Genomic DNA, 56,399 nt, shown 5'->3' on the forward strand with positions numbered 1-56,399 from the left:
GAGCCACGTCTCTGAGCGCCGGGCTCTAGCTTCTACCTGGTTTTCCGAGGGCATCATGGGTTGCACGCCAGGCGGCTTGCGTTAGCATGACCGCAAGCGACAAGGAGAGCCCATGAACTGCGTGTTCTGCGCCATCGCCGACGGCCAGCTGCCGGCGCACATCATTCACGAAGACGAACACTTTCTGGTGCTGCTGGATATTTTTCCGTTGCGCCCGACCCATGTGCTGATTGTCGCCAGGGGCCATGCTCCGTTCCTGGCAGATTTGCCGTCGCCCCCGCGTGAGGCCCTGCTGGCGCTGGCTGATCGAGTGGCCAAGGCGCTCTATCGCGAGCCGGGCGTGCTGGGCATCAATCTGCTGCTCAACGACGGCCCGGTGGCCAATCAGCACGTTCCTCACCTGCATCTTCACCTGATCCCGCGTCGCAGTGGCGACCTGATCGCGCTGTGCTGGCGTATTCTCACCCGTTTCCTGCCGCTCGGTCGCAAGCGCCTGGAAGCCCGCCTGGCGTGTGAGGCCGAACGGCTGCGCGCGGCGTTGTTGGAGGCCTGAGCCATGTGCGAACTGCTCGGCATGAGCGCCAATGTCCCTACCGACATCGTCTTCAGTTTCACTGGCCTGATGCAGCGCGGTGGCGGTACTGGCCCACACCGTGACGGCTGGGGCATCGCCTTCTACGAGGGGCGCGGCCTGCGCCTGTTCCAGGACCCGGCGGCCAGCGTCGGCTCGGAAGTGGCCAAGCTGGTGCAGCGCTACCCGATCAAGAGCGAGACGGTGATCGGCCATATCCGCCAGGCCAACGTCGGCCGGGTGTGCCTGGCCAACACTCACCCGTTCGTGCGCGAGCTGTGGGGGCGCAACTGGTGCTTCGCCCATAATGGCCAACTGGCCGGCTTCGCGCCGACCTTCGACTTCTACCGGCCCGTCGGTGATACCGACAGCGAGTCGGCCTTCTGTGATCTGCTCAACCGGGTGCGCGGCGCCTTCCCCGAGCCGGTGCCGGTGGAGGTGCTGCTGCCGGTGCTGATTCAGGCGGCCCAGGACTACCGTGGCAAGGGTGTGTTCAACTGCCTGCTCAGCGACGGTGACTGGTTGTTCTGCTTCTGTTCGACCAAGCTGGCGCAGATCACTCGTCGCGCACCCTTCGGCCCGGCGCGCCTGAAGGATGCGGACCTGACGGTGGACTTCCAGTCGGAGACCACGCCGAACGACGTGGTCACGGTGATCGCCACCGAGCCGCTGACCGACAACGAGCGCTGGAACCTGTTCCAGCCTGGCGAATGGAGCCTGTGGCGGCGCGGTGAGCGCCTGGCCCATGGGCAGATGGGGGACTGAGGATGTTCAGGGGATACTTGCGTCTGCTGGTGTTCGCCTTCGGCCTGATGGTCGGGGTGCAGGTACCGGGCTTCGTCGATGACTACGCCAAACGCGTGGCAGCCCACCGTGCCGAGTCCGAGGAGAGCCTGCTGGGCTTCCGCGAGACCGCGGCAAAGTTCTTCAAGGGTGACCTCAACGCGCTGGTCGCTCATTACCGCGCCAGCACGGATGACGTTATGCGCAGCGATGCGGACAGCATCGGCCACCTGGTTTCCCGCTCCGAATTGCTGGAAGCCGAATGGCTGGCCATGCAGGGCCCCTGGTATGCGCAGGTCTGGCACCTGGGCACCAGCGCCGACCAGGCCCTGCTGCAGGAAACCTACGACGCCTATACCTACCAAGTGCTGCTGGCGCCCCAGGCGATCTACTGGGGGCTGTGCGTAGGTCTGGTGTTGGCCTGGCTGGCCGAGCTGCTGGCGCTGGGCATCGGCTGGACCGTCGGCATCGGCCGCAAGCACAAGGCGATTGCCTATGAGAAGCGCCACTGGCGCTGAGATGAAAAAGGCCCCGCGAGGGGCCTTTTTGTTGCGACGTTCAGACTGACTTGGCGTGGGCCTGGGTCGCCAACTGGCTGGCATCCACGCGGACGAAGACCGAGTCGCCGATGGCGGTCAGCACATCGCCGGCATACACCTCGCAGATCACCTGGGTCTTGCGGCCCACATCACCTTCTACCCTGGCGCGCAGGCTCAGGGTGACGCCCATGGGCGTCGGCTTGATGAACTTGAGGCCGAGGTTGCCGGTGACGCATTCGATGCGTGGCAAACTGCCGGGCTCTCGGCCTTCAGCTCGGTAGTGGTAGGCCATGGCGGTCCAGTTGGAGTGACAGTCCACCAGCATGGCGAGCAGCCCGCCATAGACCAGGTCTGGCCAGCCGCAATGCATGGGATCGGGCAGGTGTTCGGCCAGGACGTGGATGCCGTCCTCATGCCAGCGGCTCTTGACGTGCAGGCCGTGCGGGTTGCGGCTGCCGCAGCCATAGCAAACGCCATCGGGTGCGGCGGCGTCCTGTAGGGAAATGTCGTGCATGTTTGGCTCGTTGCAAAGGATAACGCGCCCAGCCTAGCGGCTTTCGCCTGAAAGCAGAACGGGGCCAACGGGCCCGTTCGTGTGCCACACCAGGGGGCAAAAGGGGCAGGGGTACTGCTTTGCCAACGTTATTTAGCCACTGCGGCGGCTGGCTGCAATTACCGGCTCCATTTCACCTTGCCGGTGCGGCCAGTCATCCCGGGCAGGGCGGCTCCTGGCGCGATGCTCCAGTCAACGAGACGTACGGAGCCGCTGTAGTCAGACCTTTGTCGCGGAGAACACGGTGAAGTCCGACGAGATTGTGCCTTCGGCCATCAGTTGATCCTCTAGGGCGAAGAAGCTTTCAGATGCGACTCACCGGAGATCTTGCGATTCAGTCGTGCTCACACACGGGGGGCCTCCATCCAGTTCATTCCCTGCTCTTCGATGCGCTGTGTGGCGGGCTGGCTCCAGACTTTAGAGACCTTGGAGGCGTAGCTTTGCCTGGTGTCATTAGCAGGTGGCAGAGCATCGTCGAGGAGTTTTTCGAGGGTCGCGGTGAAAACCTGCGCAGAGCAGTCTTGCTGGGTACGCAGTAGCGCCTGCTGGCGCAGTTGTTCCCAGAGTGGCGGTTCGCGATAGAGCTGGGCGCAGGCTTGCGCGAAACCTTCCGCCGAGTCGGCCGCAAGCAGCTCGGTACCGTCTTCCCAGCAGAGCTGTTCGACCAGGAGTCTGCTGGCTACCACGGGAACGCCATGGGCCGCTGCCTCGTAGACCTTTAGCGGGATGCCGGCGGCGAAGCGGGTTGGGGCGATGAACAGGCGGGTGTGGGCATAGAAGTGACGGATATCCTCGACACGGCCGTGGAACTCGATGCGCCGGCTGTGTAGATCGCGGCGCAGTTTCGCCGAACAGGCACCGACTATATGCAGTCGATAGTCGTTGCCGAGCAGGCGGTCCAGCCGGGGCATGACTTCGCGCACGAACCAGCGGATCGAGTCGGCATTGGGTGAGTCATCCTCCTCCAGGCGGCCGACGAACAGCAGGTCTTGCCGCTCGGCGTACCCATTAGGAGTGGGCTGCAACTCGATGCTGTGGCTCAGTATCCTTACGTCGCTGCAGCCAGCGAGGGTAAAGTGTTCCGCTTCCGCTTGGCTGACCGCTAGAATAGTCTGCGCTGGCTTGGCCAGCCTTAGCTCTCCCATAAGGTCGGTACCCTGCCCGGTGTGGCCCAGCACCTGGGCCTTGAGTTTTTCCCGCTGTGTGAAGATGGCTTCGGCATCGTAGACAAGTCGGGCATGACCTAGCAGGCCGGGCTCCCGCTCAAGCGCGCCGAACAGGATCTGCATGTTGTGTGGGCGGCTGATCATGACGATGTCGTAATAGTCCTGGCGACTACGCAAAAAACTGATCAGGCCGGCTGGCCCCTGAGGAGCGGCAATCTCGACTTCGCGCGGCAGGATGCTGTAGGCATCGGCGAAGTCGATTTCGGCTGGAACCATCGGATAGTAGGTGATCAGAGCACCCAGGCGATGAAGGGTGGTGACCACCTCGCGCGCACGGGGGAAGCCTGACCCCCAGGAGGGGACGGGGATATGATCGTCAATCAGTAGAATTTTTCTTTTCGATCTTTGCGCTAACTGGGACGTTCTGGCCTGCAGGAGTGAAGTGCCAACCGGGCAATGCTGCTGCAGCGCCTGGGCATGCAGTTCGCGAAGAACCAGCCGATGTGACTGCATCAGCTGAATTGCGGATTGATTGCCGGGGGCGCTGCCGAACTCGAAGTGAGTGATGGTGGCGTTTGGTTCGTAAATCACAGGATGGCCCGCCTGACGCAGGCGCATGCATAGATCGACCTCCTCGTAGTAGGCCGGTGCGAAGCGCGTATCGAACCCGCCCAACTGCTCGAAGAGTTGCCTAGGCACCATGAGGAATGCACCGGAGCAATAGTCGACCTCGCGGCGGAACTGGAATTCTTCACCATCCGGGTTACAGCCGCGACCGTAGCCATGGCAGCTTCCGTTCCGCCACACGATATTGCCTGCCTCCTGCAGGCTGCCGTCGAGCAGTATGATGCGACCGCCTACCGCGCCGGCATCCGGTCGATCCTCGAAGGCTCCCAATGCGGAGCTGATAGCCCCTGGCCTGACCTGCGTATCGTTGTTGAGGAACAGCAGCATCTTGCCCTGCGCCTGAGCCGCTCCCAGATTCGCGGCGTGCAGGAAGTGGAGGTTTTCTGTTTGTTGAAGTACCCGGCAGCCACGGGTTCTTGCCAGCAGCTCTGCCGTGCGATCGGTAGAGGCGTTGTCGACAATCAGCACCTCTGTAGGCGTGTCGATTACCTCTATCAGCGACTTGAGGCAGCGGAAACTCAGTTCGGCCTGATTGTGCGTGATGATAACGATGGAGAGGATGGGAGCCTCGGAGGTGGGTATTTCGAGAAGCTGATCGCCGCTCAAAAACGACTCCAGAAGCATCAGACTCTGGCGCCGAAAAGCGGATTTCAGATCCAGGCTTTCGTCGTGCTGCTCCGCACCTGCCACTGTCAGTCTCGGAACCGGAACTCCCCGTTTCTCCAGGCGTCCATGCAGCTCGTAGTGCAGCAAGGCGTTGACATTGTTTCTGGCTACATCAGGGTTGTACTGGAGGTACTCGCGTGTGGAGAACCAGGGACCGGGATCACGTCCCTCAAGGCCGCCATGTGCCAAGTAGTGGAATGCCGGATCGATCCCTGAGTACTCGATATCGGGATAGGTACGTACATACCAGTTTTCGTCGAATAGGGGGGAGCGGCGCACCACGTCTGCATAGGGGTTGCGCCTGGCATGCCCGCGTCGAAACAGGAGGGAAAACCGCCGGAAAAGGCCTGGTGGGCGAATGATCGGTAGTCCAGCCAGCAGGTCCTGAGCAAGCCTGCGGGTCTGCAGCTCGGCTTCGGCCTGGCTTCTTGTCAGCATCGATCTCGTGCTTTCGGTGCGCGCTTCCGCTTCGTCCAGCGCGGAGGCCAGAATAGCTTGCCGGGCGCTGCTTTCTTTCAGACTCAGCACCTGTTCGCGTAGCTGGCCGATTTCCTGTTCCAGCAGATGGCTGCGTTGGGCTTCTTCGAGATGAGTTTCTCGCTCGCTGTCCAGTTCGCGCCTGGTGTTGTCCAAAGCTTGTTGGAGGTCTACGGCAAGTGCTTTGGCGTGCAGGTACTGTTCCTGTAGTGCCTTTCGCTCCGTTTCCAGGAGATCGGCTCGTGTTCGAGTCGTGTCCAGTTCCACGGCAAGGTCGCTCGTCCTGGCGCATTGCTCGATGCGAAGAGCCTCTGCTTCGGCAAGTTGGTCTCTGGATTGCTTCAGCTCGTCCTTGAGCAATGCTGCTTGCTGAGCATGTTGGGTTTGCTCCTGTGCCAGTTCCTGCTGTCGTTGTGCTGCCACGGCTTCCGCACCTGCCCGTTCTTCGCCAGCCTTCACCCGCTCTGCCTCAAGCGCCGCGACCTGCAACGCGAAGGAGCGAGCCATTTCATGTTCGCTGGCCTGGCATTCCCAACGTGCTCCTGCGTGGGAAAAGCGCTCCCTTACGGCAGCGCATGCGGTGCCTTCGCTTTGCTCGCAGAGATGACGAACCGGAGCTGGGACCTGGCTTCCGTGAGCTATCAGGCCGAGTCCATGGCTGTGAAGGAACTCGAAGTGCGGATAGTCAGGGGCCAGTTCCGCGAAGAGCCGATGCACGCCGAAATCGTCACGGCGTACGTTGGTGTCGTGGAACAGGATGACGGCTCTATCGGATAGCTTCCTGCTCCATTGCTGGTAATCGCGTTGCACGGATTCGTAAGTATGGAAGCCGTCGATATGCAGCAGATCGATGGAACCATCGGCGAAATGTTCGAGAGCGTCTGCAAAGTTAGAGCGAATCAGCTCTGAGAAGCCGCTGTATCGACTTCGATTGAATTCCTTCAGTTCATGGTAGACCTCGTCACCAAAGTGACCTGCGTGTGCGTCGCCCTGCCAGTTGTCGATGGCGAAGCAGCGGCAGTCCAGCTCGGCGAGTCTGGCCGCCTCGCAAAAGGCCGCGTAGGAAACGCCATGGTGGCTGCCCAGCTCCACCAGCAGTCGAGGCCTAGCCGCTGCTACCAGCCAGAACGCGAACGGAACGTGTCCCCACCAGCCACTGGGTTTGTCGAGCAACAGGGGCTTCTGGAACATCCAGCTAAGTTGTGGGGAAAGCAGCTCGTCAAGAAGGTTGGCGGTGGACTGGTGCATGCAGCGATGTCCTGATTGACAAGGGAGTTAAGGGGAGTCAGCCACGATGAGCGACCACGGTGAACATGGGAACTGGCTCAGGTATTTCATTGTGGGTCTGGTGATGAATACTGACCTGAGTCCGCTCGAAGCCCAGTACGCCCAGGGCATTGACGATGAAGGCCGGGCTGAGAGCCCACCAGGTATCTACCTGGCGGACGGCTGGCCGTGGGATTAGCCGGCACACTGGCTCTTCTCCCAGGTTTGCGTCGTACAGATCGGTGATGATCATGGTCTTGCTCACCCGGCGTGAAAGGCTCTCGATGAGGCTGAAGGGGGAGCGGCAGTGCAGGAGCACTGCAGCCAGCACACCAATGTCGAAGCTACCTAGCTCTTCTGGTATGGCTTCTGGGTTGGTTTCGATCATCCTGACCGAGGAACCGTACAGGTGATGCAGGTACCAGAACGAATGGCGCACGCCCACGATGTTGTCCCGGAATTGCACTCGCCAGCCATCGATGTCGAAGCCGCTGAGCGGAACGACATCCCAGAGGTGCTTCATGGGCGGTTCCAGCGTGGTTACTTCCGCTCCCTGCTTCTCCATGTGAAACGATAGAAAGCCACTGGCGGGGCCGATTTCGAGCACCGATTGCCCCGGGAAGTCGACGTTGCCCAGGTAGGTTTCTACGCCAAGGCGCAGATCCCAGATTCCGCTGATCCCGTTGCCAGCAGGCAAGTCGACGCTATGGTAGAAGAGGCATTGAGCAAGCTCGGGACATGGCTTCACGATCCGAGTGTACTGCTGCTCGGCATACAGGGTTGCTTGGGTGGGGACGATGGTCCGTGAGGTGCTGCACCCGTGGCTCGTCGGATTGATGCGTGGCGGCCAGGCGAGGCTCATGTCCTCTCGCTCAAGGCTCAGGTTGGGGTTGTAGTAGGGGTCGTTGTCCAGCCAGTTGCCCCAGTGCCGACGCATATAGGCCACTTCCTGCTGCAGGCGAACGATCTTGTCTGGCGTCGTGTCATGGCCTCGAGAAGCAGACTCGTGATGCCGTAACCTGGCATGTGGTGTCCACAGCGTGCGCCATCCCTGCTCTGCTGCGCGCAGGCAGAGATCGACGTCGCTGCAAGCAACCGCCAGGTCTGTTTCGTTGAGGCCGCCTAACTCGTCGAACAGCGACTTGCGCATGACCAGGCAGGCGCCGGTGACTGCGGCGAAGTTGCTGGTTAGAGCTGCGCGTCCCCAGCGCCCACGAGTTTTCCCGGCCTGTCCCTTGTGTGCGTGGCCGGCCCAGCCACCGATTCCTAGTATCACGCCCGCATGCTGCAGCCTGCCGCTGGGGTAGAGCAGCTTGGCACCGACCGCGCCGATGTTTGGGCGAAGGGCATGGCTGACCATCTCCTGCAGCCAGTCTCCTTCCAGCACTTCGGTATCATTGTTGAGCAGGCAGATGACCGAGCCCTTTGCGTTGTGAACCCCGAGATTGTTCAGCTTCGAGTAGTTGAAGACGCCGGGTCCGGCCTGAATCCTTACCCTGGATTCACTCGCCAGTTGGCGCAGGTAGGAGAGCGTTGCCGGATCATCGGTATCGTTATCGACCAGTACTATTTCGTAGGCCGGGTAGGTGGTTTTCTCCAGAATACAGTCGATGCAGCGTCGTAGAAGGCGCAAACAGTTGCGACTGGTGATGACGATGCTGACCAGCGGGGGCGGGTTGGGCAGTGGATACTGAACCCGGTAGCCGCCGTCCTGCTCGCTCACCTTGCAGCGGATGCCTAGGCGAGCGAAGTGGTCGTGCAGGGCCTGCAGGCCCGCCTTCATTGCATAGGGTTTGGCGGCGCGGCTGGATGCCGTGCTGCCGGAGTGACTGCGCCAGTGATAGAGCACATGAGGGACATGCACGATCTCGTCTGGCCGGATCTTCTCGACGTACCGCAGGGCCAGATCATAGTCTTGCGCTCCCTCGAGTCCCACGCGAAACCCGTCGATATCTTCCACGAGTTTGCGCTGGTAGAGCACCAGGTGCGTAAGCAGGTTGTGCCCATGAAACAGATCCGGATTCCACGCACTCTTGAAATAGGGTGAATGGCGTCGCCCCCGGGCGTCGATCTTGTCCTCATCCGAGTACAGCAGCTTTGCCTGGGGGTGCTGCTGGATGCCGGCGACCATCAGGTAGAGGGCATGTTCGGCAAGCAGGTCATCCTGGTCGAGGAGCGCAATCCAGTCTCCTTCGGCCAGTTTCAGGGCGCTGTTAGTGGCCATGGAGATGTGGCCATTGCTGTCGCGACGAATCAGGCGAATGCGTGTATCGGCCTCCGCATAGCCGGCAAGCAGAGGCTGTAGCCGTGGGTCTTGTGAGGCATCGTCGGCGATGCACAGCTGCCAGTTTGGATACAGCTGGTTGCGAACGGATTCGATGGCGGCGATCAACCAGTCATGGCGAGGGTTGTACACCGGCATCAGTATGCTGATCAGTGGCCGGGAGGGGAGTGTTTCGATTCGCCGGAGGGCATTCAGGCGTGAGGCGTTGTCTATGTTGCCATACTGCCTCAGCCACTCCTGATAGTCGTTGCGCAGCACCACTCTGCCGCTACCGTCGGTAATAGGCACGCCCGAGGATGTTGCTCCCAGAGCGACCAGCCGGGCACGTAACCCGGTCAACCCTTCGGTGCGCAATACCGACATAGTCTTGGTCAGGGTCGGTCCCCATCCTCCTCCGTGGGCAACTACGCTGGCCAGCCGAGTAAGAAGCTTAGGTCCCTGGCTCATCATCGCAGGCCCTGGGTCATGACACGGTGCTGCAACCAGCGTTTCAGGGCGCTCTTCGTATTCCACAGCCGACCGTTGTCCGGTTTTCGGCAAATGAGCATGCTGTCGTGCCATGAATCGCTACAGTCCGGATAGCCCATTGCCTGCCACTGGGTGGTTGCTTGGATGACTTCTAACTGAGCGAACTGAGCCAGCGACCACATGCCGTCTGGATAAATGCGCCAGCAATCATGAGGGTGGCGGTGTTCCGGGCCACTGGATGGGGCTATGACGCAGCACAGGCCGCCGGGTTTAAGGACCCGTGCCACCTCCAACATGCTGATCCAGATGTAGCGAATGTGCTCGAAGGCCTGCCCGGAAACCACTACATCGGCGCTTGCACTGGCAATTTCCTTCCAGGCGTAAGGGGTCTTCAACACGATGTCCACGTTGGCGCCAGGGGCCATGTCCAGTCCGACATAACGCCAGTCGGGGCGATCGAACAATGGGCGGTAGCTGCCGTTCACGTCCTGGCTGCCCAGGTCGAGAATACTCAGCGGCCTCTGTTGGTGCTCGGTGAGGTACTGGTCGGCGAAGGCTCGCATCTTGTCGTAGGAGCTTGCATGCATGAGCGTTTCTCAGTCTCGTCGCCGGTACAGCCAGGCATCCGGCCAGTAGGTGAGGTTGTCGAGGCACCTGTCATCACTGAAGAGTGCTGTTGGACGTTGAATGATGAACTCGGGATGAGCTGCACTGAACTCCCTCGCGGCTTCCGCAGGGTTGTCCAGGCTCCAGGATCTGTCGCCATTTGGGGTATCGGCCAGGTGCTCCATGACGCCATCGGCTGCAACAATGTACGAGCCCGGCGTAACCAAAGGCGCATAGGCTTCGAGCTCGCGCCTGACATGATCCTTGCGATGGTCACTATCGAGAAACACGAAAACGGATTCGCCGTGGACAACTTGCGTACAAATCGATCACCTCGGTAGAGGCCGAATCGCCTTCAATCAGGGTAATGAGGTCGGCAAACGGGCTTTTGTCGATCGAGGTGCGTACCTGTTCCGGGATGTGGATATCGGATATCACACGCCCTTGCCCCAGCAACCGGCACAGAGAGGCGAAGAAGATGCAGCTTCCACCGGTGTTGATGCCTGTCTCGATGATCAGGTCTGGATGTAACCGAGCGATCACCTCCTGCAGTCTCAGGGCATCCTCCGGCAGTTGCCATATCTGAAAGCCCAGCCAGGAGAAGCTCTGCCAGTGCAACTGGTTCCATTCCTGCTTGAGCCAGATACCCGAGAGCAGACGGAACGCATCCTTTGAGTAAAGTGGCAGGCTGGTATCAGGGCTTCCCTTTGCCTGGTACTCCAGCGTCTGCAGCTCCGTATCGATACTGACTTTCATTGACTATCCGTTCAAAAGTCGTTGCGCCCACATTCCGTAAGCTGGCCATGCTCCAGGCGGAAGAAGCGATTGCAGTAGCGCTTGAGGATGTCGCTGAAATGCGAAGCGAAGACGAAGATGCCTACCGTGCTTACCAGCTCCTCCATGCGTTGTTTGGCATGGGCCTGGAACTCGGCATCTCCGAGCCCGAATACCTCGTCGACCAGCAGGATGTCCGGGCGAGTTGACGTGGCAATGGCGAACACCAGCCGGGCGAGCATGCCCGCCGAGTAGGTTCGCACAGGCATCTGCAGGAAGTTGCCGAGCTGAGTGAAGTCTTCGATCTCTTTTGTGTTTCGCTGAATGGCTGAGGGGCTCTCTCCCATCAGTAGAGACATGCGCATGATGTTGTCGTAGCCGGAGAGCTCCATGTCCATGCCCGCTGCCAACTCCAGCATGGTTGCGACTCTACCTTGGCGGGTTACGCTGCCTTCCGTGGGGGTATAAATCCCTGCCATGGTCCGCAACAGCGTGCTCTTGCCCGCCCCGTTGTGCCCGATCAAGCCAACCGAGTCACCATGCCTGAGCTGGAAGCTCACATCGCGCAGAGCGGTCACCAGTCGTACCTTGCCCGCACGGCCTTCGATGATCCCGCCCGTGCTTATGCGTAGCAGGTGGTTGCGCAAGGAGGTGCCCTGACCATCGTAGACTGGATAGCTGACGGTAACGTTCTCGAAGACAAGCGACACCATGGCTCAGACCCAGAATGCGATATGGCGGCGAAGACGATGGAAAAGCAGCATGGTCGTTGTGCCTCCGGCCAGCAGCATGATTAGGTTCGTGATGAGCACGAACGATGGAATCGGCTCCCCGAGGAGAGGGCTGCGCACGACCTCGATCAGGTGCGCAACGGGATTGAACCAGATATAGGCTTCGCTTTCCTTCAGGAAGTCGGGGCGGTAGAACACCGGGCTTAGAACCATCAGCAGGGGCATGGACATCGTTATCAGGTACTCAATGTCGCGGAATCTGGCACCCAGCAGGCCGATCAGCCAGGAGAACCAGAGCAGGTTCAGTGTCACTAGCAGCAGGGCTGGCAAGGCCATCAAGGTATTTACGTTGACTGGCAACGAGACAAACGGAGCAATCAGCAGGAACACGGGGAGATAGTGCATCAGGTTGAATAGATGACGCAGCATCAGCTGTAGCGGATAGATCGACAGAGGCATGTTGAGGTTACGAATCAGCATGGCCTGGCGGATGAACAGGGTAGGCGCCTCTCCCAGTATTCCGGCAATGAATTGCCAGAGAATCAGTCCAGCAGCCAGCGTCGGAAGGAACTCGAGCACGGTCTTGTGCATGAGCTCGCTCCAGATGAAGCTCAAGGCCACCGCTCCGATGGACGTGCCTAGTGTCAGCCAGAAGGGGCCCAGCACGCTTCTCCGATAGCGGGCTCGCAGGTCGCTGAGGGTCATGAACAGTATGGCGCGGGAGTAGCGCCGGGATTCATGAATGTCGTGCCGGAGCGAGGCTCGAAGAGCTGGAAAGGGCATGAGCGGTATCTGGTAGTAAATAGTGCGTGAGTGTGCCGGGTGTCGCCAATAAAGAAAATCGAGGTGTTCAGACTTTTCCGAAGGCCGCCGCCAGCAGCAGGCTCAGTGTGCCCAGCGTGGTCTGTCGATAGACCCCAGAGGCGAGGATGTCAGTTAGGCGCCGCCAGCCTGATGCGCGACGGGCTGCCGAGAAATGCTCGAGTATGATCTGGTTGTCCCGGGTCAGGCGATGCCTGAGGTGTTCCAGTGAGTTCAGGTTGAGGTCGGTCCAGTTCCGGAAGCGCCCCTGCCAGAGCATGCGCATCCGCACGGCACGAGCGGTCCAGCTGGAATTGGCGCCGACCAGGTTGTCGCCATGCTGACGGTAGCGTACCGAGGGGTAGGCATCGTAGTAGACCCGGCCGCCACAACCACTGACCACCATGTACATCCACCAGTCCTGCGAGACTATGTGGGCACCAGGGCTGACCTCGCGTAGCAGATCGCGTGCCGCACGGTTGAAGACCATGGTGTTGCCGCCTCCGACGTTCTGGACCAGGGCGTTGGCGAAGCTCGGCGGCTTGCGGAACAGCGGTGAGAAACCGACATGCTTGCCGCTCTTGTCGACAACACGGGTGCGGGTGCAATAGAGCGCCGGGGTATGGGGGGCGACCTGCTGCAGGCAGGTGAGTGCACGCTGTAGCTTGTCGGGTTCCCAGATATCGTCCTGGTCGGCATAGGCGTAGAAATCCACCTCGATGTCGGCCTGGCAGGTCAGGGACATGAAGTTGGCCACGAAGCCCTGTCGTGGGCCCGCTTGCAACCTGATCTTGTCCGGCTCCGTGGTGCTTTGATAGTGCTGCAGTATGTTGAGCGTATCGTCTTGCGAACCATCGTCGGATATCCACATCTGCCAGTTGCGATGGTTCTGCGCGGTGAAGGAGTCGAGCTGCTCGTGCAGGTGGTTCTGCCCATTGAAAGTACACAGCAGAATGGCCACCCGTGGCTCGGGAGGTGTGGTTCGGCTGGGGGGGGCTTCGGACACTGCAGTAGCCTCGAATGGCATATGGTCGTGGGTCAGCGTCGGCGCATGGCCACCAGATCCTGATTGCCGGCCATGGCTTCGACTATGTCCAGTACGTCGAAGTATTCGCTCCACTTGGCCATCACATAGTCGTGGGACTGGATCACATCGACATAGTATTCGGTGGCGTCGATGACCTGATCCAACTGCGGATTTTTGCCGACGTACAAAATGCCTTCGCGTTGAACGGCCAGGCGTTGCGCGCTGGATGATCGGTAGAGCGCGGACTGTGCCATACCCTGGATGGATAGAAGCACCAGCCCGCCGGGGGCAACGATGCGCTGCAGTTCCTCCAGCCAGGCGTTCTGTACGGGCTCCTTGAGATGGGTCAGCACCGAGATGCCTATCACCAGGTCGAAGCTGGCGGCGGCAAAGGGCATGGGAGGGTACAGGTCGATCTGCTGGAAGCGGGCCGAGGGAATGGTCTCCGTGCAGCCGAGAATATTGTCCGGATCTATGTCGACCCCGGTCACTGCAGAGGACAGGCGCGGTAGATAGCGAGCCAGCCGACCGGCGCCGCAACCCCAGTCCAGCACGGATGTGAAGGAACTCAACGAGCGGTCGAAGCGATCCAGCAGCAATTGCTCGATCCGATTGAGCGTCGTGGCTCCACCCAGCTTGAAGAACTCCAGGTGATTGGTGCCGATCACACGCTCTCTGCGGACTGCCGAAGGAACAGCAACTTCCAGGGCAGGGTCGCTGATGAACCAGGCGGTGCGATAGGACTTGCGGTGCTCGCCGAACTGTCCGGTGACGTTGAACCTGATGAAGCCATTCTCATAGGGGCTTTGGTCCGGCTCCAATGGCTGCCAGCAACGGAAGCGCGAGGCCTTGGTGTTGGGCAGGGTATCGAAGTGCGCGACGATGTCGGGGGAGTTGAGCGGCCACTCGACCTGGGTGAAGTCCTGGCCATTGATCAGGAAACGGACTTGCTCGGGGTGATCCCATAGGGTCAGAGCCCAGCCTTCGATACGCACCCCTTCGGAGTTGATTTCGATGCGATCGGGCATCCAGCGCAGGTGTCTGGCAGCATTCAGCTGCATATCGGCTTGGTAGATATCCACGGGAGCTCACCGGTCAGGAGACGATGCCGCATTCTCAACGGTCGTAATCCGGGCTTCAAGTTCGGCTGAAGGCTTGGCGCATCTAGCCGTGAAAGCAGAACGGGCCTGAGGGCCCGTTTGTGTGTCACTTGGAGAGGAATCTCATCCCTTCCTCCAGCCCCCGCATCGTCAGCGGGTGCATCTGGTCGTTGATCAACTCGCGCATGATGTTGGTAGATGCGGTGTATCCCCAGGCGTCCTTGGGGTAGGGGTTGATCCAGATGAGCTTCTTGTACTTCTCCATGAAGCGCTTTATCCACACGTAGCCGGCTTCCTCGTTCCAGTGCTCGACGCTGCCGCCGGGCTGGGTGATCTCGTAGGGCGCCATAGCGGCGTCGCCAACGAAGATGATCTTCCAGTCCGGTCCGTACTTGTGTAGCAGGTCAAGGGTGGAGAAACGCTCGCTGGTGCGGCGCAGGTTGTTCTTCCACACGCTCTCGTAGACGCAGTTGTGGAAGTAGAAGTATTCGAGGTGCTTGAACTCGGTCTTGCATGCCGAGAACAACTCTTCGCAGACCTTGATGTGCGCGTCCATCGAACCGCCGATGTCGAACAGCAGCAGCAACTTCACCGTATTGCGTCGCTCCGGGCGCATCTGGATGTTGAGTAGGCCTCCGTCTTTCGCGGTGTGGTCGATGGTGCCACCGAGGTCGAACTCTTCCGCGGCGCCTTCACGGGCGAACTTGCGCAGGCGGCGCAGGGCCACCTTGATGTTGCGCGTGCCCAGTTCGACCTGGTCATCGAGGTTCTTGTATTCGCGCTGGTCCCAGACCTTGGCGGCCTTGCCCTGGCGCTTGCCGGCGTCGCCGACGCGGATGCCCTCGGGGTTGTAGCCACCCGAACCGAACGGGCTGGTGCCACCGGTGCCGATCCACTTGTTGCCGCCGGCGTGGCGTTCCTTTTGCTCTTCGAGTCGCTTTTTGAACTCCTCGATTAGCTTGTCCAGGCCGCCTAGGGACTGGATCTGTGCGCGTTCCTCGTCGGTCAGGTGCTTCTCGAACTCCTTGCGCAGCCAGTCTTCCGGGATCAGCGCCTCGATGTGTTCGTTGAGATTTTCCAGGCCCTTGAAGTAGGCGCCGAAGGCACGGTCGAACTTGTCGAAGTGGCGCTCGTCCTTCACCAGGATGGCTCTGGCGAGGTAGTAGAACTCGTCCATGTCGGCGAACACGACGTTGTGCTTGAGCGCGTTGATCAGGTCGAGCAATTCACGCACCGACACCGGCACCTTGGCCGCACGCATTTCGTTGAACAGGTTGAGCAGCATGGCTGCACCCTCATGTTTATCTGTGAGGCCTCAGGAGCGAAGCTCCTGGGGCAGGCCGTCGGCGATGGCGTACCAGTCGGCCTTGGATTCGGAATAGATGTGCTTCTGTGGTACCTGGCCCAGTGGGGTGTCCAGTGTGCCCAGGGTAATACCGACCGTCTGCTGGTCTCTGTACCACTGCAGGGTGGCGCCGCAGTGCTGGCAGAAGCTGCGAGTCACACCGGGAGATGAGTGGTAGCGCGCCACCGAATCCTCGCCGGAGACCCAGCGGAAGCTGCTCCAGGGTACCGTGCAATAGCTGCCGAAGGCGGCCCCATGACTCTTACGGCACTGGCTGCAATGACAGTGAGTGGCCGACTCGATGGGAGCGTCGATGCGGTACTTCACTGCGCCGCACAGGCAACTGCCACTATGTATGGTCATCTGTTTCTCCAAGGGCTCAGGCATCCTGGCTCAGCCGAACTCTTCGAGTGACTGACGAACTTCGTCCAATGCCTCGGCCAGCAGTTCATCGAATGGCAGCTCGCCCCGCAGGCCATCGCTCAGCAACTCTTTCAGGTTGCGCTTGGCTTCGTCGAAAAGATCCTGGTGGTAATACAGGCTGCCGACCTGGCCATTGCGATCGAAGAACAGGAAGTGAGCGCCTTCGTAGATGTCCTCGCCCAGATACCAGCCGAAACACTGGTAGCCGTCATTCAGGGCGCCGATCTGGGCCGCATCGAAATGCCTGCCCTCATCGAACTCGCTGCGGTCGTTGCCCCAGTAGGCGCGAATCATCTCGATCAGTCCCAGGGAGCGAGCGGGATTCCAGCCAGGATCCTGAACGCGCTCGACCAGCTCGCTCGCAGAAGGGATCCAGAAACAGTGGGAGTCGTCCTGCAGGCGATTCTTCAGCGAGCCGAACTCGCGGTAGAAGTCCGCCAGCTCGGCCGGCAAGGGGAAGCCGGCCAAGGTTTCGAGGCGAGCGATCTCTTCGTCCGTCGCCGGGGCTTCGCTGTACAGCTCGTCCTCGTCGCCGTTCTGGTCGAGATAGACCTGGTTATAGGCGTCGATACCGCTCTGGATGGCACTCATGGCAGATGCCTTAGCGGCTGGCACGGCGCGCCATGAAGGCCAGGCGCTCCAGCAGCTGCACATCCTGCTCGTTCTTCACCAGGGCCCCAGCCAGTGGCGGGATGGCCTTGGTCGGATCGCGCTCACGCAGCACGGCCTCACCGATGTTGTCGGCCATCAGCAGCTTCAGCCAGTCGACCAGTTCGCTGGTGGAGGGCTTCTTCTTCAGGCCCGGCACCTTGCGCACGTCGAAGAATACATCGAGGGCCTCCGCCACCAGCTCGCCGCTGATGTTCGGGTAGTGCACGTCGACGATCTTCTTCAGCGTTTCGCGATCAGGGAAGGCGATGTAGTGGAAGAAGCAGCGGCGCAGGAAGGCGTCCGGCAGTTCCTTCTCGTTGTTCGAGGTGATGATGATGATCGGACGCTGCTTGGCCTTGATGGTCTCGTTGGTCTCGTAAACATAGAACTCCATCTTGTCGAGTTCTTGCAGCAGGTCGTTGGGGAACTCGATGTCGGCCTTGTCGATCTCGTCGATCAGCAGGATCACGCGCTCGTCGGCCTCGAACGCTTCCCACAGTTTGCCCTTCTTGATGTAGTTGCGAACGTCGTGGACTTTGTCGGAGTTCAGCTGCGAATCACGCAGGCGGCTGACCGCATCGTACTCGTACAGGCCCTGGTGCGCCTTGGTGGTGGACTTGATGTGCCAGGTGATCAGCTTGGCGCCGAAGGCGGCGGACAGTTGCTCTGCCAGCATGGTCTTGCCGGTGCCCGGTTCGCCTTTGACCAGCAGTGGGCGCTGCAAGGTGATGGCGGCATTGACCGCGAGCTTGAGGTCGTCGGTGGCGACGTAGGACTGGGTGCCTTCGAACTTCATCTGGAAATCCTCGAACGGCCGCGCCGTGGGCGCTGCCGGCTGGTTCGGTGGTGACTGAGTGGCCGACTATAACGCGCAGGGCAGTGGACTGTGAACGCAGACGGGGCATTCAGTCACTGAATGGCGGGTCATGCCAGGAAATGGCCAAAAAGCCGTGCGAATGACAAGCTTGCTTTACATTCTGAAAGGTCTGATGTTAAGTTTGCTTTACATTGAATCTGGAGCTACCGCCATGAACATCGCTTCTCGCCGCTATGTCGTTTCCTGTTCCTCACTGATGCTGGTGTATGCCGCGCTGGTTGCCCTGATCAGCTGGGGAGTGGACCTGCAGCAAATGCCTTATGCCCTGCGGGTGATTGCCGCTGCCTCGCCAGCCGTGCCGCTGCTGGCCTCGCTGTATGTGTTCGACCGCTACATGCGCAGCGAACCGGACGAGTTCCTGCGTTTCCTCATGTCTCGCGCCGCGTTGCTGGCCGGCGGGGCAGTGGTCGGTCTGCTCACGGCGTGGGGTTTTCTCGAGCAGTACGCTGGCTGGCCACGCTTCCCGCTGATCATGGCGTTTCCATCTTTCTGGGCCGCCTATGCCTTCACCTCGATGCTGGTTCGCTGGCGCTACGCCTGAGGAGTCGCCATGCACAATCGCCTGAAGGAACTGCGTGCCGAGCGGGGCTGGAGTCAGTCAGAGCTGGCCCAGCGGCTGGAGGTGTCGCGGCAGAGCGTGAATGCCATCGAGACCGGCAAGTACGATCCGAGCCTGCCGCTGGCGTTTCGGATCGCCAGGGTGTTCGTCTTGCCGATCGAGTCGATCTTCAGCGAGGAGCTCACGAGCTAGGGGGTGAGTTCTCGTAGCGCGCATTGAAGGCCTGCACGAAGCCGTTGCGCAGAATGGCAATGAAGGCCTGTATCGGGCTGACATCCTGATCCCTGACGCTACCCGACAGCTCCACTCGGGTGGCGAACTGGTTCTTCTGCTGGTTCTTCAATACGGTTTCGCTGCCGCCGACCAGGGCTTCCCAGATCGAGCGGAAGAAGCCTTTGTCGTCGTTCTGCACGTCCTGTTGCCAGTTGAATACGTCCACGTCGCGTAGTAGTGGCTTGATATAACCATCAAGCTGCCCATTCTCGGCATTGACTTCGACCACTAGGTCGCCATTGCCGGCATTAAAATCGAACTTGCCGTAAGCGGAGGAGAAGTCATTGAGCCGACGCAGCTCGACATCGGTGGCGCGCACACGGAATTCGAAGTCCTGGAAGTTCTCGAACGGATCGAACACCGCCGTTGCTTCCAGCGGCGCGTGGTCGAGCAGAAGTGCCTTGCCTTCGAAGCGGGCGACCCGCTCGCCGCGTTCGTCGGCGACATTGGTCAGGTTGTACAGGCTGGCATTGACGTCGCTGGCTTGCACGTTCACCGGCGGCTGGGAGGTGAAGTTGCGGAAGCTGATCCGCCCGTTCACTACTCGGATTTCGTCGAGCGTGATCGGCAGCAGTTTCTCCAGCTGTGCGCGCCAGTCGACGCCGGCACCGGTCTGACTGTCTTCGCTACGTTCGCCGCCGTCGACGAAGTTAAGTTCTGGACTCTCGAAGATCACCCGTGCCACCACACCGTGGTCGTACCAGAGCGAGTGCCAGCTCACCGATAGATCGATGGAGGGAGCATCGAGCAATGGTACCGGCACCTCGCCGTCAGCCTTGACGATCTTGAGACCATTGATGTGGTAGGCGCCGCGCCACCATGCGAGGTCCACATCGGTGATCTGGCCGCGATAGTCACCCATGTCTGCCAGCTTGTCGTTGAGATAGTTGCGAATCAGCACGGGCAGGGTCACGTGCAGGACCAGTAGCAGGGCTACCAGGCCAAGGCATATATAGAGCGGTAGGCTGTAGCGGCGTTTCATGGGGGCGTCCGTCGCAGCGGGTGTTTCTGGTGGACTGTCAAGCGTGGCGCGGAGTTCGACCCGTCTGCGCGGGGTGATCCGGCCTGGGGCCATTCGACACGCCAGCGTGGCTTGCGTCGGAGCACGAACAGCCCCTAGGCTGTCTGGCCTCGGTTTTCGACAAGGACACTGGACCATGAGCCGCATCTATTCCGACAACGCCCAGTCCATCGGCAACACGCCGCTGGTGCAGATCAATCGCCTGGGCCCCAAGGGCGTCACCATCCTGGCCAAGATCGAGGGGCGCAACCCCGGTTACTCGGTCAAGTGCCGTATCGGCGCCAACATGATCTGGGATGCCGAGTCGCGCGGCGTGCTCAAGCCGGGCATGACCCTGGTCGAGCCGACCTCCGGTAACACCGGCATCGGCCTGGCCTTCGTCGCTGCTGCCCGCGGCTACAAGCTGATCCTGACTATGCCTGCTTCCATGAGCCTGGAACGGCGCAAGGTGCTCAAGGCCCTGGGCGCCGAACTGGTGCTGACCGAGCCGGCCAAGGGTATGAAGGGTGCCATCGAGAAGGCGGGCGAGATTGCCGCATCCGATCCTTCCAAGTACTTCATGCCGGCGCAGTTCGACAACCCGGCCAACCCGGCCATCCACGAGAAGACCACCGGGCCGGAAATATGGAATGACACCGATGGCGCGGTCGACGTGCTGGTAGCCGGCGTTGGTACCGGTGGCACCATCACTGGCATATCGCGCTACATCAAGCACACCCGGCACAAGCCGATCCTGTCGGTGGCCGTCGAGCCGATCTCCTCACCGGTGATCAGCCAGACCATCGCCGGTGACGAGGTCAAGCCGAGCCCGCACAAGATCCAGGGCATCGGCGCCGGCTTCGTGCCGAAGAATCTAGACCTGTCCATCGTCGACCGCGTCGAGCAGGTCGGCGACGACGAGTCCAAGGCCATGGCCCTGCGCCTGATGCAGGAAGAGGGCATCCTCTGCGGTATCTCCTGCGGCGCCGCCATGGTCGCCGCCGTGCGCCTGGCCGAGAAGCCGGAGATGCAGGGCAAGACCATCGTGGTAATCCTTCCGGATTCGGGCGAGCGCTATCTTTCCAGCATGCTGTTCAGCGATCTGTTCAGTGAGCAGGAGTTGCAACAATAGGGCTTTCGTTTGTGCATGAAGAAGCCGCCCTTGGGGCGGCTTTTTGTTTTCTCTCCCCACACAAAGGGGCTGGGGTGGCCTGTGTCGGAATCAGGAGTCGCTTGCAAGACCCTCATCGTGGTGGGAGAGGGACTGGCGTTGCGGGCAACCCAAGCCTTTTCTTGCACCGAAAAAGGGGCAGAAGATCTTCGACAATTCCTGGAGTTGGGAGCCCTTGAGGCGGATAGCTCAACCGGAGTTAGGGGTTATGGAGCGCTTACCCTACAGATTGCTCCAGTCATTGATGTCATTTCGGGTTGGTATTTCTGCCAGTCGCTGCGAGCGTCTTTGAACATGTGTTGCTGCAGTGAGGCATTGAGAAATGTAGGCGAGACAGGTGAGTAAAAACTACCAGGAAGGCACAGGTTTACCCGTGGTCCAAGGCGCATTATTCTGGATAGATATCACCGTTTCGAAAGTTTGACGGGAGGTGTTGATAAATACTGTCGTGGCGAAAGTTTAGTCTGCTCCGCTGATTTTGTGTGCTTTGTTGCGTGAATTGTTCTTATCTTAAACTCTCATCGATTATCTGTTGGTCGATATGTCAAAGAAATGGTATTTCTCTCCTGAGAAAATAGTGGTGCAGCCCGAAGAGGATGGGGCATTGGTTGCCCATGTAGGAGACCCGTCCTCATTAAAAGTGAACCAAGTGGCGTTTGACGTATTGCAGTTACTATATGAGCCGCAGACGCTTGATGGTGTGGTAGAGCAATTATGTCGTGTATATGATGCCGACGAAGAAGAATGCGCCCGGTTCGTTCTGCATTTTTTGCGTGAGTTGGAGTCGACTGGTTGGATTGTTGCACTTTCTCCGGGGCGCGATGAGTCGCCACTCAATTCGCGCTATCTTGGCCTGCTGAAGCGTGTTTTGGTGAACTGGATATACCCCGAGCATGAATTGCAGGTGAGCTATCTTCAAAGTGACTATGTTGCCGAGGATCGATTGGCCCGCAGTCGCCACTTGCGTGATATCTCCCATATCGAGGCGGAAAAGTATGCCGAACTGTTGGAGAAGAAAAGGCATGGCTTTGTAACTGTCTTGTCACACACGTTGGTGGGGCTGCGGCGGCTGAATCACTTGGAATATTGTGCAAGGCAGATTTTTGCGCAAGGTATACCGGGCGACTTCTTCGAGGCTGGTGTCTGTCAGGGCGGGGCGAGTATTTTTCTGCGGGCATTGCAGGTTGTTTTTGGTGAAGAGCAGCGCAGAACGTGGGCGGCAGATTCCTTTGAAGGATTACCGCCTGCTGCTTTGCCTCAAGACGAAGGGTTGGATTTTACCGAGCCCAACTACCCGTGGTTGGCATTCAGCCAGGAAAGAGTTGAGGAGCACTTCAGGCGGTATGACCTATGGAGCGATCATGTGCGCTTGGTCAAGGGCTGGTTTAGTGAAACCTTGCCAACGTTGGACTGTGGGCCGCTTGCCATACTCAGACTGGATGCCGACTTATATCAGTCAACCATGGAAGTGTTGGTCAATCTGTATGACAAGGTGGTTCCGGGTGGTTTTGTGGTGGTTGACGATTACGGAGCGTTTCAGGCCTGTCGATTGGCGGTTGATGATTTCCGGATTGAGCGGAACATTCAGGAACCGCTGAAATGGATTGACTGGAGCGGTGTTTATTGGCGTAAGAACTGCTGAAAGTAATAAATCCGATATTTTCCGGGGGGGGCTTTCCTGCCTTATGATCTTTAGCTTCTTGAGCGGAACCCAGAGCTTCAGTCGCTAGAAATCATGGCTTGATATTTTTCCTTCACGAGTCAGAAAAAACAGTCCTGCCTGTAAGCCTCGGTGAAAGTCAAACAAGTTTCTGTCGGGCAGTTGGTTGGTCTGAGTGCGATTCCAGGCTTCTGTAATGGCGCTTAGGTTGAGATAGTGCGCCACAGAAGGGGATGTGCGCATCAAGTCCATCACATGAGCGACAGATTCGCGGTATTTGCTGTAGCGAAACCCCAGGTCGGCAGGTTGCATTCCTCGAATATTCGTAGTTCTCGTCGATTCCGGAATGATGCCTTTCATGGCATTTCTGATTAATAACCTGTTCTGGGCCGCGTTAAGGTATTCCGAATCTGGGATTTGCAAGCACCATTCGAAAACGCTTTGATCACACGTAGGATCAGCCAGAGTTATACCAAAGGCTCTGGCAGTCAGCTGTGCAAAACTCTGACTCGTTGTCAGCATCGGAAACATATGATCACGAAACTGGCGGTGGCTGGTGACCTTGGCACTGGCCGACATGAAGTCGGTTTCGAATCTACGTTGCCAATGCAGGCACATATTGGGATGCGCTATAGCCGTTAGCGCTGGAGTGAAGCGGGTAGTGGGAAAATCGCGGGCGGGATTGATAGAGCGCAGCGTATCTCCCACCAATAGCCGTAGTCTGTCAGGCCAGCTTTGCTGGTTGTGCCGCAGGTACTGTGACGCCTGCTCCCACTCTTTCCTGAATAGCAAGCTCCATATATTGGCTCGGCCGCCGTTCCACGAAACCGTAATGTTGCCTGCCAGGCCGCCCAGCAGGGTGTCGAATCCATCGTGTTTGACAGTCTGATAGAGGTGATGAATCCAGGTTGCGTTCGAATTGGCCGCCTGCATCCTGCCTGTCGCCTCCAGCATGAAAACGGTGGCGCCGATAGGGTTGAGGTGATCACTCTGGACGGCCATGTGTCTGATATTTGAGTACATGGCAGCTAGCTGGCCTGCGGCCGGCCATTCATTGACCAGTTTCCCGGGCAGGTGAAGATTCTGGGCTTCTCGAACCGGGACGTGAGTGTAGGCGCATACACCCCGGTTTTCTCCCATCAATATACGCGCGGCCAAGGCGGTTACGGAGCCAGAGTCGAGCCCGGCACTGAGCATGCTGGCGGCATTTCCAGTGCGAGGTAATCTGTTGACGACGGCCTGCTGGTATCGCTGTAAAAATTCCTCAACGTACTCTTCGGATGTGCAGGCTTGGTTTGTCTGAAACTGGGTAATTTGCCAGTAAGTTTCTGAGTTTATTTTTCCTGGTTTTATTATGTTGAATGTGGCTGAGCCGATTTGGCGGATTGCTTTGTATTCAGTCTGCAGGTAATCGTCATAATGGAGCCACTGCACGATATGGCTCAACGTCCGAGCTTCATGAAGGTCTTGGGAAATACCCTCAGTGTTCAGAATGTCAATTAAATTGGCGGAAAATACCAATTGACCTTTTGGGGTCCAAGCATAAAACAAGGTGGTCGGGCTGCTTGGATCAATTGCCAGTATCACTGATTGCCTGCGGGCGTCCCAAACGGCAAGCCACCAATCTCCTCTGATGTATCGGAACATGCCAACATCCCAGCGCTGAAATGCCAGGAGTAGTAAGTCCTGGGTGTTGACGCTCTGTGGGTCTGCATTATCCTGCCCAAGCCGAGATTTCAGTTCAGAGAGGTTGTCAATACGAGCGTGACAACCAAGTAGATAATGCTTTTCGGGGAGCGGCTGTGCATTCTGGCTTGCCGAAGTCTGGGCGAAATTTTTTTCTGCAAAATCTACGAGTGTTGCCATGGTGATAGTTCGCCTGCTCAATTATTCAGTGTTCTTGCAAAGGTGCGATAATAAAAAATCATGAGCACTTTGCAGGCTATGCAAACCCTCTGATAGTTGCAGAGTAAACACGGGAATCTGTTGTGCCAGTTTTACCAGCGCCTGGAACGGCTTTTGCCATAACTCGGGGCTGGCGGGCTGCCCGAGATATAACTGATGCAACAGTAGACCTATGGCCAAGTTGGCGGGTAATGGCTCTGCTGACATTCGGTCCTTACTTCGCTCTCCCAGCAGGTAAATGGCTTGTATCGGACGATCCTGTGGAATGAACGCATCAGGCTGCTGCGCAAGATCCCAGTAACACTTTTCGCCGGTCAGAGCGGTTCGCTCATAGACACTCTTCAATGAGGTCATGTGTGGAAGCAGCTCGGATGCTGTGTTCGGCCATAATCGCAACTGGGCAAACCCGTGGGCTGCAATGAATTGGTTGTTGCTGTGATTTATGCTGACGATATCGTCACTAAGCAGTGTCGCGCCGGCTTTTAGCAATGCCGCCGTGGTGCTGGATTTGCCGGCGCCCGATGGTGCGGCCAATAAAATACATGACTCACCGAGTTGAACTGCGTTGGCGTGCAGGGCCAGTTTTCCGGATAAATGCAGAATACGTCCCGCCATGATCGAGGTGCATACGCGTATTACATCATGCAAGGATACCTCTGGACTCCACCATGCCTCCATCCGATCCCCGTTCGGTTGTAGCTTGAATTCCACTTGCCCCTGATTCAATGGATCGTGGAAGCGGATGACTATTTCCCTATTATCAGATATCCACTCGCTAGAGATGGGAGTGATTTGCTTAGCCTGGGGGGGGGGCTTTGCAAGAGAAGTGCCGCCATGCAATAAAATCAGGCAGTCAGGTTTTTCTGGATTGGCTTCGGTTAGAAAGTGAATGGGGTGGTTGACGGCAAGATGCAGCCCAAATGTTCGATAGTAATATAGGTTGGGCATGATTGACGCTACTGTGAACTCTCTGGTGTCAGTAGTCTGGCGCGTGTTCTGAATATGTCCAACTCTTTGGTTTCCGGATGATGTTTCTCCAGTATCTGGATCAGGCCAAATAAAGAAAAATAATCATAGGGCAGCCAATCCAATATAAGTCGAAAATGGCGTTCCAGGTCTTTTGCGGGAAGTCCTTTGAGCTGAATTCTTTTCAGGGGATGCTGTACCTTTGTCAAGAGGCTTTCTTTGCGATGGCTATCCGATGGCGGAACAATTGAGTGCGCCAGTGCAGAAAACTCATCCGCCCATATGGTGCTGTTAGTGGGAATTTGTGTCGCGTCAAGCGCCCGTTCTCTCTGTCCTGCAGCCAGCAGGCTCCGGATCAATAGCCAGCGCACTTGAGGCAGGTCGGCGTGCTCATTGAGTAGTGTGTGGCACAGCTGGATCGATTGTTCATAGTGCTGCTCGTTCATGGCCTTATGAATTGCCCACCATGTCTTCCGTTCTTTTTCGGACCAAGGCCTCAGCTTGTCATGGGGTGTTTGGGATTGCGGCGGTAGAAACGTCGAAAATATCGACTCCAGATGATCCTTTATGGTTATCGGGCTTCGATGCTCTTGTGCCCATTGGCGGGCCGTATCTGCCAGTCTATTTAGAGTGGAGCGATCCCGATAAAGTCGCTCCAGCCCCTCGTACATGGCCGCTGGCGAGTCAAATAGAATTGCCCGCTCATGATGAGGATAGAACGGGGGTAAATTGCTGAGAAGACTGGCGCAGCCATTGATGGAATACTGGACGAATTTGCCATCGCTGCGACAGCGATTGAAACGGGTGTCTTTGAGTGGTGCTATGCCCACATGCAGTGACTGTAAAAAACTGAAGTAATCGGCCTCATCCCCAAAGGGAGTATGCGTGACTTGCGCCAATGGCAAAGCGCTCAAGAAATCGCCTAGTTTGCTGCTGCAACCCATGAGTGAGAATCGGGCATCTGGATGAACATCCAGAAATCTTGCCAATGCAGGGGCAATCCACAGCAGATCATCCAGGTGAGTTGTCGACCCGCCCCAGCCGATGATAAATCCCTTTGGCTTCAATGGTGTGATGCGAGGGGGCTCGACCCATGGGTCAGTGACCAGTCGTATAGGGTGCAGTGCTTCATAGTATCTGGCCAGTTCCTGGGACGAAAATAAGACAGCATCGCAATAATGAGCCAGATTAAGTAAGTACTGTCGGCTTAATGGGGATTTCAATGGATGAGTGGCAGGCAACCAGTCGCCAAGCAATGCGATATCGTCATTGATTTCATACAATGTCCCCAGTTTGGCCATCTTCCTGTGTTGGATGACGTGCCAGAGCCAGTGGATATTGCACTGAATAATGATCAGCAGGTCGCAATGCAGTGAAAATTCGAAGGCTTCCGGTGCATGCACGGAGAGTTCCGTGACATCGATCAGAGGGTCGTTCTGCCACAGTGAGCATGGCTTCCATACTCGCTGCAGGAAATTTCCATGATTTTCATTTTTGATGGCGCCTGAGTGAAGCCAAACAATATGGAATTTTGATTGGGCATGACGTCTAGGCACGGATGCTCATCCAACGCTGACTTAAAAGCTTTATTTACAGTTGACTGATTCGTTCCTATGGCAGGAGCGCTTGAAATGGTCAGGAATTAATGAAAGGAGCATATATCGCTGTTGCTCCTGTCCTTAGTAATGGCGTATTTTGATAAAGAAGATGCTATAGCAACTGCGGCTATTCTGAAATTATGTCTGCCCGTAAGTTCGAAAAATGCTCGTTTACAATTCGTAAACTCTGTTTTCACTTGTTTTCGTTGTGTTAGCTTGCGTATGTGGAAAAATCCGCGCCGTCAAAAGTACCCGCGCCGCTTTCGGTTAGCGCGATATCCATTTTTTCGAACTTTGGTGCAATAAATGTTTTTTTCTCCGCAGAGGCTGGGGTGGTGGTCTCTTTGCTCGGTGTGGTATCTGGCTTTTGCATGATTTTTCTCGGCTAATTTGACTGTGGATCGGGAGGTTTATATTTGTGACGTCTCGGTTGCTGCGGTGTTGGTAGGGCTTTGAAGCGAAATCATATTTTCTTTGTGCAGCTCTAGGATAAAGTGCTCTACCGCGTCTCTGCAGTGCTGCTCTGAAACTTCATAGTCCTCATGGATAATCATGCATAATTCATCGATTGTGCGAGGGCTGGCTAGTGACTCCCATATCAGCTTGGCTGTTGGGTTCAGATCAAAGTAAGCACCCTGCTCAATGCTCAGCATGACCAAGTGCTCCCCCAGCATGGCAGATACTCCGGGGGAACTCTGGACGACTAACGTATCGGATTCAATTCTGTATGAGGTGTCAGTCATTGAACGCTCTAGCTCGGAACATTTCTTGACGTCAGTGTTGCCAGCACCTGTGCATACGATGGGCCTCACCGTTATGTACCAGCCTGCTGACCTTAATCACATTCGATATGCTGGTCCGCCCTGCGGCTCATACGGCACACAACACTCAAATCGCTACTTGCAGTCGACTAAGCCTTCATGCTGAGGCAGTGCTGGCTGCCGTTGTGAGTCTAACGCAGTATCACCAACGCAGATAGATTTTCGATGACTCGCCAGAGAGGGTCTTCCAAGAGCTGCAGCGCAGTAGCTTATAGGCTCTATGCGAAAAGTATTGCCGTAGGTACCGCAGCATACCGGCGTGAGCATGGCGGCAAGATTTCTCGCCAGCCTGTCTTGGCGAGTACCGGCTCTGCGATTCTCTTTCAACCAGCCGAACATTCGCTCGACGATGTTTCGTTGCGTGCCTTTCGGGCAGTCAGATAGTCGAGGTGGGTCGGCTGGTGTGGCGGCGTTAGCCGCTTTCGAATTGCCGTAGGAGGACTCCTGGGCTTCAGGCCTTGGCCGTTGCTGTGGCAGGCGCGCTGGGTCGCACCACCAGCCACAGTGCCACGCCAATCAGCAGGCAGCCCGGCAGGTAGTCCCAGGTCAGCGGTTCGCCCAGCAGCAGGGCGCCCCAGATCACGCCGAAGGGTGGGATCAGGAAGGTGGTGGTGCTGGCCTTGATCGGGCCGATGTCGGCCAGCAGACGGAAGTACAGGACGTAGGCGAAGGCGGTGCAGACCAGGCCCAGTGCCGCCAGCGACAGCCACAGCGTGGGCCCGCCCCAACTGGTGGGCGGCTGCCAGGCCAGGCTGCCGGCGAACAGCGGCAGTTGGAACAGACTGGCACCGACCAGGCTGGCGAAGGCCACCAGGCGGTTGTCCAGGCCCAACGGGCCGATCCAGCTGCGGGTGAGGAAGCCGGCGAAACCGTAGCAGGTAGTGGCCACCAGGCAAGCGGCGGCGCCGAGCAGCAGCGGCAGGTCGAAGTCGATCGGGCCGGTGCGGGTCAGCACGGCCACGCCGAACAGGCCCAGCGCCACGCCGGCGGCCTTGCTGGCGGTCATCGCCTCGCTGAAGAACAGTGCACCGATCAGCACGCCCATCAGTGGTGTGGTGGCGTTGAAGATCGACGAGTAGCCGGCTGGCAGCACCAGCGCGGCCAGGCAGTACATCACCGACGGCAGGCCGGCGTTGATTACGCCCAGCACCAGGCAAGCGCGGAACTTGCCCTGGAAATTCCACACCGGACGCAGCACCAGCAGAAAGACCAGCAGGCCGAGGGCGCCGAGACTGGCGCGGAAGAAGGCGGTGGGCAGGCTGCCCAGCTCCGGCACGGCGATGCGCATGAACAGGAAGCTGGCGCCCCAGATGGCGGCGAGCAGCAGCAAGCGAAGCAGGTCGGCGGGTCTCATCAAACGGCTCCAGGCAGGAGCCGCCAGATTACGCCGCCCGGTCGATGGCGCAATCCGCAGCTGACTTTCAAATCGCCGGTACAGTGGCCGATAGGGTCAATCGTACCGAGCGCTTGGGTCATTGAGGGGCGGGAAGGGCGGACCTAACCTGCGACGAACCGTCATGGAACGAGGAGTTGCCGTATGACCGCAATCGATGCCTGGGCCCAGCCCGCCAGTGGCCAGCTGCGCGAGAAGATGCCCGAAGTGGCTCGGCTGTTCGAGAAGTCCGGCAGCGCTGCATTGCTCGATCAGCGCCTGAGTCCGCAGCAGACCGTGGCGCACATGGACGAGGCCGGGGTCGACAAGCTGATGCTGGCCGCCTGGTGCCGCCCTGAGGGCTGGGTGTTCAGCAATGACGATATCGCCGAGTACACCCGCGCTTTTCCCGAGCGCTTCGTCGGTGTCGCCACGGTGGACCTGCGCAAGCCAGTGGCTGCCGTGCGCGAGCTGGAGCGGGCGGTGCTGGAGCTGGGCTGCAAGGCCCTGCGCATCGTGCCCTGGTTGTGGAAGCTGCCACCCAACCATCGCCTGTACTACCCGTTGTATGTGAAGTGCATCGAGCTGGACATCCCGTTCTGCACCCAGGTCGGCCACACCGGCCCGCTGATGCCGTCGGAGACCGGTCGCCCGGTGCCTTACCTGGACGAGGTCGCGCTGGACTTCCCCGAGCTGCGCATCGTCGCTGGCCACATCGGCCATCCCTGGACCGACGAGATGATCGGCCTGGCCTGGAAGCATGACAACGTGTTCATCGACACCTCCGCCTACCTGCCACGCTACTACCCGCCGCAGCTGCTGCAGTTCATGCGCAGCTACGGCAGCGACAAGGTGCTGTTCGGCAGCAATTTTCCGCAGCTGCCGTTGACCCGCTGCATGCAGCAGGTGAAGGAACTGGGCTTGAGCAGCGAGGTGGAGGCGCGTTTCCTCCACGAGAATGCCCGGCGCATCTTCAAGCTCTGATCGGCCTCATCCACAACAAGAACAAGAGAGCCCGCATGACCGAACAACTGCCGCTGCAACGCTTTCAGTACTGGCTTGAAACAGCGCCTGATCGGGTCTGGCTGAGCCAGCCGGTGGATGGACGCTGGCATGATTTCACCTGGCGCGAAGTTGATGATCAGGCTCGTCGCCTGGCCAGTGCGTTACGGGGGCTGGGCTGCGAGCCCGGTGACCGGGTGGCGCTGCTGGCGAAGAACTGCGCCGAGTGGTTCATCAGCGACCTGGCGATCATGCTGGCCGGCCTGGTCAGCGTACCGTTGTATCCGCTGCAGACCGCCGAGAGCATCGCCTACGTGCTGGATCATGCCGAGTGCAAGGTGGTTCTGCTCGGCAAGCTAGACGAGCCGGAGAAGCTGGAGGCCGGTATCGCTCCGCAAATCGTACGCATCGCTATGCCGTACCCGACCCTGCGTGCCGACCACCAGTGGCACGCGTTGCTAGACGCCCACGAGCCGTTGCGTGAGGTACACCAGCAACAGGGCGATGAGCTGATCAGCATCCTCTACACCTCCGGCACCACCGGTCAGCCCAAGGGCGCCATGCTCTCGGCGCGGGCCATGGCCTTCTCGGCTGCCAACTCGACCCTGGAGATGAAGCTGTCGGAGCGTGACCAGTTTTTCTCCTACCTGCCGCTGTCGCATGCCGCCGAGCGCTTCCTGGTGCAGATGAACAGCCTGTACAGCGGCGCGCGGGTGGCCTTCGTCGAGTCGCTGGAGACCTTCGCCGCAGACCTGCGCCATGTGCGGCCGACGGTATTCTTCTCCGTGCCGCGGCTGTGGACGCGCTTCCAGCAAGGCGTGCTGGAGCGCCTGCCGGCCCGGCGTCTGGACCTGCTGCTGTGCGTGCCGGTCATCGGTGCCCTGGTGGCGCGCAAGATTCGCCGGGGGCTGGGGCTGGACCGGGCGCGTATTCTGGTGTCCGGCGCAGCCGCGATCTCACCGGGGCTGCTGGACTGGTACAAGCGGCTGGGCATGATCATCTGCGAGGGCTACGGCATGACCGAGAACTTTGCCTACGGCGCCTTCAATCGTCCCGGCAAGGTGCGTTTCGGTACGGTTGGCCGGCCCATGCCGTTTCTCGAGCTGCGCCTGGCCGACAATGGCGAGATCCTGTTTCGCAGCCCGACCCTGATGCTTGGCTACTATCGCGAGCCGGAGCTGAGTGCCCAGGCGCTGGCCGGCGGTTGGCTGCACACCGGCGACAAGGGCGAGGTGGATGCCGACGGCTATCTGCGCATCACCGGGCGGGTGAAGGACATCTTCAAAACCAGCAAGGGCAAGTACGTGGCGCCGGCGCCCATCGAGGGTGAGATCGCCAAGAACACCTGGGTCGAGCAGGTCTGCCTGATGGGCAGCAATCTTGACCAGCCGCTGGCGCTGATCGAGCTGTCGCCGGCTGCCCGCCTGCAACCGCGCGAGCGCGTGACGGCCGATCTGCAGGCTACCCTGAACGGCCTCAACGCTGACCTGCAGCCCCATGAGCGGCTGAGCCACCTGCTGTTGGTGCGTGACAGTTGGACCGTGGACAACGGCTGCATGACGCCAACCATGAAAATCCGCCGCAATGTGCTGGAGGCCCGCTATGCCGAGCGCGTAACCAGCCTGCCGTCCGAACCTTCTCTGCACTGGGAAAACTGAACATGAAAGGCCCGCTGTCTTCGCTGAAAGTTCTCGACTTCTCCACCCTGCTGCCGGGGCCGTTCGCTTCGTTGCTATTGGCGGACATGGGCGCCGAGGTATTGCGTGTGGAGTCGCCCACTCGTGTGGACCTGGTCCGTGTACTCCCCCCCCATGTGGATGGCGTCTCCACCAGCCACGCTTACCTCAACCGCAACAAGCGCTGCCTGGCCCTGGACCTGAAGAAGCCCGAGGCGCTGGAGCTGGTGAAGCGCCTGGTGGCCGAGTACGACATCGTGCTGGAGCAGTTCCGTCCGGGAGTGATGGACAAGCTCGGTCTCGGCTTTGATATGCTCAAGGCAATCAACCCGCGACTGATCTACGTCTCGATCACTGGCTACGGCCAGACCGGGCCGTACAAGGACCGCGCCGGCCACGACCTCAACTATCTGGCCCTCAGCGGCCTGGCCAGCTACACCGGCCGCCGCGACAGCGGTCCGTTGCCGCTTGGCGTGCAGGTGGCTGATATCGCCGGCGGCTCGCTGCACGGGGTGATCGGCCTGCTCGCGGCGGTGATCGCCCGGCAGAGCACCGGCCTCGGTCAGCACGTGGACATCAGCATGACCGACTGCGCTTTCAGCCTGCATGCGATGGCCGGCGCCGGCTACCTGGCCGGCGGCGTGGAGCCGGACATGCAGAACCAGGTGCTCAACGGCGGCAGCTTCTACGACTACTACCGCACCCGCGATGGCCGCTGGCTGTCGGTGGGTAGCCTGGAGCCGCAGTTCATGCAGCAGTTCTGCGCCGCCCTCGGTCGCCCGGAACTGGCTGCCCTGGGCCTGTCGCCCAAGGATCAGGAACGGCTCAAAGGCGAGATCGCCATCGAGGTAGAGAAGCACGACCTGGCCGAGTGGCAGCAACGCTTCGCCGAGGTGGACGCCTGCGTCGAGCCAGTGCTGAAACTGTCCGAGGCAGTCGAGCACCCGCAGCTCAAAGCACGCGGCGTGGTTACCGAGGTGCCGCGCGAGGGCAAGTCGGCGCAACGCCAGATCGCCTGTCCGATCCGTTTCTCCGCGGGACTGGAGTCACCACGGCATATTGGCGCGCCGGTCGGCGCACACAGTCATGAGGTGCTGCGTGAGCTGGGCTACGGAGAGGAAGAGATCGCCACGCTCAAAGCCAGCAAAGTACTGGGCTGAGGGTTATTCGACCCTCTGCTCACCGCTGAATACCAGGGTCGCCCGGCAACGCCGGCAGAAATAGCGGCGGCCCTTGCTGACCAGGCTGTGGCGCTGGCTGGAGAAGGGGAACTCGCCATCCGGGCACTGGCACAGGTAGAGGTAACGGGTGACCTTGCGCCGGCCGATATCGTAGTTGTGGCAGCGATCCGGCGGCAGCTCGTAGACGCCACGCATGATCAGCTGCCATTCCTCGCCATGGGGCTGGATACGCCCGCCGAACATCTGATGGGCGATCAGGTGTGCCACCTCATGAGCCACTGTCTGCTTGAGGAAGTGCTCGCGGTTTTCTGCATACAGCTTGGGATTGAAGCGCAGCAGGTTCTCGTGCAGATGCGCCACGCCGGCTTTCTGGCCGCGCAGCCTGAAGCTGACCTCAGGACGGGGGAACGAGCGCTTGAAGAAATCTTCGGCCTGCCGGTAGCAGACTTCGACGCGGGTATGGAGCAATTCGGGCATGCGGCGATTATGCCGCATTGCCCGTGCTGGCCAAACTAGCCGCTGGTCGCGTCAGTCCCTGCTGTGTTGCTGCTCGTAGACCGAGGGACGCTCCTCGCGTGTCGAGTAGCCCTGGTCGGGCGCCGTGCGCTCGTACACCGGATCGGTGTAGTAGTGCCAGTGCAGGATGGCCGACACCAGCAGCGTCACCACGGCCAGTACCGCCACCGCCCACACCGCACCGGCGTAAACCATGCCTTGCTGCTGGCGAATGCGCATGAAGGTTGGCAGGCCGACGAACAGCAGGAAGGTCGAATAGGCACAGGCCAGCCCCAGCGCGATCACCGCCAGCCAGCGGCTCGGGTAGACCGCCGCCAGGCCGGCCAGGAAGAACGGCGTGGCGGTATAGGCGGCGAAGCCGATGCACTGGTTCAGCGTAGGGCGGGTGTCAAAGGTGCGGGACATCCAGCGGACGAAACCACCCATGATTAATGTGCCAGCCAGGGCGGTGACGTACACGCTGAGCGACAACAGCAGAGCGCTACGCTCGTCCAGGCGTACTCGTTCGTCGCCGGCCAGGCTCCAGCCCATCTCGGTAGTGCCGATGAACAGGCTGACGGCAGGGATCAGCGCGAGCAACAGCAGGTGCCCCAGGTAGTGGCTGCTGTGTTGCTCCTCTTCCTGGCGGATCTCGTGCCAGGCGGCATCCGGGCGGGTGAAAAGGGTAAAGAAATGCGGAGTCATGGTCCGTGCTCCTCTGGGCGGCTATTCATAGCCTTAGAGCCACGGCATGGCCGCTGGGGTTCAACTTTCCGGGCGGGCGGCACAGCAAAAGGCCGCCCGTGGGCGGCCTTGTTTCTGCTGGTGTCGATCAACTGATGTAGACGGGACCTACGCCGAAGCCCCAGAGGATGACCGAGCAGGCGATCATTGCTACCAGCACCACCAGGCCTACGGCCAGTACCGAACTGGAGAACATGAAGCCTTCGTCTTGCGAGATGCCCATGAACGTCGGTATGCCGGCATACAGCAGGTACACCGTGTAGCAGACCGCCACCGTGCCGATCAGCATGCCCAGCCACAGGCTGGGGTACAACGCGGCGACACCACCGACGAATAGCGGAGTAGCGGTGTAGGCGGCGAATACGACGCACTGGGTGAAGGTCGGGTTGGAGTCGTAGGTGCGTGCCATCCAATGTATGAAGGCGCCCATCACGGCGACGCCGGCGATCATCGCCAGGTACGACATGATGGTCATCTGCATCGCACTGGTGGCGGTGAGCTTGACCGCTTCGCCATCGCCGATGCGCCAGCCCACTTCGGTGGTGCCGAAGTAGGCGCAGAGCGCGGGTATGGCGGCCAGAATCAGAACATGGGTCAGGTACATGTGGCTGATGGATTCTTCCTCGCCACGGATTTCCTGCCACTCTTGGTCGGGATGGGTGAAGAGCCCCCAAACATGGTGGATCATGCAGACACCTCCTCTTTTTATTGTCGATCGCTCTAGGCGGAGCGCCCGGCGCGCATGACCAGCGCTATCCGGGTGCAGGCCGATTTGGCTGCGACCGTATGCCGCAGTATAGGAGAAGGCTGCAGCCCGCATGAACCGTGGCTTTAGAGCGAATCGCTCTCTTAGGATCAGCCGTAATAGCGCTGCAGTATTTCCATCGCCAGGTTGATCGACTGCAGCCGGCTGGTGCTGCCGCCACGGTCGGGGTGGTGAATGCTCACCAACTGGCGGTAGCGCTGCTTGATGGTGGCGAGATTGAGCGGCTGGTCGCCATTCAGCTCGAACAGCTCCAGCGCCGCGCGCTTCTCGTCACCGCCCTGCATGCGCGTCCAGAAGCTGGACAAAAGCTTCTCCACATCACGCTCTGTGGTGTCGCGCAAATGTTGCAGATTGAGATAGTAGTCACGCAGCGGGTCGTGTTCGGCCAGCGCGGCGGGGCCCGGTCGCCAGGGTTGCAGCTGCACGCACACCGGGCTGATGTCGAGGTGCGCGCTTTGCGCCTGCCACAGGCGATCACGCAGCAGGTACAAGGCGTTGAACAGCAGAAAGTGGGTGCGGTAGAGCACCAGCTTGTCGGCCAGTTCGAGGTTGGGAATGTGCGTGGAGTGACGCGCCTTGAGCTGCCGGATCAGCTGGAACTCGCTGATGCCGGCGGGCGTTTCGCGAAGCAGTTCATGCAGTTGGTCGGGCAGGTCGAGGGCAGGATTGAGGTCGTTCATCCGATCAGCCTAACACGGGCTGCCTAGCGCCGGCTTTGTGCGTAAAATGGCCAGCTTTTCGACTCCAGCCGGATCCGCCCGCACCATGCCCAGCACCCTCTCGGTCAACCAGAACAAACTGCAGAAGCGCCTGCGTCGCCAGGTCGGCGAGGCCATCGCCGACTTCAACATGATCGAGGATGGCGACAAGGTGATGGTCTGCCTGTCCGGCGGCAAGGACAGCTACACCTTGCTCGATGTGCTGCTGTACCTGCAGAAGGTGGCGCCGATCCAGTTCGAGATCGTTGCAGTGAACATGGACCAGAAGCAGCCCGGCTTCCCCGAGCACGTGCTGCCGGCCTACCTGGAATCCATTGGCGTGCAGTACCACATCATCGAGAAGGACACTTACTCGGTGGTGAAGGAGAAGATCCCGGAGGGCAAGACCACTTGCTCGCTGTGCTCGCGCCTGCGCCGCGGCACCCTGTACACCTACGCCGACGAGATCGGCGCAACCAAGATGGCCCTCGGTCACCACCGCGACGACATCCTGGAAACCTTCTTCCTCAACATGTTCTACGGCGGCACGCTGAAGGCCATGCCGCCCAAGCTGCTGTCCGACGACGGCCGCAACGTGGTGATCCGTCCGCTGGCCTACTGCAACGAGAAGGACATCGAGGCCTACTCGGTGATGAAGGAATTCCCGATCATCCCGTGTAACCTGTGTGGCTCGCAGGAAAACCTGCAGCGCCAGGTGGTCAAGGAGATGCTGGTGGAGTGGGAGCGCAAGAGCCCGGGCCGCACCGAGATCATGTTCCGCGCCCTGCAGAACGTGGTGCCGTCGCAACTGGCCGACCGCAACCTGTTCGACTTCCAGAGCCTGAAGATCGACGACAGCGCCACGCCACGCTTCCTGGACGTGATGAACCTGTGATCCCCGACCGGCCGCCCAGAGCGGCCGGTTTCGTTTCCGGGTGGTCTATTTGTAGGGCAGGAGTAACCCGTCTGGCAGGCATACCCTGTGCATATCGAAGTCCCTGGCGAGCACTGCGCCCCGTAGGGTGCGCCATGCGCACCGATAGCCTGGAGCGGCGCAGGCTCACCCACCCTACATGCGCATGATCAGCTCGGGCACGGCGCGCTCCTCGACGAAGTGCTCCTGCACCAGGCGCTTCACCTCGGCCGCATCGCGTATCCGATACCACTCGCCACTTGGGTAGACGCTCAGGGTTGGCCCCTGGTCGCAGGGGAACTGGCATTGGGTGCGGGTGATATGCACGCCATCCTCGGTCTCCAAACGGCCGGCCGCCTTCAGCTCCTCGCGCAGCAGCTTCCACAGGGGCAGGGCGCCGCGGCGGGTGCAGCGTGGGCCGTTGCACAGCAGCACGCGATAGCGGTGCGGTGGGATGCACGACCAGGCGTGAGACTCCGGCAGCTGCGGCACGTCCACGCAGCCCAGGTGTTTTTCCGGCTGCTGGAGCAGTGCGGCCAGCGTCGCCACGTCCTCGGCATTGCCCGCGCAGACGAATAGCTGGTCGGCACGCTCGCCGGCCCGTGCCTGCAACTCGCCGCGCAGCCAGTCCAGCTGCTGGCTGCTGCCCAGCGGGTCGAGATCGACGACTAGTAGGGGCAGCTCTGTGCTGCTCAGGCATTCGCGTACTCGCGCCCACAGCTCATCGTGGCCAGCATTGGTGTCGAGCAGATCGCCCAGCACGGCGGCGCCGAACTGTTCAGTGAACTGGCGGCGGGTCAGCTCGGCGAAGCTGCCGTGGCTCAGATCTGGGCCGGCGAACAATACGCGGGCGTAGGTTTCGGTCTTCATCGGGTGTTCTCAAAGCAGCGGCTGCAGCGCCTGCCACAGGGTTTCGGGATCGGCGAAGGCGTGCTCCACCTCGGGCAGTTGCGGGCGTTGCAGGATCAGCACTGGCAAGCCGCGCTCGCGGGCGACCTGCAGCTTGGCCTCGGTGGCGTTGCCACCGCTGTTCTTGCTCACCAGCACATCGAAGCCTTCGGCGGCGAACAGCGCGCGTTCATCGTCGAGCGTGAACGGGCCGCGCGCGGCGATGCAGCGGGCGTGTGGATGCTCGGGTTGGGCATCGAGCAGGCGCAGGGTCCAGTGCTGGTGCGCGGGAATCTCGTCGAGATGCGCCAGCGGCTCGCGGCCGAGGGTGAGGAAGGGCTTGCGGAAGGGCTCCAGCGCCGAGATCAGCGCGGCCCAGTCGGCCACCTCGCGCCAGTCGTCACCAGGCTGTGGTTGCCAGCTGGGACGACGCAGCGCCCAGCAGGGCACGCCGGCCAGGCGCGCGGCCACGGCGGCATTGGCGCTGATCTGCGCGGCATAGGGGTGGGTGACGTCCAGCAACAGATCGAAGCCTTCGGTGCGAATAAACTCGGCCAGGCCCTCGGCACCACCGAAGCCACCGACGCGCACCTGGCAGGTCAGATCGTCCGGCACCTTGCCCAGACCGGCCAGGCTGTACAGGTGCTCGGAGCCCAGGCGCCGGGCCAGGCGCAGCGCATCGCCGACGCCGCCGAGCAACAGCACGCGGGTCACGGCTTGTGTACTTGCAGCAGGGTGATGGGCAGGGCGCTGCGCCAGGTGTCGAAGTCGCCCAGTGGCTGGGCCTGGGCCACGGCGATGCGGGTCAGCTCGCCGCCATGCTGTTCGCGGAAGGCCACCAGCATCGCCTCGCTTTGCAGGGTCACGGCATTGGCAATCAGCCGGCCGCCAGGCTTCAGCGCCTGCCAGCACAGCTCCAGCACGCCGGGCACGGTGACGCCGCCGCCGATAAAGATGGCGTCGGGGAAGTCGAGGCCGGCCAGTGCCTCCGGCGCCTCGCCGGCCACCAGCTGCAGCTGCGGTACGCCGAGGGCGTCGCGGTTATGCGCGATCAGTTGCTGGCGACCTTCGTTGGCCTCGATGGCGATGGCCCGGCAGCTCGGATGGCTGCGCAGCCACTCAATGCCGATCGAACCGCAACCGGCGCCGACATCCCACAGCAATTCACCGGGCCGTGGCGCCAGGCGGGCCAGAGTGATGGCGCGCACGTCGCGCTTGGTCAGCTGGCCGTCGTGGCGGTAGGCGTCGTCGGGCAGGCCGATGGTCAGTGGCAGCGGTTGCACGCCGGCATCGGTGCGGCATTCGACAGCTAGCAGATTGAGCGCGGCGACCTGGTCGATATTCCAGTCGGCGGCCAGGCCATCGATGCGTCGCTCCAGCGGGCCGCCCAGATGCTCCAGCGCGCTCAGGCGGCTGGCGCCGAAGCCGCGCTCGCGCAGCAGAGCGGCAATGGCACTCGGGCTGTTGCCATCGTTGCACAGAATCAGCAGGCGCTGGCCGTCATGTAAATGGCGAGCGACGGCGGTCAGCGGGCGCGCCACTACCGACAGCAGGGTTACGTCCTGCAGTGGCCAGCCCAGGCGCGCGGCGGCCAGGGAATAGGAGGAGGGCGCCGGCAGCACCAGCATCTCGCCCTGATCCAGCTGGCGCGCCAGGCTGGCGCCGACGCCGTAGAGCATGGGGTCGCCGCTGGCCAGCACGCAGGTCGGCGTACCGCGTCGTTGCAGCACCGGCTCCAGGCTGAAGGGGCTTGGCCAGCTCTGTCGCGGGGCGCGGATGCATGGCGGCAGCAGGTCGAGCTGGCGCGGCGCACCGACGATGCACTCGGCCGCCAGCAGCGCGCGGCGCGCCGCCTTGCCCAGGCCGGCATAGCCGTCTTCGCCGATGCCCACTACCGTCAGCCAGGCCGTCATCTGTGTCTCCTCGATGTCTTGCGGAACGACGCGCGGGTTTGGCCCGGTGCCGCTAAAAGCGGGCATAATAGCGCCTTCGTCGGTGCCCGGTTCTTTCAGAGGAACCAGCGGGCCTAAGAGGGAACACGGTACAAGCCGTGGCTGCCCCCGCAACTGTAAGCAGCGAGTCGCTCCACACACACATGCCACTGAGCAATCGGGAAGGCCGTGCAGCGATGACGACCTGTCAGCCAGGAGACCTGCCGACGACGCAGTCGCGAGTGCCAACATCGGGCGGGGTGTACCGATGCCAAGGAATCCCTCCGTGGGTTCCGCTGGTTCGGTCGCCGCGTCGTTCGTTGCCGGTGGCCGCTTGAAATCCGACTCTCTCTCTGCCGTTTTCACACCGAGGCCCTCACCTTGCCCGGGGCTGTGGCGCGTCGTGCCGGCGAAAGATGGCGGCATCTGCCGGGTCAAGCTGCCCGGCGGCCTGCTCACCAGTACCCAGGCCCGAGCCGTGGTTGAGGTCGCCCGCACCCATGCCAGCGGCGTGCTGGAGCTGACCAATCGCAGCAATCTGCAGATTCGCGGCGTACGCGAGGCATGCCAAGGCGCGCTGGTGCAGCAACTGCTCGACGCCGGCCTCGGCCCGCGTCACGCGGATGCCGACGATGTGCGCAATGTGCTGATCAGCCCCGCCGCCGGTCGCGATCCGGCCGCCCATCTCGATACCCGCCCGCTGGCCGAACAACTGCTGGCGCTGCTGCAGGACGTGCCCGCGTTTCGCGAGCTGTCGCCCAAGTTCGCCGTGCAGCTGGATGGCGGCGAGGCTCTGGCCATGCTCGACCACCCGCACGATATCTGGCTCAGAGCCTTGCCCGGCGGCACGCAACTGGCCTTCGGCCTGGCCGGCTGCCCGCGCGGTGATGTGCTGGGGGTGGTCGCGGTGGATCAGGCGGTGCAGTTGGTAGAAGCTCTATTGCACCTGTTCCTCCAGCTGGCTGGCGAACACACGCGCCTGCGTCAGCTGTTGGCCGAGCTGCCGGCGCAGGCATTTCTCTCTCGTCTGCCATCCGTCTTCCAGCGCGCGACGCCGGGCTTCACCAGCCCAGCGACGGAGGGCGTGCCACTGGGTGTGCATGCCCAGGCCCAGCCAGGGCGGGTGATGCTGCTGGCCGGCGCGCCGCTTGGCCGGTTGCAGGCCGAGCAGTTGCAGGCCCTGGCCGATCTGGCGGAAACAGAGGGCAGCGGCGAGCTGCGTCTCACGCCCTGGCAAGGCGTGCTGCTGCCGGATGTGCCCGCCGAGCGCCAGGCCGCCGTGACCCAGGCCATGAGCGATCTCGGCCTACTACTGGATACCCGCGCGCCACTGGCGCGCCTGCTCGCCTGCAGCGGCAGCGCCGGCTGCGCCAAGGCAGCGGCGGACACCAAGGCCGATGCCCTGCGTCTGGCCAAGCGCCTTGGCCCAAATGGGCCGACCCAGGTGCATCTGAGCGGCTGTCCGCGCAGCTGCGCCGCCGCCCATGTTGCGCCCTACACGCTGCTGGCCCAGCCCGGCGGCCGTTATGACCTCTATCGCCGCGAGCAGGGCCAGGCCGGGTTCGGCCGCCTGCTGGCGACGTCCCTCGATATCGACCAAGCCGGCGAGTACCTCGCCGCAGGAAACTCCGAATGATCGATTACATCCGCGATGGTCAGGAGATCTATCGCCAGTCCTTCGCCACCATCCGCGCCGAGGCTGATTTGAGTGCCATCCCGGCTGACCTGGAAAAGCTCGCCGTACGCCTGATCCACGCTTGCGGCATGGTCGACGTGGTGCAGGACCTGCGCTTCTCGCCCGGTGCCGGCGTTGCCGGCCGCGCGGCCTTGGCCAAGGGTGCGCCGATCCTCTGCGATGCGCGCATGGTCGCCGAGGGCATTACCCGCGCGCGCCTGCCGGCCAACAACCCGGTGATCTGCACCCTCAACGAAGCGGACGTGCCGCAGCTGGCCCGTGATCTCGGCAACACCCGCTCGGCGGCTGCCCTGGAACACTGGCGCGAGCACCTGGAAGGCAGCGTGGTTGTGATCGGCAACGCGCCCACCGCGCTGTTCTACCTGCTGGAAATGCTCGACGCCGGCGCACCCAAACCGGCGCTGATCCTCGGCATGCCGGTGGGCTTTATCGGCGCCGCCGAATCCAAGGACATGCTCGCTGCCGACAGCCGCGGCGTGCCCTACGTGATAGTGCGCGGCCGTCGTGGCGGTAGCGCCATGGCCGCCGCCGCGGTCAACGCCCTGGCCACGGAGGTGGAGTGATGCGCAAGGGACGTTTGCTCGGCCTCGGCGTCGGCCCCGGTGATCCGGAGCTGATCACTCTCAAGGCCCTGCGCCTGCTGCAGTCCGCGCCGGTGGTGGGCTACTTCGTGGCCAGGGCCAAGGCCAGCAAGGGCCAGGGCGGCAACGCCTTCGGCATCATCGAGCAGCACCTGACCGATGAGCAGCGCCGCCTACCGCTGGTCTACCCGGTGACCACCGAGAAACTGGAGCCACCGCTGACCTATGAGGATGTGATCGCCGACTTCTACGACACCTGCGCCGTGCAGATCGCCGCCGAGCTGGACGCTGGCCGCGACGTGGCGGTGATCTGCGAGGGCGACCCGTTCTTCTACGGCTCCTACATGTACCTGCACGACCGCCTCGCCGAGCGCTATGAGGCCGAGGTAGTACCCGGCGTCTGCTCCATGCTCGGCTGCGCCTCGGTGCTGGGCACGCCATTGGTCTATCGCAACCAATCCTTGAGCGTGCTCTCCGGCGTGCTGCCGGAAGAGGAACTGGAGCAGCGCCTGCGCACTGCCGAGGCCGCCGTGGTGATGAAGCTCGGCCGCAACTTCGACAAGGTGCGTCGTGTGCTGCAACGCCTCGGCCTGGCCGAGCGTGCCCACTATGTGGAGCGCGCCACCATGGACAACCAGCACATAGTGCCGCTGGACGAGGTGGACCCGCTGGCCTCGCCGTACTTCTCGATGATCCTGGTGCCGGGGGAGAAGTGGCGTGGCTGAGTCCATGAATCCCGCCGCCATCGTCATCCTCGGCGCCTCGGCGCTGGCCACCGCACGCCGCGTGCAGCAGCGCTATCCGCAGGCGCGCATCCACGGCCTGGCCGGGCGGGTGGACGAGGTCGACGAGAGCTACCGCGAATTCGCCGAACACCTGCGCGGCCTGTATCGCGTAGGCACGCCGATCATCGCCTTGTGCGCCGCCGGCATCGTCATTCGTAGCCTGGCTTCGGCCCTGGTGGAGAAGGGCATGGAGCCGCCGGTGCTGGCCCTGGCCGAAGACGGCAGCGCCGTGGTGCCGCTGCTCGGCGGCCTGGCCGGAGTCAACCGTCTGGCCCGCGAGCTGGGCGAGTGGCTGGCGGTGGCGCCGGCCATCACTACCAGCGGCGAGCTGCGTTTCGGCACCTGCCTGCTCGACCCGCCAGAGGGCTACGCCCTGGCCGATCTGGAGCAGGGCAAGCGCCTGGTCAGCGATCTGCTCGGCGGCGCGCGTCTGCGCGTCGAGGGTGAGGCGCCCTGGCTGCAGCAGGCCAATCTGCCGCTGGATGCCGAGGGTGAGCGCTGCCTGCGTATCGATGTGGCTGCGGCCAGCGGTGACGATGTGTTGCTGATCCATCCGCGCCGGCTGCTGGCGCGTTGCGCCGAGCCTTCTGTCGAGCTGGTAGCTCATCTGCGCGCCGCGCTAGCCGAGGCTGGTCTGGCCGAGGTGGCCCTGGCTGCGTTGCTGGTCGAGGGCGAAGGACGTTCGCTGCCGTTCGCCGAGCGGGCCGTTGCCGAGCTGAAGGTGCCGCTGCGTTTTATCGAGCCGAACACGACGCTGCCGCCGGCCTGCTACGAGGTGCCGGGCCTGAGCCTGCATCTGGCCGAGAGCCCGCAAACCGCTGCCGCCATTGGCCGTCCGCGTGGTCGCCTTGGCGTGGTCGGCATCGGTCCTGGCTGCGCCGAGTTGCTGGCCCCGGCCGTGCGCCGCGCGCTGGATGAGGCCGAGGACGTGCTCGGCTACGAGACCTACGTGACCATGGCCGGCCCCTATCGCACCGACCAATGCCTGCACGCCAGCGACAACCGCGAGGAGTTGCAGCGCGCTGCCCACGCCTTCGAGCTGGCCGCGCAGGGCCGCCGCGTGGTGATGGTGTCCTCCGGCGACCCAGGCGTGTTCGCCATGGCCGCGGCGGTGATGGAGGCGCTGGAGGGTTCCAGCGATGCAGGTTGGCAGGGCGTCGAGCTGGAAGTGCTGCCCGGCATCTCCGCAGCGCTGGCCACCGCCGCCCGCGCCGGCGCGCCGCTGGGCCACGACTTCTGCCTGATCTCTCTATCCGACAACCTCAAGCCCTGGACGGTGATCGAGAAGCGCCTGCAGCATGCGGCCGCTGCGGATCTAGCCATGGCCTTCTACAACCCGATCTCCAAGGCGCGGCCCTGGCAGCTAGGCCGTGCCCTCGACCTGCTGCGCCAGCACCGAGAACCGCAGACCCTGGTGGTGCTCGGCCGCGACATCGGCCGCCCGGCCGAGGCCCTGTGTGTGCTCACCCTCGGCGAGCTGACCCCGGAACTGGTAGATATGCGCACCCTGGTGATCATCGGCTCCAGCCAGACCCGGCGCTTCCCGCGCCAGGGTGGCGGGGAGTGGGTGTATACGCCGAGGTGGTATCCGCAGGACTGATCGGACCTCAGTTACGGAATTCGATCTGTAGCTCGGCCCCCTCCACGGAGTCCCAGTAGTCGTCGCCTCGATCATTGGTGATCAGCCGACCATTCAACTGATAGGGGCCTGGCTGGGTCGGTTTTTCGATGAACATTGGCGGCAACAGGGGCTTCGGTGGGTCGATGGGTTCGCCGGGCTCCAGTGTCTCCACCAGTTCGTCAGGCAAATACAGATCGAGCTTCAGAGGTGGCAGTGGCTCTTTTACCGAGGGTGCTACAGCCGAGCTGGCGCTGGGCTTGGAGGCTGGCTTGCTGGTCTTGGGCGGAGTGGCGACCTGTTTGGGCTTGGGTTTCTCTGCTTTCTCTGGCGCAGGGCGTGCCGGAGGAGTTGGAGTCACAACAGCTTTTTCAGGCTCGGCTGCAGGTGGCTGCGGAGGCGGGGGCACTGGCTTGGGTGGCTCGTCACAGGCCATCAGCAGGCCAAAGGCCAGGAACAGGGGAAGTATCTGGAAAACTTTCATGGCGGACAGGTTTTCATGTCGATATCCCATGCTCGCGCTTGAAGTGCTTCCTGGCAAGGCTACGGGGTTACGCCATATTGCACCGAACCGCTCATTCCAGGGCATGGACGGTTCGGGCTGAGGTCAGTTTCGCTTCAGACGTGCCAGCTCTGCATCCAGATCGCGATCTGGATGCTGCTTGCGAATCTCGACAAGCAGCCGATCGGCCTGTTCGCGTTGCCCTTCCGCACGCAGGCGCAGCACGTGGCGCAGACGTTCCTCCAGGGGCGTAGCTTCTTCGGCCAATACCATCTGCCCATCGACGGATTCGGCAGCGGCTTGTGCCTGTTGCCGAGTCGCCTTGGCCTTTGCTTCGAGCGGGGTATCGTCAGCAGCCATCCCCGGCTCGTCTTGGCGCACTGCATCGGTCACGATGCCGGCGGGCGACGCAGCTTGCGGTTTGGCAGGAGCCATCTGTCGCGGGGCAGCCGCTGCCGGTGGAGAGACGGCGAACGCGGTATTCGATTCCTGATGCTGTTCGGCCTTCTTCCTCTCGACGCCTTGAGGCTCCATTGCCTGTGCTGCTGGCGCCGGTGCACTGGCCAGTGCCGGCGGCGCATCGTAGGACTGCGGTAGCTGCTCGCGATTCTGCAGGGCCAGGTTGAGACCGATGCCGAACACTGCCAGGCCGGCCACGGCCATGGACCAGCGGGTGCGGCTGCCTGCGCCGAACAGCCAGGCATGCAGGCGCTGCGACCAGCTCGGTCGCGGTTGCGCCAGTGCCTCACGGGCGGCGGCGAGGATCATCGCGTCCAGCGCGGCAGACGGTTCGCCCTGGCTGTGCTTGCGGAAGTGCTCCAGCAGCTGTTGTTCCTGCGGCAGATCTTGGTCGTGTTGGCTCATGCGGATACCTCCTCGGCCGAAGCCGGATCGGCCAGCAGCCGACGTAACTTGTTCAGCGCATAACGCAGGCGGCTCTTCACGGTTTCCGCCGGAGTACGGGTGAGTTCGGCGATCTGGTGAAGTTCAAGGTCGCCGTGGGCGCGCAGCAGGAACACTTCGCGCTGCTCCTCCGGCAGGTCGGCCAGTGCCGCCTGCAGGCGTTCCTGGTCGCGACTGAGCAGCAGCTGCTGCTCGGGGCCGGGGCCAGGGTCGGCGCTGGCGTGCTGCGCCTCGTCGTACTCATCGAGCTTTCCCTGGTGGCGCCCGCTCTTGCGCCAATGGTCGATCAGGCGATTACGCGCGATCTGGTACAGCCAGGTCTTGAACAGCACCGCCTCGCGTTGCTCGCTGGCGCTGCGGATCAGGCTCATCCAGGTGTCCTGGAACACCTCTTCGGCCAGTGCGTGGTCACCGCACAGGCCGAGGAGGAAGCGGAACAGGCCTAGGCGATGGCGCTCGTAGAGCTGGGCGAACGCCGCCGCCTCGCCATTGCGATAACGCCGCAACAGCGCGGCGTCATCGTCCTTCAGTGGTTGGTTCAATTAGTCGGCCCTGACTTGAACGTTTTGCGGAGTTTGCAGGCTCTGCGCCAATTCGACCAGCTGCACGAACTCGCCACGCAGGCCGAACGGGTCCTCACCCTTGGCCCCACGGGCCAGCTTGGCGCTGTCGGCCAGACCGAAGTTGCCGGTGTACTTGGCATCCTTGAGCTGCTGGGCAAAGGCAGCCACCGCGGCGGCGAAGCGCAGGTCATCGCTGGCCTTGGCGATCGGCGTCGCCTCGCCCTTGCTGATCGGACGCTCGACCAGCTTGCTGGCACCACCTTCCGGCGCCTTGTAGCGCAGGCGCAGCCATGCGATCTCGCCGGCCTTGCCCTGTTCCTTGGCCTGGGCATAGCGCAGCGGTTCCAGCCAGCCCTTGGCGCCCACCGGCACTACTTCGTACAGGGCGGTGACGGTATGTCCGGCACCGATCTCACCAGCGTCGACCTTGTCATTGCTGAAGTCCTCGCGCTTCAGGGCGCGGTTCTCATAGCCCAGCAGGCGGTATTCGCTGACCTCGGCCGGGTTGAACTCGACCTGGATCTTCACGTCCTTGGCCACCACCGCCAGGGTCGAGCTGAGCTGGTCAACCAGCACCTTGCGCGCCTCGCGCAGGTTGTCGATGTAGGCGTAGTTGCCGTCGCCGGCATCGGCCAGCTGCTCCATCAACTGCTCGTTGTAGTTGTCGGTACCGAAGCCGAGGGTGGTCAGCGACACACCGGTCTTGCGCTTGTCGGCGGCCAGTTGCTTGAGCGTCTCGAAGTCGCTGATGCCAACGTTGAAGTCGCCATCGGTGGCCAGCAGGATACGGTTGATGCCGCCCTTGAGCATGCCCTTCTGCGCTTCCTGGTAGGCCAGCTGGATACCCGACTCGCCGGCGGTGGAGCCGCCCGCAGTGAGCTGGTCGATGGCCGCGCGAATCTTGGCCTTCTCGCTACCGGCGGTGGATTCCAGCACCACGCTGGCATTGCCGGCATAGGTGACCAGGGCCACGCGATCCTGCGGGCGAAGCTGATCGACCAGCAGCTTGAGGGTGCTCTGCACCATCGGCAGGCCCTCACGGCGGTCCATGGAGCCGGACACGTCGACCAGGAACACCAGGTTGGCCGGCGGCAGCTCGGCGGCGCTCAGGTCGGCGGCCTTGATCGCCACACGCAACAGACGGGTCTCGGGGTTCCACGGCGTGGTCGCCAATTCAGTGGCAACGCTGAACGGTACGTCGCCATCAGGCTTGGGGTAGGCATAGGGGAAGTAGTTGACCAGCTCCTCCAGGCGCACCGCATCCTTGGGCGGCAGGCTGCCGTCATTGAGGAAGCGGCGCACGTTGGCGTAGGCACCGGTGTCCACGTCGATGCTGAAGGTCGATACCGGCTGCTGGGCCACGGCCTGCACCGGGCTGCTCTCGATCTTCTGGTACTGCTCACGGTAGACATCCTGATAGCCGAAGGCAGCGCTATCGGCCAGCGGCGCTGCCGGGGCGATCATCGGCATGTTCTGCGGCATGGCCTTGCGCGCCTCCATGGCGCCGGCCACCACCGACGGCTGAGCGGAGTAGGAGGCGTTGGCGTCTACCTCTTCGTGCAGCGCCTCCTGCTTCATCTTGGACTCGGCAGCCTTGGGCACCACGACGCTGGTGGCGGGCTCATCGTTGGAAGCGCTGCAGGCCGCCAGGCCCAGCACCAGGGTGGCGCCGAAGCCGGCGAGCAGGGGTTGGCGGATCAGAACGGTGATGCTGGACATGGCGGGTTCTCCTCGGGCGAAAAGTCCATTCGACCGAGTAGACGCCAGCAGCAATGCGTTCGGGTTAACCCGATGTGTTTTCCTGACAGATCTGTTTGGCGAGCATGCCAAGCGTCATGATCGCCCGCTCGGATTCGCGGTTCCACGGGACACCACAGGTCAGGCGCAGGCAGTTGTTGAACTGCTCGGTATTACTGAAGATCAGCCCTGGCGCGATGCTGATACCTTGCTGCAGTGCCCGCACATGCAGCTCCTGGGAGCTGACCTTGCCGGGCAGGCTGACCCAGAGGATGAAACCGCCATACGGCCGTGTCATCTGCGTGCCTTCCGGGAAGTGCTGCTGTACCGCCAGCTGATAGGCGGTCATGTTCTTGCGATACTCTTGGCGGATATGCCGCAGGTGGCGGTCGTAACCGCCGTTCTCCAGGTAGGCCGCCACGCCCATCTGCGTCACGCTGCAGGCTGAGTGGGTACTGAAGGTCTGCAGGCGCTCCACTTCCTCCTGGTAGCCACCCGCGATGATCCAGCCGATGCGAACGCCGGGCGACAAGGTTTTGGAGAAGCTCGAGCAATAGATCACCTGGTCGTCGCGGTCATGTGCCTTGAGCGCTTTGCTGCGACCCGGTTCGAACAGAAGCTCGCCGTAGATATCGTCCTCGATTACCTGGATGCCATGGTCGGCGGTCAGACGCAGCAGCTGCTTCTGCCGCTCCTCGGGAATGCTGCCGCCTAACGGATTGCTCAGCCGTGCGGTGAGCACCAGGGCCTTGATCGGCCATTGGTTGGCGGCCAGCTGCAGGGCCTCCAGGCTGAGGCCGGTGGACGGATCGCTGGGGATCTCGATGACCTTGAGGCCGAGCACCTCGGCCAGCTGCAGCAGGCCATAGTAGGTCGGCGACTCGGCGGCGATCAGGTCGCCGGGCTGGGTCACCACCCGCAGCGACATATGAATGGCATCCACACAGCCATGGGTGATCACTACCTCGGATGGATCGACCACCACGCCGGCGTCACGCATGCGGATCGCCACCTGGCGACGCAGTGGCTCGTAGCCGGGGCTGAACATGTAACTGAAGGCGCGTGGGCTCTGGAAGCGGGTTACCTTGGCCAGCTGCTGGTGCAGTGAGCGTACCGGCAGGTAGTCCACGTGGGGGACCGCAGCGCCGAGTGGGAACACCCCATCCTGGCGTGACTCGGTGAGCACCTGGCTGATGATGCTGCTGCGGGTGACCATGGCCGGGCGCTCGACGCGCGCAATGTCGGGTGTGGCTGCAGTCAGGCCGGCGGTCTGGTGGACGTAGAAACCCGATTGTGGGCGGGCGCGAATCAGGCCCATGTCCTCCAGGTTGGCGTAGGCCTGTAGCACGGTGGCGTGGCTGACGCTGAGCTGCGAGCTCATCTTGCGCACGGACGGCACGCGTTCTCCAGGCTGATAGACACCGCGACGAATGTCCTCCGCCAGCAACTGGGCGATGCGCTGATAGAGCAACAAACTGGTCATGATGGCATTCCTTCCGCTACTGAACCGTAACAGTAGACAAGTTGTAACGCGGTGTATCGATACAGGAAACGAATTTGCCAGCAGCACAGTTTCGTCTGTACGAGTGCAGTGCTACAGATGCAGCGATGCCAGCGATCGAAGAAGCCAGGCCTTCTGGCATATCCGAGCATGCTCTCGCCTCCCCTATGGCTGGGCGAGTCGGGATAACAGATGGCGGATAGACTGCGGTTGGCGGCGATTGTTCCAGGGGTGACCGAGGCTCAGGAGGCCTCGGTGCGGGGAAGAGCTGTCAGTCCACGAACAGATCGGTCATCAGCTTGCCGGTTGGGTCGAAGCGGTAATGTTCGAAGTCGGTCTGCCCCTGCTCTCGGAGGATTTCTTCATCGATCAGCAGGCGGCCGCTGATCGTGCGCTCGCTGCTGGCGAGAATGGCGCAGGCAGCGTCAGCCATGATCGCCGGCAGGCGTGCAGCCTTCATGACGGCCGGGCCACCGGCCTCATACTCGATGGCGGCAGTGGCGATCACTGTCTTCGGCCACAGCGAATTGACACTGATGCCGTACTTCCTGAATTCCTCGTGCATGCCCAGGGTCAGCATGCTCATGCCGTACTTGGTAGTGGTGTACGGGCTGTAGCTGGAGAACCACTGAGGGGCGAGGTTGAGCGGCGGCGACAGGCTGAGAATGTGGCCGCGGCTGTCCTTAAGGTAGGGCAGGGCTGCCTGGCTGCAGACCATCACCGCGCGGGTGTTGATCTGGAACATCAGGTCGTAACGCTTGGGCTCCAGGTGCTCGACACCGATCAGGCGGATCGCCCCGGCGTTGTTGATCAGCGCATCGATTCCGCCGAAGTGCTCAGCGGCCTGAGCCATGGCGGCTTTCACTGCGGCTTCGTCACGTACGTCCAGCTGCAGGGCCAGGGCCTTGCCACCGGCGGCCTCGACCTCGGCGGCCACAGTATGGATGGTGCCGGGCAGCTTGGGGTGCGGTTCTGCGCTCTTGGCAGCGATGACGATATTGGCGCCTTGGGCGGCGGCCTTGAGCGCAATCTCGCGGCCGATGCCGCGGCTGGCGCCAGTGATGAACAGGGTTTTACCTTGCAGGGACATGTTCGTGCTCCGTGGCTTGTTGTTCGAGTAGGGTGGATCGGGGCGCGTAGTCGACGCTTTGTTCATCCACCAAGGTGGCGTTGTGGTGGATGAACAAAGCGTCATCCACCCTACATCAGGCTTCCGCGGCTTCGACTTCCACCAGCAGCTGGCGATTCTTCACCTGGTCGCCCTGGCTGACCTGCACGCGGCGGATCACGCCGTCGATGCCGGCCTTGAGCGGGTGCTCCATCTTCATCGCTTCCAGCACCACCAGCAGTTGGCCCTTGCTGACCTGCTCGCCCTCGGCTACCAGCACTTCGACGATGGCGCCATCCATCGGTGCTTTGACCGTGCCGGAGCTGGCGGCGTTTTGCCCGCCGGCCGGTTCGTGGGTGACGTCGGTGAGCTCCAGGTTGCCGTTGTGGCCGTACAGCCAGACACGCTCGCCTGCCAGGTGATAGGCGCGGCGCTGGCGGATGCCGTCCAGCTCCAGGCTGGCCCAGCGGCCATCGCTGGCCAGCAGGCGTAGCTCAACGGATTGCTCGCCGACCTGCGCACGCAGCAGCGGCTGCGTGCCGGGCTCGAGCACTTGCAGTTCGACTGCATGTTTCTGCTCGCCCTGCTTGAGCACGAAGCTCCACGGCGCGCCGCCGGCATTGCGCCAGCCAGCCAAGCCGCCCTGGTGCGCGCGGGCATTGGCCGAGGCCTGGTAGAGCAGGGCGGCGGCAGTGGCCAGCTCGCTGGCAGCGGGCGCCTGCGGGCTCAGGCTCGGGTCGTCGGCAAAATGTTCGCCGATAAACGCCGTGGTGGCATGGCCGGCGGCAAACTCCGGGTGCTTGAGCAGGTTGGCGAGGAAGCGCTGGTTGCCGTTGACACCGAGCAGCACGCAGTCCTCGACCGCGCGGGCCAGCTTGCGCCGGGCTTCGTCGCGGGTGGCGCCGTAGGCGATGACCTTGGCCAGCATCGGGTCGTAGAACGGGGTGACGGCCTGGCCTTCGACCAGACCGTGGTCGATGCGGATGCCGTCGAGCAGCGCCGGTTCCCAGCGCAGCACTTCACCGGTCTGCGGCAGGAAGTTGTGCGCGGAATCCTCGGCGTACAAACGCACTTCCATGGCGTGGCCGGTGAGGCGGATTTCCTCCTGCCTGAGTGGCAGCGGCTGGCCTTCGGCGGCGCGGATCTGCCAGGCGACCAGGTCTTGCCCGGTGATCAGCTCGGTGACCGGGTGTTCGACCTGCAGGCGGGTGTTCATTTCCAGGAAGAAGAATTCGCCGCTCTGGTCGAGGAGAAATTCCACGGTGCCGGCGCCGACATAGTTGACCGAGGCTGCAGCCTTCACTGCCGCTTCGCCCATGGCTTTACGCAGCGTCGGTGTCATCACCGGGCAGGGCGCTTCCTCAACCACTTTCTGGTGGCGGCGCTGCACCGAGCAGTCGCGTTCGCCCAGATAAACGATGTTGCCGTGCTGGTCGCCGAACACCTGGATTTCCACGTGGCGTGGGCGGATCACCGCGCGTTCGAGAATCAGCTCGCCGGAGCCGAAGGCGTTCTGCGCTTCGGAGCGGGCGGTGCGGATCTGCGCCAGCAGCTCACTGGACTCGTGCGCCAGGCGCATGCCACGGCCACCGCCGCCGGCGCTGGCCTTGATCATCAGCGGGTAGCCGATGCGTGCCGCCTCGCGGCTCAGGGTGTCGTCGTCCTGCGCCGCGCCCTCGTAGCCGGGAATGCAGGGCACGCCAGCCTCGAGCATGGCGATCTTGGACAGGCGCTTGCTGCCCATCAGGTGGATGGCTTCCACGGTCGGGCCGATAAACACGATGCCGGCCGCCTCGCAGGCGCGGGCAAAGTCGGCGTTCTCGGAGAGGAAACCGTAGCCGGGGTGGATGGCATCGGCGCCGGTCTTCTGCGCCGCGGCGATGATGTTATCGATCACCAGGTACGACTGGTTGACCTGCGCCGGGCCGATGCACACGGCCTCGTCGGCCAGCTGCACATGGCGCGCGCCGGCGTCTGCCGCGGAGTACACCGCCACGGTGCGGTAGCCAAGGTCTTGCGCGGTGCGCATGACCCGGCAGGCGATCTCGCCGCGGTTGGCGATCAGAATCTTGTTGAATGCAGCCATGTTGTTGTTCTACTCCTGCCGTTCAAACCGCAGTGGTTTACGTAGGGTGGATCGCGCTTTATCGATCCACCGGACGGTGTTCTTGGTGGATGTAGAAAGCGACATCCACCCTACGAGCTACGGTCGGCAATGCCGATCGGTCCAATCCATCATTGGGCCCACTTCGGCTTGCGCTTCTGCACAAAGGCCATGGTGCCTTCCGCGCCTTCGCTGCCCAGCACCGCTTCGGCGAACTGGCCGGCGGCGTGGTCGAGCAGGCTGCCGAGGTTTTCTGTTTCGGTGGCCAGCAGCAGGGCCTTGGTCGCCGCATTTGCGCCCGGTGCGCACTGGCGCACCTGCTGCAGGCATTCGGCGAGGCGGTCGACCACGGCCTGGTCGTCGGCTTCGCTGAAGTGCACCAGACCCAGACACAAGGCCTCGGCGCCGTCGAAGCGGGCGGCGGTGAGGGCCAGGCGGCGGGCCTGAGTCAGACCGATACGCTTGACCACGAAGGGGGCGATCTGCGCCGGCAGAATCCCTAAGCTGGTTTCCGGCAGGCCGAACTTGGCGCCCTGGTGGGCGATGGCGATATCGGAGACACAGGCCAGACCGAAGCCGCCGCCGAGCACCGCGCCTTCCAGCACGGCGACCAGCACTTGCGGTGTGTACTGGGCTTCCTCCAGCAGGTTGCCGAAGGCGCGGTTCAGCTCGCGGTAGGCATCGCCACCCTTGGCTCGCGCACCGGCCATGTCTTTGATGTCGCCGCCAGCGCAGAAGTGGCCGTCGGCGCCGCGCAGCACCAGAGCGCGAGTGGTCTGGTCGTTGCGCACGGCGCGCAGCACGGCGCGCAGTTCTTCGACCATCGCCAGGCTCATGGCATTGCGGCTTTCCGGGCGGTTGAGGGTGACGTAGAGCACGCCCTCGACTTGTTCCAGCAGCAGGGTTTGGCAGTTCGGCAGTTCGGCCATGATCGCTTCCTCAGCCCTTCTTTTTGCCGGGCAGGATGCCCATCAGCTTGCAGATGATGCCCAGCATGATCTCGTCGGCACCGCCGCCGATGCTCACCAGACGCACGTCGCGGTAGGCGCGCGAGACCGGGTTGTCCCACATGAAGCCCATGCCGCCCCAGTACTGCAGGCAGCTGTCGGTCACTTCGCGACCCAGGCGGCCGGCTTTGAGCTTGGCCATGGAGGCCAGCTTGGTCACGTCGCGGCCTTTCACGTACAGCTCGGTGGCGTGGTAGACGAGGGCGCGCAGGGCCTCGATCTCGCTCTGCAGCTCGGCCATGCGGAAGTGAATGACCTGGTTGTCGATCAGCGGGGTGCCAAAGGTGTGGCGCTGCTTGCAGTACTCGATGGTGCTGTCGACGCAGTACTCCAGGCCCTTGATCATGTTGGCCGCGCCGAACATGCGCTCTTCCTGGAACTGCAGCATCTGCATCATGAAGCCGGCGCCTTCGTGGCCGATGCGGTTGCGCTGCGGTACGCGCACGTTGTCGAAGAACACTTGGGCGGTCTCCGAGCTGCGCATGCCGAGCTTGTCCAGGTGCGGGCTGAGGGTGATGCCCGGGGTGTTCATCGGCACCACGATCAGCGACTTGTTGACGTGGGGCTTGTCGTCGCTGGTGTTGGCCAGCAGGCAGATAAAGTCGGCCGACGGGGAGTTGGTGATCCACATCTTGCTGCCGTTGATCACGTAGTCGTCGCCGTCCTTGCGGGCGGTGGTCTTCAGCCCGGCCACGTCGGAGCCGGCGCCGACTTCGGAAACGCCGATGCAGCCGACCATGTCGCCGGCGATGGCGGGACGCAGGAACTCCTCACGCAGCTCATCGGAGCCGAAGCGGGCCAGGGCCGGGGTGCACATGTCGGTCTGCACGCCGATGGCCATGGGGATGCCGCCGCAGTGGATGGTGCCGAACTCTTCGGCGGCGACCACCGAGTAGCTGTAGTCCAGGCCCATGCCGCCAAATTTCTCCGGCTTGGAGATGCCCAGCAGGCCGAGGTCGCCGGCCTTCTTGAAGATCTCGTGCATGGGGAATTTGCCGGCCTTTTCCCACTCGTCGACGTGCGGATTGATTTCGTGCTCGACGAAGTTGCGGACGGTGCGGCGAAGCTCTTCGTGTTCTTGGGTAAAGATCATTTTTATTGTTCTCCGAAGGGTTACAGGCGGGCGACGCCGAACGAGTTGGATTTGAGGGGGCGCACATTGGCTTCTGCGCAGATGTCCAGCAGGAAGCCGAGCAGCTTGCGCGTGTCGCGCGGGTCAATCAGGCCGTCGTCCCACAGGCTGGCGGTGCCGTACAGCGCGGTGGACTGGCTGTCGAGCTTCTGCGCGGTGGCCATTTCCAGCATGTCGAGCATCTTCGGGTCGGCCTCTTTGCCTTCCTTGCGGTGCTTGTCCTCGGTGACGATGCGCAGCACCTTGCCGGCCTGGGCGCCGCCCATCACGGCGGTCTTGCTGTTGGGCCAGGCGAAGATGAAGCGCGGGTCGAGGCCACGGCCGCACATGGCGTAGTTGCCGGCGCCGTAGGAGCCGCCGACCACTATGGTCAGCTTCGGCACGGTGGCGTTGGCCACCGCCTGGATCAGCTTGGAGCCGTGCTTGATCACGCCGTTCTGCTCGGACTCGGTACCGACCATGAAACCGGTGGTGTTGTGGAAGAACAGGATCGGCGTGTTGCTCTGCTCGCACAGCTGGATGAACTGGGCGGCCTTGGCCGCGCCGCGCGGAGTGATCGGCCCGTTGTTGCCGATAAAGCCGCAGGGCTGACCTTCGATGGCCAGGTGGCCGCAAACGGTCTGGCTGTCGAACTCGTTCTTGAAGTCGAGGAAGGCCGAGCCGTCGGCGATGCGTGCGACGATCTCGCGCACGTCGTAGGGCTTCTTGGCGTCGGCGGGGACGATGCCGAGCAGTTCTTCGGCCGGGTACAGCGGCTCGCTGTAAACCTTGGCCGGGCGCGCCGGCAGTTGCGCATTCCACGGCAGCAGGCCGGTGATTTCACGGGCCAGGCGCACGCCGTCGGCGTCGTTCTCGGCCAGGTATTCGGCAGTGCCGGCGACCTGGGCGTGCATCTCGGCGCCGCCCAGTTCTTCATCGGTGGCCACTTCGCCGGTGGCGGCTTTCAGCAGTGGAGGGCCGGCGAGGAACATCTTGGCCTTGCCGCGTACCACCACCACGTAGTCCGACAGGCCCGGCTGGTAGGCGCCGCCGGCGGTGCTGGAACCGTGCACCACGGTGATCTGCGGCAGGCCCATGGCCGACATGCGCGCCTGGTTGGCGAAGCCGCGGGCGCCTTCGACGAAGATGTCAGCGGCGTAGTTGAGGTTGGCGCCACCGCTTTCGGCCAGGGTGATCACCGGCAGTTTGTTTTCCACGGCGATCTGCTGCAGGCGCAGGGATTTCTTCAGCCCGGTGGGCGAGATGGTGCCGCCCTTGATCGCGCTGTTGTTGGCGATCACCAGGCAGCGCACGCCGGCCACGTAGCCGATGCCGGCGATGATGCCGCCGCCGGCCTGGGTGCCGTCTTTGTCGTCGTGCAGCTTGTAGCCGGCCAACGAGGACAGTTCGAGGAACGGCGCGCCGGGGTCGAGCAGCAGGTTGATGCGCTCGCGCGGCAGCAACTGGCCGCGCTTGATGAACTTGGGTTTGGCCTCGAAGGCCTTGTCCAGCACCTTCTGTTCGACGTCGCGGAAGCTGGCGATGGCGGCCAGCATGGCCTCGCGGTTCTGCGCGAAGCTGTCGCCGTGGACGTCGAGTTCGGACTGAATGACGGGCATCGGGTTACTCCTGATCCTTCAGTACATCGGGCACGTAGGCGCGATGGAAGCCGTTGTAGGACTCGCTGTTCTTCGCTTTGCCCAGCGTCCAGGCGCGGGTGCCTTGGCTCGCGGCGCCGTCGATGCGGATGGTGTTGCCGCTGATGAAGTTGGCGCCGGGGGAGAGCAGGAAGACGATGGCCGCGGCCACTTCCGACTCGGTGCCGATGC

Annotated in this window: 55 protein-coding genes, 1 pseudogene and 1 riboswitch (2 of these 57 cut by a window edge); of the genes and pseudogenes, 16 read left to right on the plus strand and 40 right to left on the minus strand. The window is 61.9% G+C overall.

What is annotated here, in order from left to right; genetic code table 11:
* From IB234_RS21215 to IB234_RS21230, 4 genes are all read left to right on the plus strand, one after another.
* On the plus strand, positions 1–15 hold the end of the coding sequence (locus IB234_RS21215; protein WP_192321742.1) for an MFS transporter. It extends 465 nt beyond the left edge of the window; the window shows 15 of its 480 coding nt (coding positions 466–480); its start codon lies beyond the left edge, outside the window; the stop codon is at positions 13–15.
* A 97-nt stretch (positions 16–112) separates the two neighbouring features.
* Positions 113–553 (plus strand): HIT family protein, encoded by a 441-nt coding sequence (locus IB234_RS21220; RefSeq protein WP_192321744.1) that lies wholly within the window; start codon positions 113–115, stop codon positions 551–553.
* 3 nt (positions 554–556) lie between these two features.
* Positions 557–1,336 (plus strand): class II glutamine amidotransferase, encoded by a 780-nt coding sequence (locus tag IB234_RS21225; RefSeq protein WP_192321746.1) that lies wholly within the window; start codon positions 557–559, stop codon positions 1,334–1,336.
* 2 nt (positions 1,337–1,338) lie between these two features.
* Positions 1,339–1,872: a DUF2937 family protein gene (locus IB234_RS21230; protein ID WP_192321748.1), complete on the plus strand. Its 534-nt coding sequence runs from the start codon at positions 1,339–1,341 to the stop codon at positions 1,870–1,872.
* A 40-nt stretch (positions 1,873–1,912) separates the two neighbouring features.
* Here IB234_RS21230 and IB234_RS21235 read toward each other — a convergent pair whose 3' ends face one another.
* The 14 genes from IB234_RS21235 to IB234_RS21300 all read right to left on the minus strand — a co-directional run bounded on the left by IB234_RS21235 (position 1,913) and on the right by IB234_RS21300 (position 17,654).
* Positions 1,913–2,407, minus strand: coding sequence for a PaaI family thioesterase (locus IB234_RS21235; RefSeq protein ID WP_192321750.1), 495 nt, complete (start codon positions 2,405–2,407; stop codon positions 1,913–1,915).
* Between the two features lie 383 nt (positions 2,408–2,790).
* Positions 2,791–6,630 (minus strand): glycosyltransferase, encoded by a 3,840-nt coding sequence (locus IB234_RS21240; protein WP_192321752.1) that lies wholly within the window; start codon positions 6,628–6,630, stop codon positions 2,791–2,793.
* Between the two features lie 37 nt (positions 6,631–6,667).
* Complete coding sequence (locus IB234_RS21245) at positions 6,668–9,295, minus strand: glycosyltransferase family 2 protein (protein ID WP_225580737.1); 2,628 nt, start codon at positions 9,293–9,295, stop codon at positions 6,668–6,670.
* 83 nt (positions 9,296–9,378) lie between these two features.
* Positions 9,379–9,987 carry a class I SAM-dependent methyltransferase gene (locus IB234_RS21250; protein WP_192321754.1) on the minus strand — a complete coding sequence of 203 codons (609 nt, stop codon included), beginning with the start codon at positions 9,985–9,987 and terminating at the stop codon, positions 9,379–9,381.
* Between the two features lie 9 nt (positions 9,988–9,996).
* A complete protein-coding gene (locus IB234_RS24190; protein WP_192321757.1) occupies positions 9,997–10,296 on the minus strand; it encodes a CmcI family methyltransferase in 300 nt (99 codons plus the stop codon).
* Positions 10,283–10,762 (minus strand): CmcI family methyltransferase, encoded by a 480-nt coding sequence (locus IB234_RS24195; RefSeq protein WP_192321759.1) that lies wholly within the window; start codon positions 10,760–10,762, stop codon positions 10,283–10,285. Before IB234_RS24195 ends, IB234_RS24190 begins: the two co-directional genes overlap by 14 nt.
* An 11-nt stretch (positions 10,763–10,773) precedes the next feature.
* Positions 10,774–11,493, minus strand: a complete 720-nt coding sequence (locus tag IB234_RS21265) for an ABC transporter ATP-binding protein (protein WP_192321761.1) — start codon at positions 11,491–11,493, stop codon at positions 10,774–10,776.
* Between the two features lie 3 nt (positions 11,494–11,496).
* Positions 11,497–12,294: an ABC transporter permease gene (locus tag IB234_RS21270; protein ID WP_225580738.1), complete on the minus strand. Its 798-nt coding sequence runs from the start codon at positions 12,292–12,294 to the stop codon at positions 11,497–11,499.
* Between the two features lie 67 nt (positions 12,295–12,361).
* Complete coding sequence (locus IB234_RS21275; RefSeq protein WP_318652055.1) at positions 12,362–13,318, minus strand: glycosyltransferase family 2 protein; 957 nt, start codon at positions 13,316–13,318, stop codon at positions 12,362–12,364.
* Positions 13,319–13,350: 32 nt separating this feature from the next.
* Complete coding sequence (locus IB234_RS21280) at positions 13,351–14,421, minus strand: class I SAM-dependent methyltransferase (RefSeq protein WP_192321767.1); 1,071 nt, start codon at positions 14,419–14,421, stop codon at positions 13,351–13,353.
* 124 nt (positions 14,422–14,545) lie between these two features.
* Complete coding sequence (locus tag IB234_RS21285; protein WP_192321769.1) at positions 14,546–15,724, minus strand: vWA domain-containing protein; 1,179 nt, start codon at positions 15,722–15,724, stop codon at positions 14,546–14,548.
* 30 nt (positions 15,725–15,754) lie between these two features.
* On the minus strand, positions 15,755–16,147 hold the full coding sequence (locus IB234_RS21290; RefSeq protein WP_225580739.1) for a GFA family protein: 393 nt from the start codon (positions 16,145–16,147) through the stop codon (positions 15,755–15,757).
* Between the two features lie 30 nt (positions 16,148–16,177).
* Positions 16,178–16,798 (minus strand): SMI1/KNR4 family protein, encoded by a 621-nt coding sequence (locus IB234_RS21295; RefSeq protein WP_192321771.1) that lies wholly within the window; start codon positions 16,796–16,798, stop codon positions 16,178–16,180.
* A 10-nt stretch (positions 16,799–16,808) separates the two neighbouring features.
* Positions 16,809–17,654: an AAA family ATPase gene (locus IB234_RS21300; protein WP_192321773.1), complete on the minus strand. Its 846-nt coding sequence runs from the start codon at positions 17,652–17,654 to the stop codon at positions 16,809–16,811.
* A gap of 232 nt (positions 17,655–17,886) precedes the next feature.
* On the opposite strand from IB234_RS21300, the gene IB234_RS21305 reads away from it, so the two are divergent.
* Together IB234_RS21305 and IB234_RS21310 are read left to right on the plus strand one after the other, a co-directional pair.
* Positions 17,887–18,276: a hypothetical protein gene (locus tag IB234_RS21305; protein WP_192321775.1), complete on the plus strand. Its 390-nt coding sequence runs from the start codon at positions 17,887–17,889 to the stop codon at positions 18,274–18,276.
* A gap of 9 nt (positions 18,277–18,285) precedes the next feature.
* Positions 18,286–18,486, plus strand: coding sequence for a helix-turn-helix transcriptional regulator (locus tag IB234_RS21310; RefSeq protein WP_192321778.1), 201 nt, complete (start codon positions 18,286–18,288; stop codon positions 18,484–18,486).
* On the opposite strand, the gene IB234_RS21315 is transcribed toward IB234_RS21310, so the two are convergent.
* Positions 18,476–19,549 carry a DUF748 domain-containing protein gene (locus IB234_RS21315; protein WP_192321780.1) on the minus strand — a complete coding sequence of 358 codons (1,074 nt, stop codon included), beginning with the start codon at positions 19,547–19,549 and terminating at the stop codon, positions 18,476–18,478. The genes IB234_RS21310 and IB234_RS21315 overlap by 11 nt on opposite strands.
* Before the next feature lie 175 nt (positions 19,550–19,724).
* Here IB234_RS21315 and cysK point away from each other — a divergent pair, with 175 nt between their 5' ends.
* Both cysK and IB234_RS21325 read left to right on the plus strand, forming a co-directional pair.
* Entirely contained in the window at positions 19,725–20,699 is a 975-nt protein-coding gene (gene cysK, locus IB234_RS21320; protein ID WP_192321782.1) for a cysteine synthase A, read from the plus strand.
* A gap of 580 nt (positions 20,700–21,279) precedes the next feature.
* Positions 21,280–22,380 (plus strand): PqqD family peptide modification chaperone, encoded by a 1,101-nt coding sequence (locus IB234_RS21325; protein ID WP_192321784.1) that lies wholly within the window; start codon positions 21,280–21,282, stop codon positions 22,378–22,380.
* A gap of 84 nt (positions 22,381–22,464) precedes the next feature.
* Here IB234_RS21325 and IB234_RS21330 read toward each other — a convergent pair whose 3' ends face one another.
* The 7 genes and pseudogenes from IB234_RS21330 to IB234_RS21360 form a co-directional block, all read right to left on the minus strand.
* Positions 22,465–24,264 (minus strand): asparagine synthase family protein, encoded by a 1,800-nt coding sequence (locus IB234_RS21330; RefSeq protein ID WP_192321787.1) that lies wholly within the window; start codon positions 24,262–24,264, stop codon positions 22,465–22,467.
* Positions 24,265–24,285: 21 nt separating this feature from the next.
* Positions 24,286–25,251, minus strand: coding sequence for a hypothetical protein (locus IB234_RS21335; protein WP_192321789.1), 966 nt, complete (start codon positions 25,249–25,251; stop codon positions 24,286–24,288).
* An 8-nt stretch (positions 25,252–25,259) separates the two neighbouring features.
* The gene (locus IB234_RS21340) at positions 25,260–26,825 is read right to left on the minus strand and encodes a hypothetical protein (protein WP_192321792.1); all 1,566 of its coding nucleotides are present in this window, start codon (positions 26,823–26,825) and stop codon (positions 25,260–25,262) included.
* Positions 26,826–27,078: 253 nt separating this feature from the next.
* Positions 27,079–27,240: a hypothetical protein gene (locus IB234_RS21345; protein WP_192321794.1), complete on the minus strand. Its 162-nt coding sequence runs from the start codon at positions 27,238–27,240 to the stop codon at positions 27,079–27,081.
* 37 nt (positions 27,241–27,277) lie between these two features.
* The gene (locus IB234_RS21350; protein ID WP_192321796.1) at positions 27,278–27,610 is read right to left on the minus strand and encodes a PqqD family peptide modification chaperone; all 333 of its coding nucleotides are present in this window, start codon (positions 27,608–27,610) and stop codon (positions 27,278–27,280) included.
* A gap of 292 nt (positions 27,611–27,902) precedes the next feature.
* Positions 27,903–28,078: pseudogene (locus IB234_RS21355) on the minus strand (IS5/IS1182 family transposase); the annotation flags it as partial.
* 61 nt (positions 28,079–28,139) lie between these two features.
* A complete protein-coding gene (locus IB234_RS21360; protein ID WP_192321799.1) occupies positions 28,140–29,042 on the minus strand; it encodes a DMT family transporter in 903 nt (300 codons plus the stop codon).
* A gap of 183 nt (positions 29,043–29,225) precedes the next feature.
* Here IB234_RS21360 and IB234_RS21365 point away from each other — a divergent pair, with 183 nt between their 5' ends.
* Genes IB234_RS21365 through IB234_RS21375 form a run of 3 tightly spaced genes read left to right on the plus strand, consistent with a single transcriptional unit; the run spans position 29,226 to position 32,898 of the window.
* Positions 29,226–30,044 (plus strand): amidohydrolase family protein, encoded by an 819-nt coding sequence (locus tag IB234_RS21365; protein ID WP_192321801.1) that lies wholly within the window; start codon positions 29,226–29,228, stop codon positions 30,042–30,044.
* A gap of 35 nt (positions 30,045–30,079) precedes the next feature.
* Positions 30,080–31,720 carry an AMP-binding protein gene (locus IB234_RS21370; protein ID WP_192321803.1) on the plus strand — a complete coding sequence of 547 codons (1,641 nt, stop codon included), beginning with the start codon at positions 30,080–30,082 and terminating at the stop codon, positions 31,718–31,720.
* 2 nt (positions 31,721–31,722) lie between these two features.
* Complete coding sequence (locus tag IB234_RS21375) at positions 31,723–32,898, plus strand: CaiB/BaiF CoA transferase family protein (protein WP_192321805.1); 1,176 nt, start codon at positions 31,723–31,725, stop codon at positions 32,896–32,898.
* 3 nt (positions 32,899–32,901) lie between these two features.
* Here the strand turns inward: IB234_RS21375 and IB234_RS21380 are convergent, their stop codons facing one another.
* The 4 genes from IB234_RS21380 to IB234_RS21395 form a co-directional block, all read right to left on the minus strand.
* Complete coding sequence (locus tag IB234_RS21380) at positions 32,902–33,414, minus strand: SprT family zinc-dependent metalloprotease (RefSeq protein WP_192321807.1); 513 nt, start codon at positions 33,412–33,414, stop codon at positions 32,902–32,904.
* A gap of 33 nt (positions 33,415–33,447) precedes the next feature.
* On the minus strand, positions 33,448–34,119 hold the full coding sequence (locus IB234_RS21385) for a Yip1 family protein (protein ID WP_192321809.1): 672 nt from the start codon (positions 34,117–34,119) through the stop codon (positions 33,448–33,450).
* Positions 34,120–34,246: 127 nt separating this feature from the next.
* Positions 34,247–34,846 (minus strand): Yip1 family protein, encoded by a 600-nt coding sequence (locus IB234_RS21390; protein WP_192321811.1) that lies wholly within the window; start codon positions 34,844–34,846, stop codon positions 34,247–34,249.
* A gap of 167 nt (positions 34,847–35,013) precedes the next feature.
* On the minus strand, positions 35,014–35,604 hold the full coding sequence (locus IB234_RS21395; protein WP_192321814.1) for a DNA-J related domain-containing protein: 591 nt from the start codon (positions 35,602–35,604) through the stop codon (positions 35,014–35,016).
* Positions 35,605–35,689: 85 nt separating this feature from the next.
* Here IB234_RS21395 and ttcA point away from each other — a divergent pair, with 85 nt between their 5' ends.
* Entirely contained in the window at positions 35,690–36,517 is an 828-nt protein-coding gene (gene ttcA / locus IB234_RS21400) for a tRNA 2-thiocytidine(32) synthetase TtcA (RefSeq protein WP_192321816.1), read from the plus strand.
* A 174-nt stretch (positions 36,518–36,691) separates the two neighbouring features.
* Here ttcA and IB234_RS21405 read toward each other — a convergent pair whose 3' ends face one another.
* The 3 genes from IB234_RS21405 to cbiE are packed head-to-tail and all read right to left on the minus strand — an operon-like array spanning position 36,692 to position 39,336.
* Positions 36,692–37,405 (minus strand): (2Fe-2S) ferredoxin domain-containing protein, encoded by a 714-nt coding sequence (locus IB234_RS21405; protein ID WP_192321818.1) that lies wholly within the window; start codon positions 37,403–37,405, stop codon positions 36,692–36,694.
* A gap of 9 nt (positions 37,406–37,414) precedes the next feature.
* Positions 37,415–38,137: a cobalt-precorrin-6A reductase gene (locus tag IB234_RS21410; RefSeq protein ID WP_192321820.1), complete on the minus strand. Its 723-nt coding sequence runs from the start codon at positions 38,135–38,137 to the stop codon at positions 37,415–37,417.
* On the minus strand, positions 38,134–39,336 hold the full coding sequence (gene cbiE / locus IB234_RS21415) for a precorrin-6y C5,15-methyltransferase (decarboxylating) subunit CbiE (RefSeq protein WP_192321822.1): 1,203 nt from the start codon (positions 39,334–39,336) through the stop codon (positions 38,134–38,136). The genes IB234_RS21410 and cbiE overlap by 4 nt, the downstream gene beginning before the upstream one ends.
* 63 nt (positions 39,337–39,399) lie before the next feature.
* A riboswitch (cobalamin riboswitch) is annotated at positions 39,400–39,598 on the plus strand.
* Between the two features lie 90 nt (positions 39,599–39,688).
* Between cbiE and cobG the strand changes: the two genes are divergently transcribed.
* The 4 genes from cobG to cobJ are packed head-to-tail and all read left to right on the plus strand — an operon-like array spanning position 39,689 to position 44,016.
* A complete protein-coding gene (gene cobG / locus IB234_RS21420; RefSeq protein WP_412547945.1) occupies positions 39,689–40,990 on the plus strand; it encodes a precorrin-3B synthase in 1,302 nt (433 codons plus the stop codon).
* On the plus strand, positions 40,987–41,613 hold the full coding sequence (locus IB234_RS21425) for a precorrin-8X methylmutase (RefSeq protein ID WP_192321826.1): 627 nt from the start codon (positions 40,987–40,989) through the stop codon (positions 41,611–41,613). Before cobG ends, IB234_RS21425 begins: the two co-directional genes overlap by 4 nt.
* Positions 41,613–42,356 (plus strand): precorrin-2 C(20)-methyltransferase, encoded by a 744-nt coding sequence (locus IB234_RS21430; protein ID WP_192321828.1) that lies wholly within the window; start codon positions 41,613–41,615, stop codon positions 42,354–42,356. Before IB234_RS21425 ends, IB234_RS21430 begins: the two co-directional genes overlap by 1 nt.
* A 4-nt stretch (positions 42,357–42,360) precedes the next feature.
* Positions 42,361–44,016: a precorrin-3B C(17)-methyltransferase gene (cobJ, locus tag IB234_RS21435; protein WP_192321943.1), complete on the plus strand. Its 1,656-nt coding sequence runs from the start codon at positions 42,361–42,363 to the stop codon at positions 44,014–44,016.
* A gap of 7 nt (positions 44,017–44,023) precedes the next feature.
* Here the strand turns inward: cobJ and IB234_RS21440 are convergent, their stop codons facing one another.
* The 11 genes from IB234_RS21440 to IB234_RS21490 form a co-directional block, all read right to left on the minus strand.
* Positions 44,024–44,395, minus strand: coding sequence for a hypothetical protein (locus IB234_RS21440; RefSeq protein ID WP_192321830.1), 372 nt, complete (start codon positions 44,393–44,395; stop codon positions 44,024–44,026).
* A 246-nt stretch (positions 44,396–44,641) separates the two neighbouring features.
* Positions 44,642–45,400, minus strand: a complete 759-nt coding sequence (locus tag IB234_RS21445; RefSeq protein ID WP_192321832.1) for a hypothetical protein — start codon at positions 45,398–45,400, stop codon at positions 44,642–44,644.
* Positions 45,397–45,981: an RNA polymerase sigma factor gene (locus IB234_RS21450; RefSeq protein WP_192321834.1), complete on the minus strand. Its 585-nt coding sequence runs from the start codon at positions 45,979–45,981 to the stop codon at positions 45,397–45,399. The genes IB234_RS21445 and IB234_RS21450 overlap by 4 nt, the downstream gene beginning before the upstream one ends.
* Positions 45,982–47,721 carry a vWA domain-containing protein gene (locus IB234_RS21455; protein WP_192321836.1) on the minus strand — a complete coding sequence of 580 codons (1,740 nt, stop codon included), beginning with the start codon at positions 47,719–47,721 and terminating at the stop codon, positions 45,982–45,984. It abuts the gene before it with no gap.
* 64 nt (positions 47,722–47,785) lie between these two features.
* The gene (locus IB234_RS21460) at positions 47,786–49,222 is read right to left on the minus strand and encodes a PLP-dependent aminotransferase family protein (RefSeq protein ID WP_192321839.1); all 1,437 of its coding nucleotides are present in this window, start codon (positions 49,220–49,222) and stop codon (positions 47,786–47,788) included.
* A gap of 289 nt (positions 49,223–49,511) precedes the next feature.
* Positions 49,512–50,330 carry an SDR family oxidoreductase gene (locus IB234_RS21465; RefSeq protein WP_192321841.1) on the minus strand — a complete coding sequence of 273 codons (819 nt, stop codon included), beginning with the start codon at positions 50,328–50,330 and terminating at the stop codon, positions 49,512–49,514.
* A gap of 115 nt (positions 50,331–50,445) precedes the next feature.
* Positions 50,446–52,434, minus strand: coding sequence for a geranyl-CoA carboxylase subunit apha (atuF, locus tag IB234_RS21470; RefSeq protein ID WP_192321843.1), 1,989 nt, complete (start codon positions 52,432–52,434; stop codon positions 50,446–50,448).
* 149 nt (positions 52,435–52,583) lie between these two features.
* On the minus strand, positions 52,584–53,381 hold the full coding sequence (locus IB234_RS21475; RefSeq protein WP_192321844.1) for an enoyl-CoA hydratase/isomerase family protein: 798 nt from the start codon (positions 53,379–53,381) through the stop codon (positions 52,584–52,586).
* Between the two features lie 10 nt (positions 53,382–53,391).
* On the minus strand, positions 53,392–54,552 hold the full coding sequence (gene atuD / locus IB234_RS21480; protein ID WP_192321845.1) for a citronellyl-CoA dehydrogenase: 1,161 nt from the start codon (positions 54,550–54,552) through the stop codon (positions 53,392–53,394).
* A 20-nt stretch (positions 54,553–54,572) separates the two neighbouring features.
* Positions 54,573–56,189, minus strand: coding sequence for a geranyl-CoA carboxylase subunit beta (gene atuC / locus IB234_RS21485; RefSeq protein WP_192321846.1), 1,617 nt, complete (start codon positions 56,187–56,189; stop codon positions 54,573–54,575).
* 4 nt (positions 56,190–56,193) lie between these two features.
* On the minus strand, positions 56,194–56,399 hold the 3' portion of the coding sequence (locus IB234_RS21490) for an SDR family oxidoreductase (protein WP_192321847.1). It continues 664 nt past the right edge of the window; only the last 206 of its 870 coding nucleotides appear in the window; its start codon lies beyond the right edge, outside the window; it ends in the stop codon at positions 56,194–56,196.

This window comes from Pseudomonas sp. PDM16 (assembly GCF_014851865.1).
GTDB lineage: Bacteria > Pseudomonadota > Gammaproteobacteria > Pseudomonadales > Pseudomonadaceae > Aquipseudomonas.

Coding starts and splice junctions, on each gene's coding strand:
- atuC (WP_192321846.1), bottom strand. CDS start 56,189: ATGCCCGTCATTCAGTCCGAACTCGACGTCCACGGCGACAGCTTCGCG.
- IB234_RS21295 (WP_192321771.1), bottom strand. CDS start 16,798: ATGAGTGCCATCCAGAGCGGTATCGACGCCTATAACCAGGTCTATCTC.
- IB234_RS21385 (WP_192321809.1), bottom strand. CDS start 34,119: ATGACTCCGCATTTCTTTACCCTTTTCACCCGCCCGGATGCCGCCTGG.
- IB234_RS21250 (WP_192321754.1), bottom strand. CDS start 9,987: ATGCATGCAAGCTCCTACGACAAGATGCGAGCCTTCGCCGACCAGTAC.
- atuD (WP_192321845.1), bottom strand. CDS start 54,552: ATGATCTTTACCCAAGAACACGAAGAGCTTCGCCGCACCGTCCGCAAC.
- IB234_RS21225 (WP_192321746.1), top strand. CDS start 557: ATGTGCGAACTGCTCGGCATGAGCGCCAATGTCCCTACCGACATCGTC.
- IB234_RS21310 (WP_192321778.1), top strand. CDS start 18,286: ATGCACAATCGCCTGAAGGAACTGCGTGCCGAGCGGGGCTGGAGTCAG.
- IB234_RS21315 (WP_192321780.1), bottom strand. CDS start 19,549: ATGAAACGCCGCTACAGCCTACCGCTCTATATATGCCTTGGCCTGGTA.
- atuF (WP_192321843.1), bottom strand. CDS start 52,434: ATGGCTGCATTCAACAAGATTCTGATCGCCAACCGCGGCGAGATCGCC.
- IB234_RS21360 (WP_192321799.1), bottom strand. CDS start 29,042: ATGAGACCCGCCGACCTGCTTCGCTTGCTGCTGCTCGCCGCCATCTGG.
- IB234_RS21235 (WP_192321750.1), bottom strand. CDS start 2,407: ATGCACGACATTTCCCTACAGGACGCCGCCGCACCCGATGGCGTTTGC.
- IB234_RS21325 (WP_192321784.1), top strand. CDS start 21,280: ATGTCAAAGAAATGGTATTTCTCTCCTGAGAAAATAGTGGTGCAGCCC.
- IB234_RS21240 (WP_192321752.1), bottom strand. CDS start 6,630: ATGCACCAGTCCACCGCCAACCTTCTTGACGAGCTGCTTTCCCCACAA.
- IB234_RS21300 (WP_192321773.1), bottom strand. CDS start 17,654: ATGAAGTTCGAAGGCACCCAGTCCTACGTCGCCACCGACGACCTCAAG.
- IB234_RS21465 (WP_192321841.1), bottom strand. CDS start 50,330: ATGTCCCTGCAAGGTAAAACCCTGTTCATCACTGGCGCCAGCCGCGGC.
- cbiE (WP_192321822.1), bottom strand. CDS start 39,336: ATGACGGCCTGGCTGACGGTAGTGGGCATCGGCGAAGACGGCTATGCC.
- IB234_RS21365 (WP_192321801.1), top strand. CDS start 29,226: ATGACCGCAATCGATGCCTGGGCCCAGCCCGCCAGTGGCCAGCTGCGC.
- IB234_RS21245 (WP_225580737.1), bottom strand. CDS start 9,295: ATGTCGGTATTGCGCACCGAAGGGTTGACCGGGTTACGTGCCCGGCTG.
- IB234_RS21445 (WP_192321832.1), bottom strand. CDS start 45,400: ATGAGCCAACACGACCAAGATCTGCCGCAGGAACAACAGCTGCTGGAG.
- IB234_RS21285 (WP_192321769.1), bottom strand. CDS start 15,724: ATGCTGCTCAACCTGTTCAACGAAATGCGTGCGGCCAAGGTGCCGGTG.
- IB234_RS21305 (WP_192321775.1), top strand. CDS start 17,887: ATGAACATCGCTTCTCGCCGCTATGTCGTTTCCTGTTCCTCACTGATG.
- IB234_RS21380 (WP_192321807.1), bottom strand. CDS start 33,414: ATGCGGCATAATCGCCGCATGCCCGAATTGCTCCATACCCGCGTCGAA.
- IB234_RS21220 (WP_192321744.1), top strand. CDS start 113: ATGAACTGCGTGTTCTGCGCCATCGCCGACGGCCAGCTGCCGGCGCAC.
- IB234_RS21370 (WP_192321803.1), top strand. CDS start 30,080: ATGACCGAACAACTGCCGCTGCAACGCTTTCAGTACTGGCTTGAAACA.
- IB234_RS21290 (WP_225580739.1), bottom strand. CDS start 16,147: ATGACCATACATAGTGGCAGTTGCCTGTGCGGCGCAGTGAAGTACCGC.
- cysK (WP_192321782.1), top strand. CDS start 19,725: ATGAGCCGCATCTATTCCGACAACGCCCAGTCCATCGGCAACACGCCG.
- IB234_RS21455 (WP_192321836.1), bottom strand. CDS start 47,721: ATGTCCAGCATCACCGTTCTGATCCGCCAACCCCTGCTCGCCGGCTTC.
- IB234_RS21475 (WP_192321844.1), bottom strand. CDS start 53,381: ATGGCCGAACTGCCGAACTGCCAAACCCTGCTGCTGGAACAAGTCGAG.
- cobJ (WP_192321943.1), top strand. CDS start 42,361: ATGAATCCCGCCGCCATCGTCATCCTCGGCGCCTCGGCGCTGGCCACC.
- ttcA (WP_192321816.1), top strand. CDS start 35,690: ATGCCCAGCACCCTCTCGGTCAACCAGAACAAACTGCAGAAGCGCCTG.
- IB234_RS21405 (WP_192321818.1), bottom strand. CDS start 37,405: ATGAAGACCGAAACCTACGCCCGCGTATTGTTCGCCGGCCCAGATCTG.
- IB234_RS21265 (WP_192321761.1), bottom strand. CDS start 11,493: ATGGTGTCGCTTGTCTTCGAGAACGTTACCGTCAGCTATCCAGTCTAC.
- IB234_RS21390 (WP_192321811.1), bottom strand. CDS start 34,846: ATGATCCACCATGTTTGGGGGCTCTTCACCCATCCCGACCAAGAGTGG.
- IB234_RS21430 (WP_192321828.1), top strand. CDS start 41,613: ATGCGCAAGGGACGTTTGCTCGGCCTCGGCGTCGGCCCCGGTGATCCG.
- IB234_RS21395 (WP_192321814.1), bottom strand. CDS start 35,604: ATGAACGACCTCAATCCTGCCCTCGACCTGCCCGACCAACTGCATGAA.
- IB234_RS21460 (WP_192321839.1), bottom strand. CDS start 49,222: ATGACCAGTTTGTTGCTCTATCAGCGCATCGCCCAGTTGCTGGCGGAG.
- IB234_RS21330 (WP_192321787.1), bottom strand. CDS start 24,264: ATGGCAACACTCGTAGATTTTGCAGAAAAAAATTTCGCCCAGACTTCG.
- IB234_RS21350 (WP_192321796.1), bottom strand. CDS start 27,610: ATGACTGACACCTCATACAGAATTGAATCCGATACGTTAGTCGTCCAG.
- IB234_RS21335 (WP_192321789.1), bottom strand. CDS start 25,251: ATGCCCAACCTATATTACTATCGAACATTTGGGCTGCATCTTGCCGTC.
- IB234_RS21230 (WP_192321748.1), top strand. CDS start 1,339: ATGTTCAGGGGATACTTGCGTCTGCTGGTGTTCGCCTTCGGCCTGATG.
- IB234_RS21375 (WP_192321805.1), top strand. CDS start 31,723: ATGAAAGGCCCGCTGTCTTCGCTGAAAGTTCTCGACTTCTCCACCCTG.
- IB234_RS24195 (WP_192321759.1), bottom strand. CDS start 10,762: ATGAAAGTCAGTATCGATACGGAGCTGCAGACGCTGGAGTACCAGGCA.
- IB234_RS21345 (WP_192321794.1), bottom strand. CDS start 27,240: ATGCAAAAGCCAGATACCACACCGAGCAAAGAGACCACCACCCCAGCC.
- IB234_RS21270 (WP_225580738.1), bottom strand. CDS start 12,294: ATGCCCTTTCCAGCTCTTCGAGCCTCGCTCCGGCACGACATTCATGAA.
- IB234_RS21425 (WP_192321826.1), top strand. CDS start 40,987: ATGATCGATTACATCCGCGATGGTCAGGAGATCTATCGCCAGTCCTTC.